Annotated in this window: 47 protein-coding genes and 1 pseudogene (1 of these 48 only partly in view); 21 read left to right on the top strand and 27 right to left on the bottom strand. The window is 71.4% G+C overall.

Annotated elements, in window-relative coordinates:
- The 4 genes from ACGF3I_RS00240 to uvrA all read left to right on the top strand — a co-directional run.
- A protein-coding gene (locus ACGF3I_RS00240; RefSeq protein ID WP_393128229.1) for a hypothetical protein crosses the window boundary here: on the top strand, window positions 1-77 show its 3' portion. Its footprint begins 136 nt before the window's first position; only the last 77 of its 213 coding nucleotides appear in the window; its start codon lies beyond the left edge, outside the window; the stop codon is at window positions 75-77.
- Window positions 78-229: 152 nt separating this feature from the next.
- Complete coding sequence (locus tag ACGF3I_RS00235; RefSeq protein WP_393128228.1) at window positions 230-1,225, top strand: hypothetical protein; 996 nt, start codon at window positions 230-232, stop codon at window positions 1,223-1,225.
- 280 nt (window positions 1,226-1,505) lie between these two features.
- Window positions 1,506-2,354: an oxygenase MpaB family protein gene (locus ACGF3I_RS00230; RefSeq protein WP_393128227.1), complete on the top strand. Its 849-nt coding sequence runs from the start codon at window positions 1,506-1,508 to the stop codon at window positions 2,352-2,354.
- Between the two features lie 80 nt (window positions 2,355-2,434).
- Window positions 2,435-4,903 (top strand): excinuclease ABC subunit UvrA, encoded by a 2,469-nt coding sequence (gene uvrA / locus ACGF3I_RS00225; protein ID WP_393128226.1) that lies wholly within the window; start codon window positions 2,435-2,437, stop codon window positions 4,901-4,903.
- Window positions 4,904-4,959: 56 nt separating this feature from the next.
- Here uvrA and ACGF3I_RS00220 read toward each other — a convergent pair whose 3' ends face one another.
- The 10 genes from ACGF3I_RS00220 to ACGF3I_RS00175 all read right to left on the bottom strand — a co-directional run bounded on the left by ACGF3I_RS00220 (window position 4,960) and on the right by ACGF3I_RS00175 (window position 13,091).
- Complete coding sequence (locus ACGF3I_RS00220; protein WP_393128225.1) at window positions 4,960-5,565, bottom strand: dihydrofolate reductase family protein; 606 nt, start codon at window positions 5,563-5,565, stop codon at window positions 4,960-4,962.
- Window positions 5,566-5,745: 180 nt separating this feature from the next.
- On the bottom strand, window positions 5,746-6,822 hold the full coding sequence (locus tag ACGF3I_RS00215) for a YncE family protein (RefSeq protein WP_393128224.1): 1,077 nt from the start codon (window positions 6,820-6,822) through the stop codon (window positions 5,746-5,748).
- A 393-nt stretch (window positions 6,823-7,215) separates the two neighbouring features.
- Entirely contained in the window at window positions 7,216-7,407 is a 192-nt protein-coding gene (locus tag ACGF3I_RS00210; RefSeq protein ID WP_393128223.1) for a hypothetical protein, read from the bottom strand.
- Between the two features lie 185 nt (window positions 7,408-7,592).
- Window positions 7,593-7,973, bottom strand: a complete 381-nt coding sequence (locus ACGF3I_RS00205; RefSeq protein ID WP_393128222.1) for a signal peptidase I — start codon at window positions 7,971-7,973, stop codon at window positions 7,593-7,595.
- Between the two features lie 163 nt (window positions 7,974-8,136).
- Window positions 8,137-9,366, bottom strand: a complete 1,230-nt coding sequence (locus ACGF3I_RS00200) for an anhydro-N-acetylmuramic acid kinase (RefSeq protein WP_393129069.1) — start codon at window positions 9,364-9,366, stop codon at window positions 8,137-8,139.
- Window positions 9,367-9,482: 116 nt separating this feature from the next.
- Window positions 9,483-10,805 (bottom strand): MFS transporter, encoded by a 1,323-nt coding sequence (locus ACGF3I_RS00195; protein ID WP_393128221.1) that lies wholly within the window; start codon window positions 10,803-10,805, stop codon window positions 9,483-9,485.
- A 157-nt stretch (window positions 10,806-10,962) separates the two neighbouring features.
- Complete coding sequence (locus ACGF3I_RS00190; RefSeq protein ID WP_393128220.1) at window positions 10,963-11,454, bottom strand: DUF2975 domain-containing protein; 492 nt, start codon at window positions 11,452-11,454, stop codon at window positions 10,963-10,965.
- A 124-nt stretch (window positions 11,455-11,578) separates the two neighbouring features.
- The gene (locus ACGF3I_RS00185; RefSeq protein ID WP_393128219.1) at window positions 11,579-12,007 is read right to left on the bottom strand and encodes a MarR family winged helix-turn-helix transcriptional regulator; all 429 of its coding nucleotides are present in this window, start codon (window positions 12,005-12,007) and stop codon (window positions 11,579-11,581) included.
- Window positions 12,007-12,423: a polyketide cyclase gene (locus tag ACGF3I_RS00180; RefSeq protein WP_393128218.1), complete on the bottom strand. Its 417-nt coding sequence runs from the start codon at window positions 12,421-12,423 to the stop codon at window positions 12,007-12,009. The genes ACGF3I_RS00185 and ACGF3I_RS00180 overlap by 1 nt, the downstream gene beginning before the upstream one ends.
- Window positions 12,424-12,716: 293 nt before the next feature.
- The gene (locus ACGF3I_RS00175; protein WP_393128217.1) at window positions 12,717-13,091 is read right to left on the bottom strand and encodes a hypothetical protein; all 375 of its coding nucleotides are present in this window, start codon (window positions 13,089-13,091) and stop codon (window positions 12,717-12,719) included.
- Between the two features lie 239 nt (window positions 13,092-13,330).
- Between ACGF3I_RS00175 and ACGF3I_RS00170 the strand changes: the two genes are divergently transcribed.
- A complete protein-coding gene (locus tag ACGF3I_RS00170; RefSeq protein ID WP_393128216.1) occupies window positions 13,331-13,567 on the top strand; it encodes a DUF6480 family protein in 237 nt (78 codons plus the stop codon).
- Between the two features lie 51 nt (window positions 13,568-13,618).
- Here ACGF3I_RS00170 and ACGF3I_RS00165 read toward each other — a convergent pair whose 3' ends face one another.
- Together ACGF3I_RS00165 and ACGF3I_RS00160 are read right to left on the bottom strand one after the other, a co-directional pair.
- Entirely contained in the window at window positions 13,619-13,942 is a 324-nt protein-coding gene (locus ACGF3I_RS00165) for a hypothetical protein (protein WP_393128215.1), read from the bottom strand.
- Window positions 13,943-13,982: 40 nt separating this feature from the next.
- Window positions 13,983-14,906, bottom strand: a complete 924-nt coding sequence (locus ACGF3I_RS00160; protein WP_393128214.1) for a hypothetical protein — start codon at window positions 14,904-14,906, stop codon at window positions 13,983-13,985.
- A gap of 254 nt (window positions 14,907-15,160) precedes the next feature.
- On the opposite strand from ACGF3I_RS00160, the gene ACGF3I_RS00155 reads away from it, so the two are divergent.
- Entirely contained in the window at window positions 15,161-16,735 is a 1,575-nt protein-coding gene (locus tag ACGF3I_RS00155) for an FAD-dependent oxidoreductase (protein ID WP_393128213.1), read from the top strand.
- A 139-nt stretch (window positions 16,736-16,874) separates the two neighbouring features.
- On the opposite strand, the gene ACGF3I_RS00150 is transcribed toward ACGF3I_RS00155, so the two are convergent.
- A complete protein-coding gene (locus tag ACGF3I_RS00150; RefSeq protein ID WP_393128212.1) occupies window positions 16,875-17,999 on the bottom strand; it encodes an FAD-dependent oxidoreductase in 1,125 nt (374 codons plus the stop codon).
- A gap of 131 nt (window positions 18,000-18,130) precedes the next feature.
- A complete protein-coding gene (locus ACGF3I_RS00145) occupies window positions 18,131-19,042 on the bottom strand; it encodes a LysR family transcriptional regulator (RefSeq protein ID WP_393128211.1) in 912 nt (303 codons plus the stop codon).
- 107 nt (window positions 19,043-19,149) lie between these two features.
- Between ACGF3I_RS00145 and ACGF3I_RS00140 the strand changes: the two genes are divergently transcribed.
- Window positions 19,150-20,193, top strand: a complete 1,044-nt coding sequence (locus ACGF3I_RS00140; RefSeq protein WP_393128210.1) for a zinc-dependent alcohol dehydrogenase family protein — start codon at window positions 19,150-19,152, stop codon at window positions 20,191-20,193.
- Between the two features lie 130 nt (window positions 20,194-20,323).
- Here the strand turns inward: ACGF3I_RS00140 and ACGF3I_RS00135 are convergent, their stop codons facing one another.
- Window positions 20,324-21,568, bottom strand: a complete 1,245-nt coding sequence (locus tag ACGF3I_RS00135; protein WP_393128209.1) for a YhgE/Pip domain-containing protein — start codon at window positions 21,566-21,568, stop codon at window positions 20,324-20,326.
- A gap of 636 nt (window positions 21,569-22,204) precedes the next feature.
- On the opposite strand from ACGF3I_RS00135, the gene ACGF3I_RS00130 reads away from it, so the two are divergent.
- Window positions 22,205-22,726 carry a DedA family protein gene (locus ACGF3I_RS00130; protein WP_393128208.1) on the top strand — a complete coding sequence of 174 codons (522 nt, stop codon included), beginning with the start codon at window positions 22,205-22,207 and terminating at the stop codon, window positions 22,724-22,726.
- Between the two features lie 222 nt (window positions 22,727-22,948).
- On the opposite strand, the gene ACGF3I_RS00125 is transcribed toward ACGF3I_RS00130, so the two are convergent.
- Entirely contained in the window at window positions 22,949-25,579 is a 2,631-nt protein-coding gene (locus ACGF3I_RS00125; RefSeq protein ID WP_393128207.1) for a discoidin domain-containing protein, read from the bottom strand.
- Between the two features lie 637 nt (window positions 25,580-26,216).
- Between ACGF3I_RS00125 and ACGF3I_RS00120 the strand changes: the two genes are divergently transcribed.
- The 4 genes and pseudogenes from ACGF3I_RS00120 to ACGF3I_RS00105 all read left to right on the top strand — a co-directional run.
- Entirely contained in the window at window positions 26,217-27,827 is a 1,611-nt protein-coding gene (locus ACGF3I_RS00120) for a diacylglycerol/lipid kinase family protein (protein WP_393128206.1), read from the top strand.
- 281 nt (window positions 27,828-28,108) lie between these two features.
- Window positions 28,109-28,828, top strand: a complete 720-nt coding sequence (locus ACGF3I_RS00115; protein WP_393128205.1) for a hypothetical protein — start codon at window positions 28,109-28,111, stop codon at window positions 28,826-28,828.
- 286 nt (window positions 28,829-29,114) lie between these two features.
- The gene (locus ACGF3I_RS00110; protein ID WP_393128204.1) at window positions 29,115-29,507 is read left to right on the top strand and encodes an IS5 family transposase; all 393 of its coding nucleotides are present in this window, start codon (window positions 29,115-29,117) and stop codon (window positions 29,505-29,507) included.
- Between the two features lie 241 nt (window positions 29,508-29,748).
- Window positions 29,749-30,254, top strand: a pseudogene (locus ACGF3I_RS00105) (transposase); the annotation flags it as partial.
- 71 nt (window positions 30,255-30,325) lie between these two features.
- Here the strand turns inward: ACGF3I_RS00105 and ACGF3I_RS00100 are convergent.
- The 3 genes from ACGF3I_RS00100 to ACGF3I_RS00090 all read right to left on the bottom strand — a co-directional run bounded on the left by ACGF3I_RS00100 (window position 30,326) and on the right by ACGF3I_RS00090 (window position 32,149).
- On the bottom strand, window positions 30,326-30,757 hold the full coding sequence (locus ACGF3I_RS00100) for a VOC family protein (protein WP_393128203.1): 432 nt from the start codon (window positions 30,755-30,757) through the stop codon (window positions 30,326-30,328).
- A gap of 182 nt (window positions 30,758-30,939) precedes the next feature.
- The gene (locus tag ACGF3I_RS00095) at window positions 30,940-31,371 is read right to left on the bottom strand and encodes a hypothetical protein (RefSeq protein WP_393128202.1); all 432 of its coding nucleotides are present in this window, start codon (window positions 31,369-31,371) and stop codon (window positions 30,940-30,942) included.
- A gap of 40 nt (window positions 31,372-31,411) precedes the next feature.
- A complete protein-coding gene (locus tag ACGF3I_RS00090) occupies window positions 31,412-32,149 on the bottom strand; it encodes a lysophospholipid acyltransferase family protein (protein WP_393128201.1) in 738 nt (245 codons plus the stop codon).
- A gap of 230 nt (window positions 32,150-32,379) precedes the next feature.
- Between ACGF3I_RS00090 and ACGF3I_RS00085 the strand changes: the two genes are divergently transcribed.
- The 5 genes from ACGF3I_RS00085 to xdhC all read left to right on the top strand — a co-directional run bounded on the left by ACGF3I_RS00085 (window position 32,380) and on the right by xdhC (window position 38,510).
- Window positions 32,380-32,649, top strand: a complete 270-nt coding sequence (locus ACGF3I_RS00085; protein WP_393128200.1) for a hypothetical protein — start codon at window positions 32,380-32,382, stop codon at window positions 32,647-32,649.
- A 156-nt stretch (window positions 32,650-32,805) separates the two neighbouring features.
- On the top strand, window positions 32,806-33,213 hold the full coding sequence (locus ACGF3I_RS00080; RefSeq protein WP_393129068.1) for a hypothetical protein: 408 nt from the start codon (window positions 32,806-32,808) through the stop codon (window positions 33,211-33,213).
- A 554-nt stretch (window positions 33,214-33,767) separates the two neighbouring features.
- Window positions 33,768-35,291, top strand: a complete 1,524-nt coding sequence (locus tag ACGF3I_RS00075; RefSeq protein ID WP_393128199.1) for a xanthine dehydrogenase small subunit — start codon at window positions 33,768-33,770, stop codon at window positions 35,289-35,291.
- The gene (gene xdhB / locus ACGF3I_RS00070) at window positions 35,288-37,693 is read left to right on the top strand and encodes a xanthine dehydrogenase molybdopterin binding subunit (protein ID WP_393128198.1); all 2,406 of its coding nucleotides are present in this window, start codon (window positions 35,288-35,290) and stop codon (window positions 37,691-37,693) included. Before ACGF3I_RS00075 ends, xdhB begins: the two co-directional genes overlap by 4 nt.
- Before the next feature lies 1 nt (window position 37,694).
- Window positions 37,695-38,510 carry a xanthine dehydrogenase accessory protein XdhC gene (gene xdhC, locus ACGF3I_RS00065; protein ID WP_393128197.1) on the top strand — a complete coding sequence of 272 codons (816 nt, stop codon included), beginning with the start codon at window positions 37,695-37,697 and terminating at the stop codon, window positions 38,508-38,510.
- Between the two features lie 230 nt (window positions 38,511-38,740).
- Here xdhC and ACGF3I_RS00060 read toward each other — a convergent pair whose 3' ends face one another.
- A complete protein-coding gene (locus tag ACGF3I_RS00060; RefSeq protein ID WP_393128196.1) occupies window positions 38,741-38,869 on the bottom strand; it encodes a hypothetical protein in 129 nt (42 codons plus the stop codon).
- Between the two features lie 467 nt (window positions 38,870-39,336).
- Here ACGF3I_RS00060 and ACGF3I_RS00055 point away from each other — a divergent pair, with 467 nt between their 5' ends.
- Together ACGF3I_RS00055 and ACGF3I_RS00050 are read left to right on the top strand one after the other, a co-directional pair.
- Window positions 39,337-39,699: a DUF805 domain-containing protein gene (locus ACGF3I_RS00055; protein WP_393128195.1), complete on the top strand. Its 363-nt coding sequence runs from the start codon at window positions 39,337-39,339 to the stop codon at window positions 39,697-39,699.
- A gap of 240 nt (window positions 39,700-39,939) precedes the next feature.
- On the top strand, window positions 39,940-40,416 hold the full coding sequence (locus tag ACGF3I_RS00050) for a hypothetical protein (protein WP_393128194.1): 477 nt from the start codon (window positions 39,940-39,942) through the stop codon (window positions 40,414-40,416).
- A 738-nt stretch (window positions 40,417-41,154) separates the two neighbouring features.
- Here ACGF3I_RS00050 and ACGF3I_RS00045 read toward each other — a convergent pair.
- The gene (locus ACGF3I_RS00045) at window positions 41,155-41,781 is read right to left on the bottom strand and encodes a hypothetical protein (protein WP_393128193.1); all 627 of its coding nucleotides are present in this window, start codon (window positions 41,779-41,781) and stop codon (window positions 41,155-41,157) included.
- Window positions 41,782-42,065: 284 nt separating this feature from the next.
- Between ACGF3I_RS00045 and ACGF3I_RS00040 the strand changes: the two genes are divergently transcribed.
- Window positions 42,066-44,261, top strand: coding sequence for a hypothetical protein (locus ACGF3I_RS00040; protein WP_393128192.1), 2,196 nt, complete (start codon window positions 42,066-42,068; stop codon window positions 44,259-44,261).
- Window positions 44,262-44,524: 263 nt separating this feature from the next.
- Here ACGF3I_RS00040 and ACGF3I_RS00035 read toward each other — a convergent pair whose 3' ends face one another.
- The 6 genes from ACGF3I_RS00035 to ACGF3I_RS00010 form a co-directional block, all read right to left on the bottom strand.
- Window positions 44,525-45,073, bottom strand: coding sequence for a GNAT family N-acetyltransferase (locus ACGF3I_RS00035; RefSeq protein ID WP_393128191.1), 549 nt, complete (start codon window positions 45,071-45,073; stop codon window positions 44,525-44,527).
- A gap of 277 nt (window positions 45,074-45,350) precedes the next feature.
- On the bottom strand, window positions 45,351-46,238 hold the full coding sequence (locus tag ACGF3I_RS00030) for an NAD-dependent protein deacetylase (protein WP_393128190.1): 888 nt from the start codon (window positions 46,236-46,238) through the stop codon (window positions 45,351-45,353).
- Window positions 46,239-46,300: 62 nt separating this feature from the next.
- The gene (locus tag ACGF3I_RS00025) at window positions 46,301-49,555 is read right to left on the bottom strand and encodes a lantibiotic dehydratase (RefSeq protein ID WP_393128189.1); all 3,255 of its coding nucleotides are present in this window, start codon (window positions 49,553-49,555) and stop codon (window positions 46,301-46,303) included.
- A 172-nt stretch (window positions 49,556-49,727) separates the two neighbouring features.
- A complete protein-coding gene (locus ACGF3I_RS00020) occupies window positions 49,728-50,990 on the bottom strand; it encodes an MFS transporter (RefSeq protein ID WP_393128188.1) in 1,263 nt (420 codons plus the stop codon).
- Window positions 50,987-52,153 carry a radical SAM protein gene (locus tag ACGF3I_RS00015; protein ID WP_393128187.1) on the bottom strand — a complete coding sequence of 389 codons (1,167 nt, stop codon included), beginning with the start codon at window positions 52,151-52,153 and terminating at the stop codon, window positions 50,987-50,989. The genes ACGF3I_RS00020 and ACGF3I_RS00015 overlap by 4 nt, the downstream gene beginning before the upstream one ends.
- Before the next feature lie 261 nt (window positions 52,154-52,414).
- A complete protein-coding gene (locus tag ACGF3I_RS00010) occupies window positions 52,415-53,230 on the bottom strand; it encodes a class I SAM-dependent DNA methyltransferase (protein ID WP_393128186.1) in 816 nt (271 codons plus the stop codon).
- Window positions 53,231-53,713: 483 nt separating this feature from the next.
- Between ACGF3I_RS00010 and ACGF3I_RS00005 the strand changes: the two genes are divergently transcribed.
- Complete coding sequence (locus ACGF3I_RS00005; protein WP_393128185.1) at window positions 53,714-56,431, top strand: AAA family ATPase; 2,718 nt, start codon at window positions 53,714-53,716, stop codon at window positions 56,429-56,431.
- Window positions 56,432-56,817 lie beyond the last annotated feature (386 nt).

The following is a 56,817-nucleotide window of genomic DNA, read 5'->3' as shown; positions in this document are numbered from 1 at the left end:
CCGGGCTGCCGAATCCGCTGGACACGCTGACCTGGCAGCAGCCCCCCGCCCGGCAGGACGAGGACGAGTCATGGTGACTTCCGGGCGGTGACTTCCGTACGGTGACGTCTCGGGGCGGCCGTCGCGGAGGGGCGCAACACTGCCGGACTCGCCTCGCCGCCGTCGTCCGTCCGTCTTCGCGCTCGGCGACCGTCCAACTGGCCTTGCGCCGAGCAGAGTTGGAGACGACATGACCCGTGATCCGGCTCCCGCGTTCGATCTCGCGCACCTGCGCGGCCTCCCGCAGCGGAAGGCCAATCCCGAGGCCGCCCGCGCAGAGGCCGTCGTCCTCGAGGAGTTGCTGGCAGTCGGGCTGACCAAGCCGGACCACGCCGCCTACACCAGCATGACGAGGTATCTGTTCCCGGTGACTCCGGCCGAACGGCTCGTCCCCATGGGCCTGCTCAACGACATCCTCTTCTACGTCGACGACCGCTACAGCCCGCACAGGTCCAGCCTCGACGACACGATGTCCCCGGAAGTGGCCGACATGACGGGCAAAGCCATCGACGCGCTGCGCAACGGAGTCGTCGCACGGACGGCTCTGCCGGACGGCGAGGCGATCGGCAGAGGGTTCGCCCGGGTCCACGACCTGTTCGCGCGCAGCGCCCCGCCGCTGCTGCGGGAGCGCCTCGCCACAGCCGTCGAGCAGTGCTTGCTGGCCATGCGACGGCCCGTCAGGGACATCCTCGTCAACGGAACCCCGGACCCCGAGCGCTACACCCGCATTCGCTACGACGACTCCGGGATGAAGGTGGAGGTCGAACTGGCCGACTACGCCCGGGGGTTCCTGCTGTCCGACGAGGTGATCCGGCACCCGGTGCTCGACCGGGCCCGCGACATCACGGTCCACATCGGCGGGCTGATGAACGACCTCTTCTCCTACCAGAAGGAGGTGGTCCGCAACGGGCAGCTGTTCAACCTCGTCCCCGTGCTGCAGGGCGCGTTGGGCTGCTCGCCGCAGGAGGCGTTCGGCGCGGCCGTGCGGCAGGTCAACGAACTGACGGCCGAGTTCGAGGAACTCGCCCTCGCGCCACCGGTGTTCGATGACCGGAGCCTCTGCGACCAGGCCGCCGCCTACCTGGAGTCGCTGGCGGATCAGATAGCGGCGACGTACAACTGGCAGTTCGCCACGAGTCGTTACAAGGACGCGGACTCCGTGGTTCCGCTGCTGCGGGCCGACTGACCCCATCGGCGGCGGTGTTCGTCGTCCGGACCGTCGCCGTGGGTCCCGGACGCGCATGACCGCCCGGCTGTGCGGAGCCGAGGCCCGCGCGCCGCGGGCCACGGTAGGGACGGACGCCGGCCACGACAGGGGCGGACGCGGTGGCGGCCTTGACGGTCTGTGGCGAGGGGCCCACGCAAGGTGGCTTTCGCGGGGCGCGAGTCCTTTTCGCGATGGCCTCGACAGCCCCGGCTCCCCAGAGCGCCCCCGCCGCCCCCTTTCCGCGCGCGATACTGATCCCATGCTTGTCGATACGGTGCGTACGCGAGTCGGGTCGGCCCTCTTCTCCCGCGTGGCGGGGCCGGACGGGCGCGCCAACCGGGCCCGCATCCACGAGACACCCGGGCCGCGCTGGTTCGCGCCCGATTCACCCGTGCGGACCGTCCACGGCGACGCGTCCATGTTCATAGGCGGCATCGCCGCCCTGCTGCTCCAGTCCCTGCACCCGCTCGCCATGGCCGCCGTGGCCGGGCACTCCGGCTACAAGGGCGACCCCTGGGGCCGCCTCCAGCGCACCAGCACCTTCCTGGCCACCACCACCTTCGGCACCGGTGAGCACGCCCAGCAGGCGGTGGACGAGGTGCGCGCCGTGCACGCCCGGATCCGGGGCACCGCCCCCGACGGACGTGCCTACCGTGCCGACGACCCGCACCTGCTCACCTGGGTGCACACCGCCGAGGCGTACTGCTTCCTCGGTGCCCACCAGAGGTTCGGCGCCCATCCGCTGGACGCCGCGGGGTGCGACCGCTACGTCGCCGACGTGGCGCGGGTCGCCCGCGCGCTGGGGACCGACGACGTACCGGCCGATGTGTCCTCGCTGCGCGACCGCCTGAACACCTACCGCCCCGAGTTGCGGACCACCCCGGCCGCGCGCGAGGCGGCACGCTTCCTGCTGCTCACCCCGCCCCTGCCCTGGGCGGTCCGGCCCGCCTACGGAGTGCTCGCGGCGAACGCGGTCGGGCTGCTGCCGCCCTGGGCGCGCCGCGCGCTCATGCTGCCGCACGTCCCGGTGGTGGAGGACACCCTCGTACGGCTGGGGGGCCACGGGATGACCCGAGCCATCCGGTGGGCGATGCGCCCGCCTGCCTGACGCCGGTCGCCCCCTGCCCGGCGCGCACCGCGGACGGCGCCCGCCGCGCGGTTCGCCGCGCGATGCGGTAGGCAGGAACGGTGAGCAAGGACGCCGGCGCTGCCTTCGTGCGGGTCAGAGGCGCGCGTGAGAACAATCTGCGGAACATCGATGTCGACGTTCCGCGGGACGCGATGGTCGCCTTCACCGGCGTCTCCGGTTCCGGCAAGTCCTCGCTCGCGTTCGGCACGCTGTACGCGGAGGCCCAGCGGCGCTACTTCGAGTCCGTGGCGCCCTATGCCCGAAGACTGCTGCAACAGGTCGGCGCACCCCATGTCCAGGACATCACCGGGCTGCCGCCGGCCGTGGCCCTCCAGCAGCGGCGCGGGTCGCCCAGCTCGCGCTCGACCGTCGGCACCCTCACCACGCTGTCCAACCTGCTGCGCATGCTGTACTCCCGCGCCGGCACCTACCCGCGCGGCGCCGAGCGGCTCGAAGCGGAATCGTTCTCGCCCAACACCGCGGCGGGGGCGTGCCCGGAGTGCCACGGCCTCGGCGTCATCCATGACGTCACCGAGGACCTGCTCGTCCCGGACCCTTCGCTGAGCATCCGCGAAGGGGCGATCGCCGCCTGGCCGGGCGCCTGGCAGGGCGCGAACCTGCGCAGCGTCGTGAGCGGCCTCGGCATCGACATCGACCGGCCGTGGCGCAGGCTCAGGAAGAAGGACCGCGACTGGCTCCTGTACACGGACGAGCAGCCCTCCGTGTACGTCGAGCCCGAGGAAGGCCGCATCGACTACGGCTACCAGGGGACGTTCTGGAGCGCCCGCAAACACGTCATGCACGTCCTCGCCGACTCCAAGAGCGAGAAGATGCGCGAACGGGCCCTGCGCTTCGTGCGCAGTGTGCCCTGTCCGGACTGCGACGGCAGCGGACTGCGGCCCGAGGCGCTGGCCGTGACCTTCGCCGGACGTTCCATCGCCGAGCTCAACGCACTGCCGCTGGGCCAGGCCGTGCGGCTGCTGCGCCCCGTCGCGCGGCGCTCGCGTGCCGACGCCGCCACGGCGACCGCCCGGTCGGGGGAGACGACCGAGGTCGCGGTCCGGATCTGCGCAGACCTGGTCGCGCGGATCGACGTCCTGCTCGACCTGGGCCTGGGATACCTCAGCCTCGCCCGCCGCTCCACGACCCTGTCGCCCGGCGAGGCGCAGCGCCTGCGGATCGCCACCCAGCTGCGCTCGGGCCTGTTCGGCGTCGTCTACGTCCTCGACGAGCCCTCCGCGGGCCTGCACCCGGCGGACGCGGAACCCCTGCTCGACGTGCTGGCCCGCCTCAAGGAGGCGGGCAACTCGCTGTTCGTCGTGGAGCACGACATGGACGTCGTGCGGCGCGCGGACTGGGTCGTCGACATCGGTCCCGGCGCGGGCGAGGGCGGCGGACGTGTGCTGTACAGCGGCCCCGTCGCCGGTCTTGAGCAGGTCACGGAATCGGTGACGGCCCCGTACCTGTTCCGGCACACCCGGCCCCTCGACCACCCCGCGCGCACACCGCACGGCTGGCTGCGCCTGCGGGGCGTCACCCGCCACAATCTGCGCGACGTGTCCGTCGACGTGCCGCTCCGTGTCCTGACGGCGGTGACCGGTGTGTCCGGCTCCGGGAAGTCGACGCTGGTCACGCAGGTGCTCGCCGAGGTCGTCCGCGGTCACCTCGGCATCGGGCCCGAGGAGCCGGCGGAGGCGGAGCTCGACGTCGAGGTCCAGGACGCGTCCGGAGTGGAGGCGTTCGACCGCCTGGTGCGGGTCGACCAGCGGCCCATCGGCCGGACCCCCCGGTCCAACCTGGCCACGTACACGGGCATGTTCGACGCGGTGCGCAAGCTGTACGCGGCGACGGACGAGGCCAGGGCGCGCGGCTACTCGGCCGGGCGGTTCTCGTTCAACGTGCCCGACGGGCGGTGCGAGACCTGCCAGGGCGAAGGGTTCGTCGCGGTGGAGCTGCTGTTCCTGCCCGGCACCTATGCGCCGTGCCCGGCCTGCCGGGGCGCCCGGTACAACGCCGAAACCCTGGACGTCACCTACCGCGGCAAGAGCGTCGCGGACGTGCTGGCGCTGTCCGTCGACGCCGCGGCGGCCTTCCTGTCCGACGTCCCGGCCGCCTCGCGCAGTCTGGAGACGCTGCGTGACGTGGGCCTCGGCTATCTGCGTCTCGGTCAGCCCGCGACGGAACTCAGCGGCGGCGAGGCCCAGCGCATCAAACTCGCCACCGAACTGCAGCGGGCCCGCCGCGGACACGCGCTCTACCTGCTCGACGAGCCGACGGCGGGGCTGCACCCCTCGGACATCGCGCTGCTGCTGCGCCAACTGCACCGGCTCGTCGATGCGGGCAACACGGTCGTCCTCGTCGAGCACGACCTGGACACGATCGCCACCGCAGACTGGGTCGTCGACCTCGGCCCGGGAGGCGGCGACGCGGGTGGACGCGTAGTGGTGGCGGGGCCGCCGGCCAAGGTGGCGAAGTCGCGCCGCAGCGCCACCGCGCCCTACCTCGCCGCCCGTCTCGCGCGCCCCTGACGGCGCGGCCGGGGCACAGGGACCACCGGACCGCAGGGCGCGCTGAGCCGCCTCCTCTAGTAACTGCCGTACGTGGGCCTTCCGTTCGGGCGATAGACGGCGAGGACCGTGCCACCCTTCGTCGTGGAGACACTGACCGGCTCCAGTGCGGTGGGGATCGCCCCGTCCGCGAAGAGCCGCTTGCCGGAGCCGATGATCACCGGGTGGATGGTCAGCCGGTACTCGTCCACGAGGTCGTGCCGCATGAGGGTCTGGGCGAGGTCGCCGCTGCCGACGACGTTGATGTTGCCGCCCTCCGACGATTTGAGCGCGCGTACGGCGTCGGCGACGTCGCCCTCCAAAAGGGCCGAGTTCTGCCAGGCCAGGGACGTCAGCGTGCGGGACGCCACGTACTTGGGCGTGCTGTTCATCAGCTCGGTGAACGGGTTGCCGGGATCGGCACTCGGCCAGTACGACGCGAAGATGTCGTACGTCTTGCGGCCGAGCAGCATCGCGTCGGAGTGCTGGTACCAGCCCGCGATGGCGGCGCCGACCTCGTCGTCGGAGGCGTTCTTCTGCCAGCCTCCGTGCTCGAAGCCGCTCCCCGTGTCCTCGTCGGGGCCGCCCGGCGCCTGCATGACGCCGTCGAGCGTCAGGAACGTACAAACCACGACCTTGCGCATGATGTCCTCCCTTTCGTTGGGAGGTAGACCGTGGGGCCGCCCAGAACTCATCGCTGGAGCTGCGACGAAGGGCGACGCCCGTCGGCCCGGACGCCCGGCACACGACGCCCATGCCCTTCCACGGCGGTGCGGCCCTGCCGCGCATCACGTGGATGACGCCGACAGGACCACCGCCGCGCCTCAGCCGGTCGGCTGCTGCGCCGCGCGCACGACCACCAGGCGCAGGGTGCTCTCGTTGTTGTGGCCGCTGATCGCGAACAGGCGGGTGCCGTCGGGTGCCCAGGCGAGGCCGCGGGGCCGCAGGTTGCCCGAGTCGTACCCGGTGGCCGGCGCCAGGGAGACCGTGCGGTAGGGGGCGTCCGCCCCCGAACGGTAGAGGTACACGTCCGGGTCGGGATCGGTGCTGTTCACTCCGGCCGCCACGTCACCGCGCGAGGAGACGGCGACCGCGTTCGGATAGCTGGTGCTCGGGTAGGTGTGCCCCTCGGCGAGGTCCGGCAGCCGGAACGAGGGATGGTGGTACGGCGCCCCCGAGGCGGTGAGCAGGGTCTTGCCGTCCGGGGTGATCGCCAGATCGCTGAAGTTGGAACTGCCGCCGGGCTGCCACACCGTGGTGCGGAGCACGGGGCCGCTCCCGGAGGTGTCGTACACCGACAGCGTGCCGGGAGACGTGTTCTGGTCGGCGACGACGAGCGTGCCGGGTGCCGCGGGAGAGGTCGCGAGCAGGGGCGCGCCGCCGAACGCGCCCTGCGGGACGAGGCCCAGACGCACGGTCGGAGTGGGCGAGTTGAGCGTGAGGGAGCCGACGCTCGCCTCCCACTGCTCTCCGTAACTGAAATAGAGGGTCGGCCCGTTCAGCGCGGCGTGCAGGGGGGCGGTGCCGGCCCCCGTGGGTATGCGGGTGCGTTCGCGGGCCGAGCCGGTGTCGATGGCGCTGATCGCGTCGCCCAGGGCGAGCGGCGCGTAGAGCGTGCGGGAGTCGGCGGACAGCTCCAGGTCGCACACGCCCGGCAAGTTCTTGATGGTACGGATCAAACGGCCCTGATAGTCGGCCACCAGCACGCTGCCCGATGTGTAGTCCGAAATGAACACGTGCTGGTGGAACGGGTCGACAGCGAGATCGCAGTGGTAGGAAATCGGCAGGGCGGTGCCGGCGTCCGTCGTCTCGGCCTGCGACGCCGGGGCGGTCGCGCAGCACAGGCCGACGGCGGCCGCGAGTGTCAGCAAGAGACGGGCGCGGCGCATTCCTCTTCGCATCGGGGTCCTTTCCCAGCAAGGAGGACCACGACCGGTGCGTGTCGCCGCCGTGTCGCGGTCCATGGCCGCCTGGGAGTACCCGCGCGTTGTCCGCCTACGCTCCGCGCGGCTCAACCCTCACAAGTGAGATCGTTTGTTCCGGCAGGAGTGCACCGCCGTCGGGACCTCGGCTGTATGCGATGAACTGCTGGCGCGAGAGCGGCAGTTGGGGGTGTACGCCCGGCCGGGGCGCAGTCGCTTCGCGCGTCCGGTGTCCGGTTCGGTACGGCGCGGACCCCGCAGTGCCGCGGCTGCGGGGTCCGGCGCGTTCGCGGTGGACGTCCTGCCGCGCCGTCGGGTCCAAGGAGATCAGCCTCGGACCGTCAGGCGTGTGCAGTACTCGTCAGGCCGCGGTCAGTTGGAGCAGGATCCCGGGGCCAGCAGGCCGAGCCCGCACAGGAGGTTGATGCCGATGCCGGTGTTGCCGTGGCTGCTGGTGCTCGGCGGCGGGTCCTGGGGGTCGCTCTGGGCGGCGGCGCTGCCGACGCCCGCGAGGAGCGTGGTCGCAGCAAGCACGGTGGCGGCCAGGAAGGTGCGTAGACGCATTGTTTCGTTTCTTTCACTTCGAGCCGGAACGGGTTTTCCAGCCCGTGGTTTCCATGGTTTGGTGCGCATGCGTCCCGCGCATTTCCTGGGGCGGCATTGGAGTGCCTGCCCCGCGATACCGGGCTAAGACCTGGTCCGGGGCCAAAGGTTGACTGCACGCGACGTGCCCCGGGGTGTCAGAGCTGTCACGCCACTCCATCGGGCCGTGGCACCGCATAGCCGGGTACGGACGGCCACCGAACGGTGAGCACCACCGACTCCTCCTCCGCGCACCACGAGTGGTCGACCCCGCGCCCCCACACCACGTAGTCGCCCTGTCGCTCCAACAGGACGCTGCGCTCGGGGAGTTCAACGCGGAAGCGTCCGCCGATGAGAACCAGGAGGGCGGTGCGGGCCTCGCCCTCCACCCATTGCGATCGCCTGTCACCACGGGGGTGGACGCCCCACTTGATCTCCACGTCCTGGCTGTGCCGAGGATCATCGGCGTCCTTGAAGTGCCCGAGGAGCCAGCCCCGGTCCAGTGCCGCGTCGTTGCCCGCATTGCCCACATACACGCTGTCGTTCACGTGACGGGACGCTAACACCCCGAAGAGCGGGGACAAGGCCCATGGTCAACAGCGTTGGACGTAGGCCTACTTGAGTCACGAGGCCGCCTTCGCGTCGGCTCGATCACGACCCGCGACCACCGGCGCCGATCGTGCCGCTGGAGGGGCGGGCGCCCGTGGAACGTCAGGGCGCGCCCGTGGGGGAGATGCGGACGACCAGCTCGGAGGGGGCTGAGGCGGGCGGTGGGTGCGGAAGTGCGCGGCCCGGAGCGCCGGGGGTGATCGAGCCGAGGACGCTCGCGCGGCGCGCGCCGGTGCAGGCGGGGATGGTGCCCGGCAGGCCGTGGGCGGTGAGCCAGCCGAGGACCGCGAACGCGTACGCCTCCTTCGCGTCGGACGGCAGCCCGAGTTCATCCGAGGTGCGCAGCGCGACGGCGCCGGTGCCCCGGACGCCGGCCAGCTCCTGCGCCAGCCATCGCATCAGCGTCGGATTGCGCGTCCCGCCGCCCGAAGCGATCACTTCCGTGGGGCCGTAGGGGCGCAGGGCGTCGGCCACGGTGCGTGCGGTGAGACGGGTCACCGTGGCGAGGACGTCCTCGGCGGACAGGGGCCCGCACGCCGCGAGGCGGGTGCGCAGATAGGGCCAGTGGAACAGTTCCCTGCCCGTCGTCTTCGGGGCGGGCAGCGCGTAGTACGGCTCGTCCAACAGCCTTTCGAGCAGCGCCTGTTGGACGGTGCCCCGCGCGGCGAGCGCGCCGTCCGGATCCATGGACGGGGCGGGGCCCGAGCCGTCGGCACACGCCAGCTCGCCCGCTGCCGCGTCGATGAGCGCGTTGGCGGGGCCGGTGTCGAAGGCGAGGGGCGCACCGGCCGGTCCCTGCGGCAGCACGGTCACGTTCGCGATGCCGCCGAGGTTCAGCGCCACCGGCACGCCCGGCCGGCCCCCGAGCCACAGGACGTCCACGACGCTCACCAAGGGCGCGCCCTGGCCCCCGGCGGCCACGTCGCGGGTCCGGAAGCCGGACACCACCGGGCGGCCCGTCGCCTCGGCGATCCAGGCCGGCTCGCCGATCTGGAGGGTCCCGCGCACCCGCCCGCCCTCGGCCCAGTGGAAGACGGTCTGCCCGTGCGAGGCGATCACATCGGCCTGCCCGTCGCACAGTTCGGCGTCGGCACGGACGGCCAGCGCGGCGAACTCCTGCCCGATGCGGGTGTCAAGCCGGCACACGGTGGCCAGGTCGGTGCGGGCGGGCGGCAGCGACCTGGCCAGTTCCGTACGCAGCCCGGGTCCGTAGGGAGCGCTGATGGCACCGAGCGGGGTGAGGACCAGGGTGCTGCCTTCCAGGGCCAGATCGGCCGCGGCGGCGTCGATGGCGTCGCACGACGTTCCGGACATCAGGCCGATCACCCGCAGGGCGTGGGTCCGTGGCCGGCTCGGACACGGCTCGGCCGGGCGCACGGCCGGAGGCGCGAGCCCCTCGTCCTGGCTCGCGGTCCGGGCCGGGGGCCCCTCGTCGTGCCCGGCGGCGTTCATCGCAGGCTCCCCTGGTGGGTGTCCTTGCGCAGGGTGAGCAGGGCGGCGAGGCTGACCGTGCAGGCGGCCGAGGCGTAGTAGGCGGGGATGTCCGCGTCGCCGGTCCGCTCGATCGCCTCGGTGATGATCAGTCCGGCGCATCCGGAGAACACCGCGTTGGACAGCGCGTACGCGAGCCCAAGTCCCGTGTAGCGCACGGTGGTTGGGAACATCTCCGCGAGCATGGCCGGCCCGGGCCCCGCCATCAGGCCCACCGCGCCGCCCGCGGCGACGAGCAGCATCCCTTTCCCGTACGCCGGTGTACCGGGGTCCTGCACCAGGTTGAGCATGGGCAGCGCGAACACGGCGACCAGCAGCGCCCCGGTCAGCATCACCGGGCGTCGCCCGATCCGGTCGCTCAGTGCGCCGGCGGGCAGGATCGCCGCCGCGAAGCCGAGGTTCGCCAACGCGGTGGCCAGCAGCGCCTGTTGGAGGGAGGCGTCGGTGGTGCGCTGGAGGTAGGAGGGCAGGACCACCAGGAAGGTGTATCCGGCCGCCGACCACCCGGTCAGCCGCCCGATGCCCAGAGCGATGGCGCCGGCCGTCGCCCTGGCGGAAGGACGCTCCGGGGGCGCGCTCTCCCGTGTCGGCGCGGCGGCGCTGAAGGCGGGTGTCTCGTCCAGGTGGAGCCGCAGCCACAGGGCGCCGAGTCCCAGCGGCAGGGTGAGCAGGAACGGCAGCCGCCAGCCCCAGCCGTTGAGCTGTGCTGTGGTCAGCACCGTTGCCAGGACCGCTGTGGCGCCGGAGCCCGCGAGCAGGCCGGCGGCCACGGTGAAGGACTGCCACGCCCCGTAGCGTCCTCGCCGCCCGGGCGGCGCGAACTCCGTCATGAGCGCCACGGCGCCCCCGAACTCCCCGCCCGCGGACAGCCCTTGGACGATGCGCAGCACGGTGAGCAGCCAAGGCGCGGCGGCGCCGAGTGAGGCGTAAGTCGGCAGCGCGCCGATGAGGGTGGTCGCGCCGGTCATCAGGCAGATGACCAGGATGAGCACGGGGCGGCGGCCGAGCCGGTCGCCCAGCCTTCCGAACAGGGCGGCACCGACGGGCCGGAAGAAGAACGCGAGCGCGAAGGAGGCGTACGTCTTCACCAGGCCTTCGGCTTCGCTGCCACCCTCGGGCGTGAAGAATTGCGCCGCGATGACGGTGGCGAGATAGCCGTAGACGCCGAACTCGTACCACTCGATGAAGTTGCCGACGGATCCCGCCAGCAGCGCCCGGCGGGGCCCGGACGGCCCGGCCGCATTATGAGACCGGACCGGAGCGGGGTCGGGTGAGGTCATGCAGCCAAGGGTGCTGACCCGGGCCGGGCCCGCACAAGTCCCCTCCGCCATCTGCCACGGACAGCCCGGTTGTCCGGGGTGACCCTCGCCCGGTCGGCGGGTGCACCACGGGACACCTGGCGGCGGGCCGGCGCCCTCGATGCCGACGGCGACCGGCTCAGATCACCTCGTCCAACTCGGCCTGCATGCGCGTCGCTTCGCCGTCGCGGGCAACGGCCTGGGCGAGCAGCATCCGCAGTACGAGAACGATGAGCGCGACCCCGAGGACGGCCACACCGATGCCGGCCATGATGACGGTGACGCCGGGGTCGTCGCGCTGGCCCGGCGCATTGATGGCGGTGACCGTGAACCACAGCAGGGCGATCGCCGTGATCGCGCCGGCGATCCCGTCCACGTACCGGAAAGCGGCGTCCGAGAACACGGTGCCGCGACGCACCATCGCCACCAGGCGCCACACGCACACCAATGCCACCTGGGCCGCCGCCATGCCGAGCACCGTGACCACGCGGAAGGCGGCCAGCGGCAGCGACCCGTCCTCCGGGTCGCGACCGGTGATCAGAGTCCACAGCATGAAGACCTGCACCAGCGCGGTGCCGGTGAGCACCACGGCGAGCACGGCGCGCAGTGCACGCACGGTCAGTTTTCCCACGAGGCATCCTTCCAACGAGCAACGATGGAAATCTATCGTTTCTCGATAGAGCGGGCAAGGGGTGGGAGTGGGGTCGGGTGGTAGTGGGTGCGCGGATCGAGTCGTCCGGACCCGGCCCGGGGTCTTACGCCTCGGGCTCGGCCAGGCGGCTCAGGAGGGTCATGACGTCGTCGTGCTCCACCGGCCCGAAGAAGCGCGCGTCGACCTCCTCGACGGCGGCGATCGCGCGCGGGGCCAGCTCGGCGCCGGCGCCGGTGACGCGCAATCGCTTGGCCCGGGTGTCGGCGGGATCGACCTCGCGCTCGATCAGGCCCTTGGTCTCGAGAGAGCGCAGGACTTGGGAGGCCATCTTGACGTCGGTGCCGGACTGGCGGGCCAGCGTCTGTTGGTTGGGGTGCTCGCCGTGCGTGTTCAGCCACCAGGTGCAGGCGAGCAGAACGAACTGGACGTGGGTGAGGTTCAGGGGCCCGAGCGCGGCGGCGATCTCGCGCTGCCAGCGCAGGGTGGCGTGCCAGAGCAGGAAACCGGGACTGTCCCGGGGTGCGAGGGCCATCAGGCTTCCGCGAGCTTGACGAGGGCGGCCACGGTCTCGGGCCAGTCTCCGGTGACGGCCGGGCCGATCTGTGGGCCGAGTTGGTCGGCGCCGCCGCCGGTGATCTCCATGCGGTACGTCACCCGTACGCGGCCCTGCTCGGCCGGGTTGAGCCGGTGGAGGGTGCGCAGGAGGAGCCCGTCGAACCGGGCCTCGTCCACGAACTGCTGGTGGGTGACCGCCTCGGCGACCACCAGGTGCACGGGGTCCTCGCCGGCCGGTGTCATCACGATCTCGGCCCCCGTCGCGAACGGGCCGTTGATGCGGATGTCTGCGATGTCGGCGTTCCAGGCGCCCCAGTTCTCGACGTCGGCCCACAGCCGCCAGATCGCCTCGGGGGTGGCACTGGTCTCAAGGCTGTACTCGTATGTCCACATCGGTGAGCTCCTGGGTGGTGAAACTGCGAGATTGTCTACGGGGAGATTATCTCTGCGCAGACTATTTGTCCAGGGGGTGCTCGGCTGTGCCCGGCCGTTCCGGGCTGAGGTGCGGCTCGCCACGTCAACAGTGCTGATGCGATGGGCAGTTGGGCGGCACAGGGCTCACCGAACTCGGCAGGACGGACACGGACCTGGACGTGGGCGGGCCCCCACGGGGTGGGGACGGGACGCGTGCGGGGCCGCGCGAGGTGGGGACGGGTCGCATGCGGGGTCCGCGCGAGGCGGGGTGGCTACGGGCCAATGCGCCGCAGACTCAGCGCGCAGAGGGTCGCCCAGGACAGGGCGGCTCCCGCAGCCTTCAGGCGGGCTCGCCGGCTGTCCAGCCGGGTTCCGAAGAGCACGGCGTCCGACGTGTCCGCGGCGACCCGGCACCAGGTGACCAGGCGCCGCGCATCCTCTCCGTTGGCGGCAACCATCGCGAGGCCGATCACTGTGTCGCGGGCGCCGAAGGCCCGGATCAGCAGGGCCGTATCGCGGGGCACGCCGCCGCCCGGTGCCGACGGCAGATCGCACGGATTCGCCAACCAGGCGGGCCTGGCCATGATGGCCGCGCCGTAGAGCGCGGTCGCGGCTCCGAGCAGCCGGTTGACGTCCACTGTCTCCATGGCGTCCACGTCCCTCCCGTCGTGCGTGAGTGCCGCCGCCGCTGCGCGCCCCGGACGCGGGGCGGCAAGTCAGCAGGTGCCCCGGTGGCCCGGTGGCCCGGCGACTCGGTGGCAGGCGGCCCGGCGACTCGGCTGCTCTTACGCGTCCACCATCGCGCGCCCACGGGCTCTGCGCGACCGGCGAACGGCTGCCGGTCGTGGCCCCGGTTGCTGCGCGGCCGCCTGCGGGGGCCCGCGCGGTGGAGGGCGCCGACCCAGCGGGTGCGCGATCGGTCGGGCTGCGCGAGCCTGAGGGCATGACTGATCCGCTCGTACCTCCCGAGGAGACGCCGCCCGCGGAAGGCTCGACCGCCGAGGCCCACGAGGAGCGACCGGACGGCGGCCTCTGGGAACACCCCCGGTTCTGGTTGTGGCTGATCGCGGCCGGGGCCGTGCTCGTCGCAGCCTTTTTCATTGCGCGCGTCATCGCTCTGTGACGTACGTGTGCCGGGCCCTGGCCGGCCCCGGTGCGCGCGGGGCCCAGCGCCCTACGCGGGCTCGGCGGCGTCGAGCGTGGTGAGCCCGTCCTCCCATCGTCGGCGTCGCTCTTCGTGGCTCTGTTCCCACCACGGAGTGCCTCGCTCCCCGAGCGCGACCTTCGCGAGCTGCACGCGCTCGCGCGCGCTCCGCTCCGCCGCTTCGTCCCCGTCGGAGAGCGCCGCGCGCACCGCACGCCGCGCTGCCATGAGGTGCTTGCGGAGACGGGAGGCGGTGTCCTCGGGGAGCATGGGATCGGTCGCCCGCCATCGGCGTCCCTTGATGATGACGAAGTGCCCGTCAGGAGTGTGCGGGGGGTGTTGGTCCGAGGACATGCGGCGATTCTGCCCGGTCCGTCACGGTTTCACCAGATCTTCAGATGCCGCCCAGATCAGGGCCCCCAGGGTCATGGCCGCCTCGGTCGCGGATGTCGACGGTGGGCAGGTCGCCGAGTTCGCCGCCGCCCGAGCGCGTTGGTGCCAGCTCGTCCGGATCCGAGAGCTCGTCGAGCATCAGCCTCTCGCTTTCCGGCGGGCGGCGGCCGGACGACGGGACGGCCGGATCGGCCGGAGGTTCTGGCGCCACGCCAGTCCGCCCCTTCCGGCGCCGCTCGATCCGCGCCGGGCGCCCTGGATGACGAAGGCGGGACGTCGGCTCGGATCCTGACGGGGGCGACATGTGGCCGGGGTCGGCGGTGAAGCGTCGTACCGAGTCGGCCAGCACGCTCAGGCGGAGGACGTTGCGCTGGTGCACGGCTTCACCCGCCATGCGCGTGAGATCGTCGGCGAGACCGAGGAACGTGGGATGCAGAACGTACTTCCCCACTTTGACCACCGCCTCCCACGTCTCGTCACCGCAAGCCAGGTCCGCGAGGACGGTGGCGGTCCAGCTTTCGGGAGAGCTGTGCGGAAGCATCAGCCGCCCCAGCACGTCGAAGGCGTCGGCGGCCTGGCGCTCTCCCAGGTGCGGCAACTCCGCCTTACCCGCCAGGCCGAGATCGGCCTCCGTCCACCTGTGGGCCAGTGCGTGCACGGCGAGTTGTACCGAGGTGCGGACGAATTCCCCCTCGGCGGCGCGTCCGACCGGTGGGGTCACGCGGTGCTCAGGGCCGAGCATCGCCTGAATCCGCCCCGCCAGTACGCCGAGGGCCCAAGCCCGGTGCTGATCGTCCGACGCGTTACGGAGGACCCGAGCCGCGTCACGTGCTGCCCGTAGCGTCCCGCGCGCCAGCTGATCGAAATGGTCAAGTGACGTGGCGGCCCACTGACTTGGGTCGACCGGGTCGACGATCGCGCTCACGTTGCTCCCCTTCGTCAGCCGGGTCGCCTTGTCCGCAGTGTGCGCGCGAAGGATGGGTACGTCCAGGGGTACCCTTGATGTCCTGAACAACCGCCGGCGGGGGCGCGGAGGCCGACTCGTCCCTCGCCCAGCGCCCCTGCTGCACCCCCGCACGCCCCATTGCCGCCCTTGATCGTCTGCCTGGCCCCGCGATGGGGTGGTGCCGGACGGCGGTCCGACCGGGACTCCGTCAGCCCGACGATCGGGGATGCGGCATGACGGACGCGGGCAAAGGCGCCTCGGTACCAAGCCCCAGCGTGAACGTGGGGGCGGCGACGGCTCCGGACGCCTCGGGCTGGGGGCGGGCCGTGGTGATCGGCGGAGGGTACGCCGGGCTGTTGGCGGCGCGGGTGCTGGCCGACCACTTCGCCGAGGTCCTGGTGCTGGAGCGGGACGCGGTCGACCGCACGACGGGCGCCCATCCCAGCGCGCCGCAGGCCTACCACGCGCACGCGATGCTGGCCAAGGGCGCCGAGCTCCTGGAGCGGCTCTTCCCGGGCCTGCGTGCGGAGTTGGAGCAGCTCGGGGCTCCGGTCTATGACTATGGTGAACGCATCAGCTTCCTTCTGCCCACCGGGTACGCCGTGCGCGCCACCACCGGCGTACGGATCCAGTCCTTCACCCGGGACGAACTGGAACGTCGCATCCGGGGCCGGGTGTTCGGCCTGCCACAGGTCCATGTGCTGGGCGGGGTACGGGTGTTGGGGCTTGGTCGAGGGCCGGACGGGCGAATCGATCGGGTCCGGTATCGGTCCGAGGCGAGCGAGGACCGTACGCGGCCGCCCGGAGGCGGGGCCGAGCCGGCGGGAGGTGGGGCCGAGCCGGCCGGAGGCGGGACCGAACTGGCCGGCAGCGGAGTCGAGTCGGACGAAGACGGCATCCGGCAGGCTGGCGAACGCGCCGGGGGAGAGGCCGGGGGAACCGTGGGCCAGGAGGTCACCGCCGACCTGGTGGTCGACGCCTCCGGCCGGAGCACCTCGATCGACGACTGGCTGGCCGAGGCCCGGCTGCCGGTCTCGGCGAGGAACACGGTGAGGGCGAAGATCACCTACACCACGATGGTCTTCGACCGCAGCCCCGAGGACAAGGGCTACGACATCGCCTACCAGATGACGTTCGCCCCCTCGGTGCGCCGGGGCGGTGCCATGCTCGCGGTGGAACACGGCCGCTGGGTCTGCTCGCTGTTCGGCTTCGAGCAGCACCCGCCCACCGACCCGGACGGCTTCCTCGACTACGCGCGCAGCCTGGACAATCCCCAGCTGGCGGAGCAGATCGCCCGCCGCAGCCGCCACGACGTGCTGCACCGTTACACCAACCCCGGCAGCACCTGGCGCCTGCACCACCGCAATCCCGGCTGGCCGGAGGGACTGATCGCCATCGGCGACGCGCTCTGCGTCTTCAACCCGGTCTACGGACAGGGGCTGACCGTGCCCGCCATCGAGGCCGACGCGCTCGGCTCGCTCCTCCGGCATCGCCGCTCCACCGGCGCGGGCCTGACCGGTCTGAGCCGGCAGTACCTGCGTGCGGCGGCCGGGATCATCAAGGTGCCGTGGTCCCTGTCCACCACCTCGGACCTGATGTGGAACCCGGACGGCCAACCCCTGGCCGCCCGTTTCGCGCACTGGTACAACCGACAGGTCTTCGCACTGGCCCGGCACGACGCCGACGTCTGGACCCGCTTCGTCAAGATCGCGAACATGACGGCGTCGTCGTCGCTGCTGATGCACCCCTCGGTCCTCGCCAAGATCGCGCGACAGGTCGTCACCCACCGCTCGAAGCCCACCCACTGACCGCTCTCCTCGGTCCGTCCCCGGGACAGTGGAGGCCGTCCACCGTCCCCCGACAAGCCGGATCGTCGACACCGAGGTGACGCCGGCGAGTGCGTCGGGGGAGGGGCGGATCCGATGGTCGCGCACGGCGGGTGCGGCGTCAGGAGAGCTGCGCTTCGGGGGCGAAGGCGGGCAGCTGCTCCAGGCTGCTGCGCACCGCCTCGGTGCCGTACGCGAACATCTGCCGCTCGTAGTCGCCGACCGCGCTGAGCAGGTTCCGGCGGCCTTGATCAGCCTCGATCAGATGGCGGCGCAGGAGGTCGGCGTCGCGCAGCGCGGTGTTCGCGCCGTTGCCACCGGTCGGGGAGGTGGCGTGGATCGCGTCGCCGAGCAGCGTCACCGGGCCGGGCGCCCAGCGCTCACCGGGCTTCACCACCCGGATGGACAGCAGCGTGGTGTTGTCCGGGTCGGCCTGCTCGATCAGCGCGTGAAGCTGCGGGTGCCACCCTCGCATCCTGGACAGCACGGCGTCCTGCGCGGTCGCGTCCTCCAGCGAGCCGTTCGGAGGCAGGATCATGGCCCAGCGCACGTAGTCGCCGATGTCGGGCAGGCTAACGTCCGGCGCGAGTCGCTCGGCGGCCTGCTTCGGCGGAGTACGGAAGCGCATCGCGCCGAGCAGCAGGCTGACACCGTCGCCCGTGATCTTCGAACCGTAGGCCTTGGACAGATCGGCGAATTCGCCGGTCAGCGGGGTGCGGCCGATCACGAAGCGGACTCCGGTGTCGACCGGGGTGGTTCGGGGCGCGAGCACGCCCCGGACGGCGGACGCGACGCCGTCCGCGCCGACCAGCAGATCGGCGGTGACCGGGTCGCGGCGAGCGAACCGGGCCCGAACCATGCCGTCGGCCTTCACGTCGTAGCCGGTGAGCGCGGCATCGGTGTGCACGTCGAGTCCCGTCAGCAGGAGGTGTCGCAGCACCTGCCGGTCGACCACGATGCCGGTCCGGCCCCCGCCGAGCCGGCCGATCTGGTTCAGCTGCGGGTCGAGGACGAGCTGCTCGGCGGAGGCGTCCATGACGATCTCGTCGAGCAGCGGGTGCCAGCGCGGCGGTAGGCAGTCCCGCACCGACTGGAAACCGGCCGGATTCAGCACGAGCCGGTAGCCCTGGAAGCGCGCGGCGATCGACGGGTCGCGCTCGAACACGGCGGCCTCGATCCCGGCGCCGCGCAGCCCCTGTGCGAGGGCCAACCCACCCAGGCCGGCTCCGACGATGGAAACGCGCATCAACAACCTCCGGGGAGTGGAACGAACTGAACTTAGTTCGTTTCGGGGAACTAAGTTCTCTCAGGTGAACTTAGTTCGTGTCAAGGTGGGCGGGGGCGCGGGCTGTCCCTCGTGGGCCTGGCGCTCGGGGCTTATGTCCAGCCGGTGCTGAGGGCGGCGAGCGCGGCGAGGCCTGCGGCCGTCGCGGGTTCTTCTGCCGTGCCGGGCCGGACGGCGGTCTCGATCGTGCGGGCGAGCGTGGAGTCCGTGACGGGTCGTGCCGTCAGGCCGGGCGGGAGGTGGGTGGTGGCCATTTCGGGGATGAGGGCGCTGTGGCCACTGCTCGCCGCGAGGGCCAGCATCGCCGAGAAGTCCGTACAGGTGTGGCGGACCTCGGGGGTGAAGCCCGCCGACCTGCACGCGTGGAGCACGGCGTCTCCGCAGGCAGTGTGCTGCGGGGCGACGATCCATGGAGTGTCCGCGAGCTCTCGCAGGTCGATCCGGGCCGCGCCGGGGCGTGCGGCGGGGTGGTCGTCGCGCAGGACCGCGAGCAGCGGGTCGGTCCGCAGCGTGCGGGTTTCGACGCCCGGGTGGGGCGGCGTGGCCAGGTTGGTGTACCGGTAGAGCAGGGCGATGTCGACGCGTCGCTGGAGCAGCAGCCGTACGGCGCCTTCGGGTTCGGCCTCGGTGATGTGCAGCCGCAGCTCCTCGTGGGTCTTCTCCAGGATTGTGCTGAGCGGGGCCGCCACCGGTGCCAGCGCGCTGGGGAAGCAGGCGAGGTGGAGGGGGCCGGTCGGCGCTCCGGGGTCGGCGTGCAGTTTCGTGCGGGCTCGTTCGAGAGCGGTGAGCACGTCCTCGGTGTCCTCGGCCAGTTGGCGTCCGGCGGCGGTGAGGTGGACGGAACGCCCGGTGCGCTCCACCAGGCTGCGCCCCGTCTCTTCCTCCAGGAGCCGCAGCTGCTGGGAGACGGCCGAGGGTGTGACCCTGTGGAGGTCGGCCACGGCGGTGACCGTGCCATGAGCAGCCAGGTCCCGGAGGAGGACGAGTCGTCTGACGTCGAGCATAAGTTCATCTTAAAGACGAGCTGAAGGGAATGTAGCTGGACGCCGGGCACGCTGGGCGGCGACCCTGGGTGCTTCCCGCAGACGACCAGCAGTCCCAGGAGACTTCCGTGCGCGCCACCGTGATCCACGGCCCCCATGACATCCGGATAGAAGAAGTCCCCGACCCGGAGATCCGCGAGGCGACCGATGCCGTGGTGCGGGTGGTCAACGCCTGCATCTGCGGCAGCGACCTGTGGGCGTACCGCGGAGTGGCGGCGAGGGTCGCGGGTCAGCGCATCGGCCACGAGTTCCTCGGCATCGTCGAGGAGGTCGGCTCCGAGGTCGCGGGATTCGCGCGCGGCGACTTCGTCGTGGCTCCGTTCGTGTGGTCCGACGGCACCTGCGCCTACTGCCTCGATGGCCTGCACACCTCCTGCCCGCAGGGCGGCTTCTGGGGCGAGGTCGGCTCGGACGGCGGCCAGAGTGAGGCCGTCCGCGTCCCGTTCGCCGACGGCACCCTGGTCAAGCTGCCCAAGGAGACGGCGGGGGAGGAGAAGCTGCTGCCCAGCCTCCTCGCCCTGAGCGACGTGATGAGCACCGGCCATCACGCCGCGGTGACCGCCGGCGTCCGCCCGGGAGCCACTGTCGCCGTGGTCGGTGACGGCGCGGTCGGCCTGTGCGGCGTCCTCGCCGCTCACCGGCTGGGCGCCGGCCGGATCATCGCGCTCGGCCGGCACGGGCAGCGCACCGCGATCGCCCGCACCTTCGGTGCCACCGACGTGGTTGCCGAGCGTGGCGAGGCAGCGGTCGAAGCGGTCAGGGAGCTGACGGGCGGCCAAGGCGCCCACGCGGTCCTGGAGGCCGTCGGCACCGAGGAGTCGATGCGTACCGCGATCTCCATCGCCCGGGACGGCGGCGCCGTCGGCTATGTCGGCGTACCGCACGGTGGCAGCGCCGGCGTCGACATCTCGCAGATGTTCAACCGGAACGTGACACTGGCCGGCGGTGTCGCTCCCGCCCGCGCGTACATTCCCGAGCTGCTGCCGGACGTCCTGTCCGGTGCGATCGAGCCGGGCCTCGTCTTCGACAGCACCGTCGGACTGGACGGTGTGCCGGACGGTTACCGCGCCATGCACGAACGCGAGGCGCTGAAGGTCCGCATCGCCTTCTAGCCGGGGTGGGCCGTGGCCGGTTGCTCGGGCCGAGCAGCCGAGCAGCCGAGCAGCCGAGCAGGGTAAGAGCCGAGGGGCCGGGGCGCCCCGAGCCCCCGGCGTCCGGCCGGACGCCGGGCGCGGCCGGCGCTCAGGCGGGCTGAGGTGTGAGCCTCTTGTGGCCCTTGCGGTCGTAGTAGCCGGTCATCGCGAAGCCGAAGACGAGGGCGAGGACGGTACCGATCGCGATCATCAGCCAGGCGCGGTCGAGCCCCGCGTCCCCGCGTGCGCCGAAGTACAGGATCGCGCGCGTCCCGTCGCTGAGCTGGCGCATCGGCTCGAAGTGGGCCAGGAAGCGGTAGAACCCGGGGACCGCCTGGAGCGGGATGGTGGCACCCGATGACGGGAGGCCGAGCACGATGAAGACGAACATGGACACCAGCTGACCGAGCCCCCCGAACGCGGCATTGATCGCCTGTACGCCCAGGCCGACGGCGAGGCAGGCGCAGTACGAGTAGACCCACAGCAGCGGAATGTGGGAGGCGTCCATGCCGAGGATGGCGACACAGGCCACCAGTACGAGAGAACTGCTGAGGAGCGCGATGCCCGCCGTCATGACCATCTTCACGAGGAGTGTCTGGGTGCGGTTGACCGGAACGGTCGGGCGGCGGGTGTGCCAAGGACCGATCTCGTTGTCCGCGTAACCGAGCGCGGTGTCGACGCCATTGCTGATCACGTTGCCGCCCATGAACCCGGCCAGGACGAGCAGCAGGGTGTAGTAGAAGGCGCTGAGGCCGAGTCCGCTGTGGGTTCCGATCGGGTGCCCCACGACGGTGGCGATCTTGACGGGGTCCGCGAGCAGCAGCTTCGTGGTGGGGTTCACCGAGGTGCCGAGGGAGGCGGTGAGCTGCTTGCCGATGGCCTGAGAGGCCTGTCGGGCGGCCTGGGTGGTGATCTGGGAGGCGAGGGACGAACCGAGGCTGCCCTTGCCGGGGTTGGTGAGCACATTGATGGTCGGCGTCCGCCTGGCGCCCGCCGTAGTGAGGGCGGTGACGGAGTCGGTGAACCCGGCCGGGACGACGAGGGCCCCGTAGACCTTGCCCGAATCCAGTTGGTCCTGGGCCTGCGCACGGGTCAGCCGGCGCCACTGGGCCTTGCCGCCCGCGTCGTCCGCACCGATGGCCGCGGTGATCTGTGCCCCCAGATTCTCCTTCCGGCCGGGCGGCGGCGCGCCCGTGTCGTCGTTGACGAGGGCGATGGGCAGGTGACGCAGATCCTGGCCGGGATGGACGACGCCGCCCATGTAGAGGAGGGACAGCAGCAGGGCGAGCAGCCCGGTGAGGATCGTGGGCACCAGCCACAATCGCGGGCGGCGCACCAGCGTGGCGGCACGCACGCCGGGGGCGCCGGGGCCAGTCCCTGAACCGGCACTGCCGGGATCGTGGGGGGCGGGTTCAGGAGCGCTGGGCACGGACATTCCGTCTCCATGGTTCCCGCGCATGCGGGGAGTTGATGGTCGGCTGCGGCCGACGGGACGCGAGACGCCCGCCGATCACACGGGGCACCAGCATGCGGCCCGGCGTGGCTCGAACCGTGACACGGCTCGCCCCGAGTCGGCCCGATGCCCCGCACGCCGGACGGCCGGCGGCAGCAGGCGTCCCCGGCACTCATCCCTGAGGGCGCGGAGGCCGCCCCGCCCGGGGCGTCGTCAGCGGCGCTGCCTACCCGGTCAGGGCCATGCGCCACCGGCTCCGGTGAGCGGCACCCTGTCGTGCCGCATGCGAGTTCGGTTAGGCTTGCCTTTGCTGTCTGGTGAGCGTGGGTGAGCGACAGACGGCGTCGTTGGTTCCCCGGCCCCGAGCGGCAGTGGCCACTGGACAGGACGGGCAGATGCGGGATGCGGGTGAGAGACGGTGACCGAGCGGGTGGCGAGCGCACACCGGGGCACCGCCGCGCGCGAGCGGGAGGCTCTTGCTGCCGCACCGGAGCTGATGACGGGGTGCTGGGGTGCGGTGAAGTGCGGTGAGGTGCGGTGAATAAGGTCGCGCTCACGGCCGGCGCCCTCTACGTCATCGTGCTGCTCCGCGCCGGGGGCACGTTCGCCGTCGGATGGCTCGCCGGAGCCGGTGCCCGGCGCAGCCGGTTCGGCGCACGTATCTCCTCCGGGAAGTTCATGCGGGCCGAGCGGGCGGTCCAGCGGTGGGGCGCGCCGATGGTGGCCCTCTCGTTCCTGACCGTCGGTTTCCAGACCGCCGTCAACTTTCTCGCCGGCAGCCTGCGCATGCCGCTGCGCCGCTACCTCCCCGCGCTCCTCATCGGAGGCGCGGCCTGGGCGCTCATCTACGCGACCGCGGGCCTCGGCGCGCTCGCCCTGCTGGGACGGCTCTTCGCCGGGCACGCTGTCCTCGGGGGCGCGGCTGGGGCGGGCCTGCTCCTCGCCGTGTGCGGGGCGGTCCTGTACCGCAGGAGGAAGGCGGCGCGGCCGACGGGCGGTTCCGTGACCACCGATGACCGCGTAGCCACCGATGACCGCGTGGTCACCGAAGGAGCGTGAGGGGCTCCGCCCCAAGTCGTAGGCGCAGCAAGGCACTTCGGGTCACTCGGACCACCTTCGCGGGCTGCCCGGGGCGGCGCGTGCCACGCCGACGGCACGGCGAACGCCGAACGCACCTCCGACGCCGAAGTCCCCGCGGGTGCGGGCGCCGCCGCGGTTGAGACGCCCGGCGGTGTCCCGGCCGCCTAGAGACGACCGGGACACCGCCAGGTCCGTCATAGGTTACGGATAGTCCGTGACCGTGGACGGGACCGTGGAGGTGCCGACGGTCGGCGCACCCACGTCGTTGATCACGTGGTTGAACTCGCCGTCCCCGGCCAGCGACACCACGCTCAGGTCATGCATGCGGACACCTGAGGTGTTCGGGACCTCGAAGCCGTGGTCCTGCCGGATGGAGGTGTCGGCCGTGTAGTTGCAATAGCTGCCCAGACCCCACGCCTCGTGCGAGGTCACGGAGTTCTCCACCTTGTAGGCGGCGTATCCCAGGGTGTTGCCGTTCTGGATCGCCGCCTGGTCGGGCGCGTCGTACGCCTTCTCGTTCTGGAAGAAGATCGTGCGGCCGCCGTTGCCGAACCAGTCGACGTCGTACTTCTTGAAGTGCTCGCTGAACAGACCCGTGGCCTCGACGTCGTTGCCGTTGACGACCAGGCCGTAGGTGGCGGGGTTGGTGGTCCAGCCGGCTCCGGCGCCGTGGTCGGCGCGCCACAGCCAGGTGTGGTCGATGATCACGTCGTCGCTGTTGACCTCCATCGCGGTGCCGGCCGCCGCCGGGCCCGCGCCGCCGACGCGGACGTAGACGTCCTGGACGGTGGTCGGATCGGCGGAGTGGTCGGTGTGGGAGCCGGGCGTGCCCACCTGGATCATCTGCGGGGACAGGGTCGGGCCGGCGTCGAGCAGCAGTCCGGCCACCCGCACACCGCCGACGTCCGCCACCTTGATCGGGACCACGCCGTTGTCCGGGGTGAGGGTGGCCTCGCCGAGGCCGAGTACGACGGTGCCGGGACGGGTCACGTCGATGGTCTGGTCGACGTGGTAGATACCCGGAGTGAACAGCAGGTTCAAGCCCTGAGCGAGCGCGGCGTTGATGGTCGCCGCCGACGCTCCCGGCTTCACCACGTAGAACCTGCTGAGCGGGATCGAGGTGCCGGGCGTGTGGCCGCCCGCCCAGGACACGCCCCGGGCGTTGGTGCGCTTGGAGGGCACGAACACCTCGTACTCGCCACGGCCGTTGAGGTAGAGGTACGGCTTCTCGACCGAGACCGGTGTGGTGTCCAAGGTGGTGTACGTCGGTGCCGGGAAGCTCTGCGCCGGAGCGCCCTGCACGCCCGAGAACACCTGGTTCCACACGCCGTTGGACCAGCCGCCGATCGAGCTGTCCCGCGTATAGAACTGCTGCTGCGCGTAGTTGCCGACCGTCCCGGAGATCCGGCTGTCGGCGATGTAGCCACCGCTGGCCCAGCCGTAGCTGGCCGAGTCCAGGTTGAGACCGCCGTTCACGTCCATGCGCCGGAACGGAGCCGCCTGCGCGACGGCCCAACGGTCCGTGCCGTTCACCGGGTTGAGCTTCATGTTCTCGGCGGAGCGCCAGAAATTGAGGGTGGCGTTCCCGTTGGCCCAGCCGGCGTCGACCGTCACGTCACCGTTGATCGTGACGTCGTCCGGGTCCTGGCCCAGACCCGAGATCGAGGTGTAGAAGCCGATCTGCGCGTTGAGGTTGTTGTACGTGCCGGGCTTGAGCAGGATCTGGTAGCGCCCGGTGCCGAACTGCGCGGACTCCTGCTGCTTGAAGAGCGCGTCCACCTTCGCCTGGAGATCGGTCGAGGACGGGTCGAAGACGAGCACGTTCGGGCCGAGGCCCCCGCCGCCGGTGATCGGCCCGGAGCCGTCGCCTCCGCCGCCGGTGCCCGTGTGGACCTGGAGCTCCCACAGCGAGTAGCCGTAGCCGGTGGCGCGTTGCGTGCCGTAGAGCCGTATGTAGCGTGCGGTGCCGGAGACGGCGAGGGTCTCGGTGCCGCCCTTGCCGCTGGTGGTGGTGTAGGCGTCGGTCCAGGTCGTGCCGTCGGCGGAGAGCTGGATCTTGTACGCCTTCGCGTAGGCCGCCTCCCAGTTCAGGACGACCTGGCAGACGTTCTGCGCCGAACCCAGGTCGACCTGCAACCACTGCGGGTCGGCCGCCGCACTGGACCAGCGGGTGCCGTTGTCGCCGTCCACCGCGGCGGATGCCGGGGTGCCGTTGTTCTCCGTGCTGGAGGCCGTGGCGGCCTTCGCCTTCGCGACGTTGTCGGTGCCGCAGGCCGATCCGCCGGTGCCGCCACCCCCGCCCGCCCCCGGGGTTCCGAACACTTGGAACTCGAAGAGCGAGTAGCCGTAGCCGGTGGCGCGTTGCGTGCCGTAGAAGCGTACGTAGCGCGCGGTGCCGGAGAGGGTGAGGGTTTCGGTGCCGCCCTTGCCGCTGGTGGTGGTGTAGGCGTCGGTCCAGGTCGTGCCGTCGGTGGAGAGCTGGATCTTGTACGCCTTCGCGTACGCCGCCTCCCAGTTCAGGACGACCTGGCTGACGCTGTCCGCGGTGCCCAGGTCGACCTGGAGCCACTGGGGATCGGTGGCCGCGCTGGACCAGCGGGTTCCGGTGTCCCCGTCGACCGCGTCGGCCGCCGGGGTGCCGTAGTTCTCGGTGCTGGAAGCAGTGGCCGTCTTGCCCTGGGACAGCAGGGTGTCCGCCGCGCGGGCGGAGCCGGGTGGTGCCGCCAGGAGGAAGCCGGCGGCCAGCGAAACGGTGAGCGCGGCGGACGCGAGCCGCCACCGCGTACCCCTTCGTGCGGCGGCCGGCGCAGCGGCGGCTGATGGTCTGAGCATCGGGAAGCTCCTGAGTGAGGGGGCCGAAGACGCGGACGCGTGCCCATGGGGAGCGCCCCCTTAACTACTTGTAGGAGAGCGCTCTCCGAGCAGATGCTGGCCCCTCGGTTTCGGCCACGTCAATAGGCGTGCAGGAAACGTGAGTTGGCTCGGCGCGACCTTGCATCGGGCGGAGGTGACGCGCTGCGGCGCAGCCCGGCGCGGTTTCTGGTGCTGCGCCCTATTGCAGGATGCGAAGGCGGGTGAGGGTGGCGCGATGGGGCTTCTTGCAGTTCAAGTGGTGAATTCTGATGGGTGCTCTGGGGGTGGTGGGGCGCTTGGTGGGTTCGGCTTTCGAATGATGGGGGGCGGACAGGTGCGGACATCTGCAGTGCCGCTGCGCCTCCGTCCCCTTTGCCCTCGGTGCCCTCGGTGCCCCCTGTGCCCTCAGTACGCGGGGCGGCGTCCTGAAATCGAGCGGCCTCCCATACCACTCGGGACGCATACCCGCCCTCTGGCCACCGGGCCCGCCGCACGGCACAGTGCCGAGGTGGCCCCGGGTAGGGTGGAGCGCCGGTGCGGACGCAATCGTCCGTACGTGGCGGATTGACTAGTTCAGGGATGTGGCGAGCGGATGAAGAGACCTGGACGACCGCACATGACGCGAGGGCTGCCCGGAGCCTCGGAACTGCTCGGCGGACTGACCTCTCTCGTCAAGTCGCCCTCAGAGCGCGGGAGTTCGGTGATGCCGTTGCTGCGCAAGGCGGCCGAGCACGACGCGGTATGGCTGGGCGCGGCAGCGGCCCTCGGCCTGTCCGGTGGCAGGAGCGCGCGGCGAGCCGCACTGCGCGGCGTCGGCTCGGTGGCGATCGTCGCGGCCGTCAACCACATGCTGGCCAAGCCGGCCGCCCGGAGCTCCCGGCCCGTCCTGGACACGCTCCCCGGCTTCGCCCCGCGTCCGAACACCGCGTCCCTGCCGTCCAGCCCGATGGCCTCGGCCGCGGCCTTCGCCGCGGGCGTCGTCCTGGAGTCGCCCCGGTACGGTTTCGCCGCGCTGCCGTTCGCCGCGGCACTCGCCTACGTACGTGCGGGCGGTTCGTTGAACCACCGGCGCCGTGCCGCGGCCGGAGCGGTCGTCGGCGTGGGCGCCGCGCTGCTCACATGCCGTTGGTGGCCGGTGAAGCCGGAGGCCGCCGCGGCCGCAGCGCCGCCGCGCAGGCCGGCCCCCGCGCTCAAGGAGGGCAAGGGGCTCCAGCTGGTGGTCAACCCGTCCTCCGGCGTCGCCTGGTCCAAGGACACCGCCGAGACCTTGCGCACCCTGCTCCCCGAGGCCGCGATCACCGTGTTCGAGCCCGGCGACGACCTGCTGGCGTTGCTCGACCGGGCTGCGGCGCGGGCCGCGGCGGACGGCGGGGCGCTGGGCGTGTGCGGCGGCGACGGAACCGTGAACGCCGGCAGCGCCACGGCCGCCCGTCACGGGGTGCCGCTCGCGGTGTTCCCGGGCGGCACGTTCAACCACTTCGCGGCGGACCTCGGCAACCAGACCATGGAGGACGTCGTCCGCGCGCTGCGGGCCGGCGACGCCGTGACCGCCGATGTGGGCCGCGCCTCGTCACGCGTGAGCTCGGGTCTGCAAGGTTCGACCACGCCACAGAGCTCGATCACCCAGAGTTCGGGCTCGCGGAGCGCTGGCACGCGGGGGTCGGCGGACGCACCGGGGGAGCCGCGCGAGAACTCCTCGGACGACGACCAGCAGCTCTTCCTCAACACGTTCAGCATCGGCGTGTACTCCGAACTCGTCCACGCCCGTGAGCGGTTGGAGAAGCGCATCGGGAAGTGGCCCGCGCTGGCGGTGGGCCTGGTCAAGGTCCTGACCACCGGCAGCCCGCTCTCGGTCGTCATCAACGGCCGGCCGCGCCGCATCTGGCTGTTGTTCGCCGGCAACGGCATCTACCACCCGGCAGGTTTCGCCCCGACCTACCGCACCCAACTGGACGACGGCCTGCTCGACGTCCGCGCGGTGGAGGCCGGCACTCCGCTGGCCAGGACACGTCTGCTGCTCGCCGTGCTGACCGGCACACTGCACAGCTCCCGCGTACTGACCACCGCCCAGGTCCGCCGCCTCGAACTCGAAGTCCTGGAGGGCGACCCGCACTTCGCGTACGACGGCGAGGTGACCGAGGCGACCTACCGCCACTTGGTACTCGACAAGCTCCCCGGAGCGGTCACGCTCTACCGCCCGGCCGACCAGGACCAGTGGCTGCGCTGAGAACGGTGCTGCCGCCGGGTGCGAGTTTCGGCTGGGACGGCTTGACGGGGCGGTAGGGCCTCGGGCCTGCGTGCGAACCTGTTTCGATTTTCGCGTGTGCTCTCCATCTGTATATGAATAGCTGTTCCTGGGGCGGAAGTGTCGATATCAGGAATGGCTGGATATGGCGGTTGTCCAGGGTGTCCTGTGCCACCAAGCTCTCTTGTGCATGACGGAGTGATTGCCTCACGGAAAACGAGGGGCACTCATGCCCCGTGCGCCCGGAGAGCCAAGGAGGAAACATGCCCTGGGAATTCCAGTTCACCTTGCCCACCCGCCCCGCCCCACCCGCCACGTTCGCCGCGGTCGGCGCCAACATGTCGCGCCACCACATCCTCGGCCGCAAGTACATACAGCTCCTGCTGGCCCTGGGTCAGGAGGTGCCCGTCAGTGACGGGACGCTGAAGCGGTTCGCCGGATGGCCGGTGAGCACTGGAAGCACCGCACCGGTGAACGCCCAGCTCAACGGCATGTTCTTCTGGTCCCCCTTCAACCTGTTCGTCGGCCCCGCGGGCACTCGGCGAGTCTTCGATCCGAGCAGTGGCGTGGAACAGCAGCGCCCGAACTCGTTCCCGGAGGATCGGTGGAACCACCTCAAGCGTATTCCGGGATACCTTGAGGGAATCGGAGTGAAGCTCTCCGAGCTCGCGTCCCTCGAAGACACCGGAACAAAGACGTGGAACATCACGACGAGCGCAGAGAAGATCAAGGACGAACTGACCGCGCTCATCAAGGACATCACCGCAACGGTCACGTCCGACAAGGTTCCCGTCCATAAACTGGACGAGGACGACTGGGCGATCGTGACCTACCTGAACGTCAAGAATTACAAATTCCGCTCGGCCGAGGACGTGCAGTCCCTCTACGGCACGTTCGAGAGCGTCCTGGAAAAGGACGTGACCTTCCAGGAAGCGCTCCCCAACGACGCCTACCGCTTCCTGCTGAAGCCGCCGGGCGCGTAGCCGGAGCTGTATACCGGGTATCCGGTGCCGGCTGCTGGCTGCTGGGTGCTGGGTGCTGGGTGCTGGGTGCTGGGTGCCGTGGGCCGGGCGCCGCGTCGCGTGCGCGGCACCCGGCCTCCTCCGCGCCCCGGTTCGGGGCACGCGTCCATATCGCCCCGGCCGCGCCCTCCCCGGCAATCCGGACCGGACAACCCTGCCCACGTGGGCAACAGCCACGCCGCCGGTACGGGAGCCGCGCTAGACCGTGTTCCGAAAGTGGATCTTGAGCGTTGGATGATCACGGTTCATGGGACGGGGAGATCTCACGGACGAAGAGTGGGCGGTGCTGGAGCCGTTGTTGCCGAAGGAGAGGAAGCCGGGGCGGCCGCCCGTCCGACCTCGGCGAGGACTGATCGACGGCATACGGTTCCGGGTTCGGACCGGTGTTCCATGGGGGGACGTGCCCATCGAGTACGGACCGTGGGGTCGGATCTATGACCTGTTCCGTCGGTGGCAGCGGGACGGCATCTGGCGCAGGATCTTCACGCGGCTCCAGTCTCTGGCGGACGCGAAGGGTGCGATCACGTGGGACCTGAGCGTCGACTCCACAGTGTGCTGCGCTCATCAGCATGCGGCCGGGGCCCGCAAGCAGGGGGATCTGCAGGAAGAACCGCCGGGCGGTGTGTTCACCGAGCCCTGAGATCACGGCCTGGGACGCTCACGCGGCGGGTTCACCACCAAGCTGCACCTGGCCGTCGAGCGAGGTCAGCGGCCCATGTCGGTCGTGATGTCGGCCGGGCAGCGCGGGGACTCGCCGCAGTTCGAACCGGTGCCGGAGAAGGTCCGCGTGCCCCGCATTGGGCCGGGTCGGCCACGCGTCCGCCCCAACCGAGTCCGCGCGGACAGGGTGCACGCCTCCCGCGGAAACCGCGCCTACCTTCGGCCCCAGGCTCGCGCTTGCCCCGCGGAGGCGATTCGCCAAGGACGCGGTGCTGATCGTGGACAAGACACTGGTACCCACTCGCGACCACCAGGCCGCCGAGCAGTCGAAGAACTATCGCTACTCGACGAACCACCAAGTGGTCATAGACGCCGACACCCGCCTGGTCGTGGTGGTGGGCCGCCCTCTGCCCGGCAACCGCAACGACTGCAGGGCTTGGGAGGAATCCGGGGCCAAGGCTGCCGTCGGCCGAACACCACGATCGCCGACGGTGGCTGCCCCGGAACCGGCCTCGTCATCCCGCACCGCCGTCCCAGAGGCGGCGAACTGACTGACTGGCAGGTCGAGCACAACCACGACCACAAACGGGTCCGTGCCCGCGTCGAGCACACCTTCGCCCGGATGAAGACCTGGAAGATCCTGCGCGACTGCCGGCTGAGAGGCGACGGTGGACGCCATGCGATGCACGGCGTTGCCCGCTTACACAACCTCGCTCTCACGGGATGACTCCCACCGCATGCGGGACCTGAAGGGTTCCCGGGAGAGGGCCTCCCCACCGAGCAGCCTCGGAGTAGAAGTCAGGCGAGGCAGAACTCGTTGCCCTCGATGTCCTGCATCGTGATGCACGACTCGTTGACGCCATCGGCACGCTGCGTCAGCACGTGTTTCGCGCCGAGCGCCATCAGCCGTGCGCATTCGGCCTCGAGTGTGGCCAGGCGCTCGTCACCCACGAGCCCTGTGCCGACCCGCACATCAAGATGCACCCGGTTCTTGACGGCCTTCCCTTCGGGAACTCGCTGGAACAGCAGGCGCGGAGCCACACCCGAGGGATCAGTGCACGCGAAATAGACCGCATCCTCGGGAGGCAGCGACCGGAAGCACTCCTCCCATGTGGCGAAGCCCTCCGGGACCGCCGGCAAGACGTACCCCAGCACCTCGCACCAGAAGGCAGCGAGGCGTACAGGCTCCGCGCAGTCGAAGGCCACTTGGAACTGCTTGATCGTTGACATTGGCGCACGATAACAGGGGCCCTGCTCATCTCCGCAGGTCAGGGGGTGCACAGGTAGTCAGGAGGGGGTTGCTCCCCGCTGTCGCGCCGTGCAGTCGCAGCGGCCAATCGAGGTCAGCGTCTCCTCAAAGGGCACCCGGCAGACTACTCCCGTGCTGTCGAAGACCAGTTACGGGACAACCTTTAGCGCTCATAGTCCTGGGCCAGCTCGTCCCAGCGAATGCCGCGAAGAGCGGGATCAGCATCCTGGCCCGACGGAATCTCCGGGGTGGCCTGGAACCAGGCCACGATGAGAACGGAGCGGTGCAGCACTGCGTCGAGTTCGGGGTTGACCGCTGTCGAGACGAAGACACCGATGCAAGTCACGGAAGGCAGCACCTCAACTGGGCCGAAGGCGCCGCCGGTCTGGTCCGGGTACTCGCGGGTGGGCGGAACGAGATGAACCGGCGCGAAGGAGAATTCACGCTCGGCCTGTCGAAGGAGGCCGCTGGCTTTCATGTCGTTGATGCGCCGGCACGGATAGCCCTCCAGCATCCCTCCGTAGGTCGTGGACATCCGCAGCTCGGTGAGTTCGATCGAGCGACCGGACGAGAGGGCTATGTGGCTCAGTGACATGCTGACACCCTATGCGCATGATCCGCTTCCGATACACGCCCTACCGGCCGCACGACACAACCCGCCCTGCAGCGAGGTGGGTTGGGCAGAGGCAGTGACTGCTGTCGCAGGGTTGAGTACCCCGCATGGTGTGCGGGCGGTCCAAATGGGCCACCGCCGTTTGCCAGGCCGCGGTCACCGCGGCCCTGGCCTGGGCGCTCTGTGCGCTGTGGTCCCCGGTCAACCGCACCGGCGCCCCCACGTGGACGTGCAGCCCGGGTCGGCGCAAGGGGGCGGTGGCCAGGCCGAGGAGCTGCTTGGTGACGCTGCCGGAGGACAACCGCCGGGCCCCGGCCTGGCCCACGGGCACGACCGGCGCCCCCGTGCGAGCGGCGAGCCGCGCCAACCCGCTGCGGAACGCCTCGGGGGCAGCTTCCGCGGCATCGCGGCGCCGGGGCAGCCCGCCCTCCGCGTAGATGAGCACCATCCGTCCCTGCGCCAGGGCTTCGGCGGCGCCGTCCAGGGCGGCTGCGGCGCGGGGGCCCCTGCGATGGACGGCGATGTGTCCTTCGCGGACGAGCGCGCTTCCCAGGACCGGCACGCGCCACAGCCCCGCGGTAGCCATGACGACCGGGTCGGCGCCCAGCCGGCGCAGTGCCGCGATGACGACGGCGGGGTCGGCGAGCGAGGTGTGGTTCGCGGCGATGATGCTGCCCGGCGCGGGAGCCCCATCGGGGTCGGTGGTCACCGACAGGCGGCCAACCATGGGTACCAGTGTGTCGGCGATGCGGCTCAGCATGGGAACTCCCCGATGGCAACGATGGTGGCTCCCATGATCGGACGTGGCCCGGCGCCGGAGCCTGAGTCGTCGTACTCATCTTCGGCAGAGCTTTGCTGTTGATATGAGTTTTTGGTCTGGACGAGGTGTCCCGGGACGGGGCGCGTGTGACGTCTCCTCGGGCCAGGAAGGAGGGCTGGGACAGATCAGCTCGTGTTGCTGGTCGAGGTATCCCCGCAGAGAGGCATCTGATGAAGAGCACGCTCAACAAGGCCCTGGCCGTCTCCGTTCTGGTCCTGGCGCTGGGTGGCGCCGCCGCACCCGCGTACGCGGACGTCGCGACCGGTGGACACTCCGCCGGTGTCGTCTCCGGCAGCGAGCCCTTCGTCGGCGGGCGCTGGATGCAGTTCGCCCACACCACGCACGTCCACACCGCGAGCAGCGGGCACGGCTGGGCGACCGCCACTGCCGACGCCACCGCGGTCGGCGGCGAGCGCAGCGACCTCGTCGTCATTCGCTGACCCTGCACCACATCCCAGGGCCCACCCGCACACACGGCGATTGCCACTGAGTGAGAACACGTGGCAGCCCCGTCGTTCATCGCGTGTGGGCCCTGGGCGTGCCCGGAACCGAGCGGACAGGCTCCCCGGGTGTGAGACCGTCTGGTCGTGCCCGAGATGACGAGTGGGTTGGCGGCGGCCCTGCGCGAGGCGACGTCCCGTTCCTGGGCGCGACGTGCTCGTGCCGGCCACGACCTCGCCCCCTTCGCGGACGTTCCCGAAGCGGCGGAAGCCCTGGTGAGGCTGCTGTTGGACGTCGAGGACACGATGGTGACCCGGCGAACGGCCAAGGCGCTGAGCCGAGTTGGGACGCCGACCGCTGTGCGACTCATCGCTCTCGCGGTCGCGGAGTCTGACAGCAACCAGGCCGACTGGCTGCGGACCGGGGTGCAGGACGCGCTAGTGGGACCGGACGGTGTGCCGGACATGGCAACGGCCTGCGGGCAGCTCGCCCAGGACCAGGACGAAGCTGTCCGACGGGGCGCCGCGGAAATCTTGGTGTGGACACGCGGCACGAGCGGGTGACCGGATCCATGAACTCCCGCTCCGAGTAGTCCTGTTGAGCGGTACGTCCCGCCGCTCCGGCGCCAAACCGAAACCGGTCGCGGCCCAGCCGGGGCGCCCCGCAGGCGGCCGTCGAGTACCGCGGTGCTCGGGCTGCGATCCGGCCGAACCCCCCGGCACCCGAGGCCCGACCCCCTTGACCTGCGGGGGCACAGCAACTAGCTTGCGGTGACCATCGGCCTGAAGCGTGGAAGGAGGCGACCCCCGGATGCACACGAACTCCGCCCCCGGTCGCCTCGCCCGGCACGCGGCCTGGGCTCCGGGCCGGATCGCCCACGGCTGCTGAGCACGCCGCTCCAGCGTGTCCCGCCGGGCGCATGTCCGGTTCCTCCTTCTCGTCACCTTTCACCTTCCGGTACGCCCGTCCAGGGTGCCGTTCCGCGCGCCTGCCATGACCCGGGCGTGCGGCAACCCCTGGCGTGACGGACCACGAAAACGTGACCGACCACAGAAAGCTGCCCCACATTGGCTCACATGACGAACCGCCCGCTTCCGCACCGAAGTGCGAACCGGCCGTGGTAGCCCCGGAGTTGACCGTCAACGGCAAGGTCCTGCCGATCGCGCCCGCCACGCCCCACACCACGGCGCTGGACTTCCTGCGCGAGCGCGGACTCACCGGCACCAAGGAAGGCTGCGCCGAAGGTGAGTGCGGCGCCTGCTCGGTGCTGGTGGCGCGGCCCGGGGTGAACAGGCCCACCGACTGGGTGGCGGTCAACGCCTGCCTGGTCCCGGTCGCGGCGCTCGACGGCCAGGAGGTCGTCACCTCGGAGGGTCTTGCGACCGACGCCGGCCCGGGCAGGGCTCCCGTCCTGCATCCGGTGCAGGAGGAGATGGCGGTCCGCGGCGGTTCGCAATGCGGGTACTGCACACCGGGGTTCATCTGCAGCATGGCTGCCGAGTACTACCGGCCAGACCGGTGTGCGCACGCAGCCACCGACCCCGCAGAAAGCCCGGTCGACCCCGTCGGCTCGGCCGGCTCCGTGGCCTCGGCCGGTCCGGCCCGCGCGGACGCCGAACAGGGTCCCAACGGCTTCGACCTGCACGCCCTGAGCGGAAACCTGTGCCGGTGCACGGGCTACCGCCCGATCCGGGACGCGGCGTTCGCCGTCGGCGCACCGGCTGATGCGGACCCGTTCGCGCGGCGCCGCGAGCAGGCTCCGCCGGCGCCGGTCGCCACCGCATACGTCCAGGGCGACAGCGTCTTCCTGCGCAAGGACACGCTGACCGAGACGCTCCGGGTGCTGCGGGAGCGGCCCGATGCGGTAGTGGTCGCCGGCTCCACGGACTGGGGCGTCGAGGTCAACATCCGGGCACGCAGGGCGAGTTGTGTGGTGGCCGTCGACCGCCTGCCCGAGCTGCGGGAGCTGCGCGTCGCGCCCGATGCCATCGAGATCGGCGCGGCCCTCACCCTCACCGAGATCGAGCGGCGCCTCGACGGTGACGTCCCGCTCCTCGCCGAGCTGTTCCCGCAGTTCGCCTCCCGGCTCATCCGCAACGGTGCGACCCTCGGAGGCAATCTCGGCACCGGCTCGCCCATCGGTGACAGCCCGCCCGTGCTCCTCGCGCTGGAGGCGTCGGTGGTGCTCGCCGGTGAGGACGGCGAGCGTTCGGTCCCGCTGGCCGAGTACTTCACCGGGTACCGGCAGAGCGTGCGCCTGCCCGGGGAGCTGATCCGCGCGGTACGCGTTCCGCGTCCGCTGTCACCGGTCGTGGCCTTCCACAAGATCGCCAAGCGGCGGTTCGACGACATCTCCAGCGTCGCGGTCGCCTTCGCCCTCGACATCGAGGACGGTGTGGTGCGCAAGGCCCGTATCGGCCTGGGCGGGGTGGCCGCCACACCCATCCGCGCCCTGGAGACCGAGGCGGCCCTGGTGGGCCGACCGTGGTCGGCGCGGACCGTCGAGGCCGCGGCCCAGGTGCTGCGGTCCGCGGGCACGCCGATGGGGGACCACCGTGCCAGCGCCGAGTACCGCTCCGCGATGCTCGGTCAGAGCCTGCTCAAGCTGTACGCGCAGAACACCGAGGCGGTGTCGTCATGAGCCAGTTGTCCGAGCGTCCCGAGAAGCCCGTCGTCGGTGCTTCGCTGCCGCACGAGAGCGCGGTCCTGCACGTCACGGGAGCCGCCCTCTACACCGATGACCTGGTGTTCCGCACCAAGGACGTCCTGCATGCCCACCCGGTTCAGGTGATGAAGGCCCATGGCCGCATCACCGCGATCCGCACCGCAGCCGCGCTGGAGGTGCCGGGCGTGGTCCACGTCCTGACCGGCGCCGACGTGCCCGGCGTCAACGACGCGGGGATGAAGCACGACGAGCCGCTGTTCCCCGACGAGGTCATGTTCCACGGGCACGCGGTCGCCTGGGTGCTCGGCGAGACCCTGGAAGCGGCACGGCTCGGGGCGGCGGCGGTCGAGGTGGACCTCGAAGAGCTGCCCTCCGTGATCACACTTCAGGACGCGATCGCGGCCGAAAGCTTCCACGGCGCCCGGCCCGTCATGCTGTCCGGCGACGTCGAGGCCGGCTTCGCCGACTCCGCGCACGTGTTCACCGGCACGCTCCAGTTCTCCGACCAGGAGCACTTCTATCTGGAGACGCACTGCGCGCTCGCCCACATCGACGAGTTCGGGCAGGTCTTCGTCCAGAGCAGCAGCCAGCACCCGTCGGAGACACAGGAGATCGTCGCGCACGTACTCGGGCTGCACAGCCACGAGGTGACCGTGCAGTGTCTGCGCATGGGCGGCGGGTTCGGCGGCAAGGAGATGCAGCCCCACGGCTTCGCCGCCGTCGCCGCACTCGGCGCCCGGCTGACCGGCAGGCCCGTCCGGCTGCGGCTCAACCGCACGCAGGACCTGACGATGTCCGGCAAGCGGCACGGCTTCCACGCCGCGTGGAAGATCGGCTTCGACGCGCAGGGCCGCATCCAGGCGCTGGACGCGACGCTGACCTCCGACGGGGGCTGGAGCCTGGACCTGTCCGAGCCGGTCCTCGCCCGCGCGCTCTGCCACATCGACAACACGTACTGGATCCCCAACGCCCGCATCGCCGGCCGCATCGCCAGGACCAACAAGGTCTCCAACACCGCCTTCCGCGGCTTCGGCGGCCCCCAGGGCATGCTGGTCATCGAGGACATCCTGGGCCGGTGCGCACCCCAACTCGGCCTAGAACCGATGGAGTTGCGGGAGCGGAACTTCTACCAGAAGGACCAGTGCACGCCGTACGGGCAGCCGGTCACCCAGCCCGAGCGGATCTCCACCGTGTGGCAGCAGGTCAAGGAGAACGCCGCGGTCGCCGATCGCGGGCGGGAGATCGCCGCCTTCAACGCGGCGCATCCGCACACCAAGCGGGCGCTCGCGATCACCGGCATCAAGTTCGGCATCTCGTTCAACCTCACCGCCTTCAACCAGGGCGGCGCCCTGGTGCTGATCTACAAGGACGGCTCCGTCCTGATCAACCACGGCGGCACCGAGATGGGCCAGGGCCTGCACACCAAGATGATGCAGGTGGCCGCGACCGCCCTCGGCATCCCCCTGCACAAGGTGCGCCTCGCCCCCACCCGCACCGACAAGGTGCCCAACACCTCGGCGACCGCGGCGAGTTCGGGAGCGGACCTGAACGGAGGCGCGGTCAAGAACGCCTGCGAGCAGCTGCGCGAGCGCCTGGTCCAGGTGGCCGCGACGCAACTGGGGGTGAACGCGCGCGACGTACGCATCTGCGAGGGCGTCGCCCGCGCCCTGGGGACCGAGCGCGAACTCACCTGGGACGACCTGGTGCGCACCGCGTACTTCCAGCGCGTCCAGCTGTCGGCGGCCGGTTACTACCGGACGGAGGGGCTGCACTGGGACGCCACGGCGTTCCGCGGCACGCCGTTCAAGTACTTCGCCCATGGCGCCGCCGCCACCGAGGTGGAGGTCGACGGCTTCACCGGCGCGTACCGCATCCGGCGCGTGGACATCGTGCACGACGTCGGCGACAGCCTGTCCCCGATGATCGACATCGGCCAGGTCGAGGGCGGCTTCGTCCAGGGCGCCGGCTGGCTGACGCTGGAGGACCTGCGGTGGAACACCGACGACGGTCCTCAGCGCGGCCGGCTCCTCACCCAGGCGGCCAGTACGTACAAGCTGCCGAGCTTCTCGGAGATGCCCGAGGAGTTCAACGTCACGCTGCTGGAGAACGCCTCCGAGGAAGGGGCGGTCTACGGTTCCAAGGCCGTGGGCGAGCCTCCGCTCATGCTCGCGTTCTCGGTGCGCGAGGCGCTGCGGCAGGCCGCCGCCGCGTTCGGGCCGGGCGGGACCAGCGTCGAACTGGCCTCGCCCGCGACCCCGGAGGCGGTGTACTGGGCGATCCAGTCGGCCCGCCGGGGCGCGGCCGACGCGGACCGCGGCACCTCCGCCGAGGCGGACAGCGGGATCCGCACCGGCACGGCAGCGCTCAGCGGTGCCTGACATGACATGGATCGCCGCGGTCGCGCGGTTGCGGACACGCCGGGAGCCCGGCGTGCTCGTGACCGTCGCGACCGTACGCGGCCACGCCCCGCGCGACGCCGGCGCGAAACTCGTCGTAGGACGGGACGGGACCTGGGGCTCGATCGGCGGGGGCAACGTCGAGGCCGTCGCCACCGACCGCGCCCGGGAGATGATCGAGGCCGGCAAGCCCGAACCCGAGCTGCTCGACTTCGCCCTGAACGACAAGGTGACCAACCAGCACGGCGTGCAGTGCTGCGGCGGTACGGTCTCGGTCCTGCTGGAACCGCTCCCGGTGGTGAACGCGGTGGCGATCTTCGGCGTCGGCCACGTCGGTCTCGAACTGGCCCGGATCCTGGCCCGCCAGGACCTCGACCTGCACCTCGTCGACAGCCGCGCCGAGACCCTCACCGACCAGCGTCTCGGCGTGCTGGCGGACGCGGTGGCGCAGGTACATGTGCACCACACGCCGTTGCTGCCCGAGGAGGTGCTGGAGGAGTTGCCGCGGGGCACCCACGTCCTGATCATGACCCACGACCACGCCGAGGACGCCGCCTTGTGCGACGCGGCGCTGCGCACCTCCCACCTCGGCTCCATCGGGCTGATCGGCTCGGCGGCCAAGTGGGCGCGGTTCCGCAGCCGTCTGGCCACCGAGGGCGGCCACGACGAGGCCACCATCGCCAGGATCAAGACCCCGATCGGGCTGAGCGGCATCACGGGCAAGGAGCCGGCGGTGATCGCGCTGAGCGCGGCGGCCGAGTTGCTTCGCGTGTTCGATGGGGAGGGGGTCGCTGATTAGGCCGCGGGGCGGGCCGACGCTGCCCCGCCTGCGCCTGCACCTGACTGCGCCGGGGGCACTGGATGAGCTGGTCGGCATCAGTTCTGTCGTGCGGAGCCGCGGGGGCGGGCGGGTGAGGGGAGCGGGGCTGCCTCGCGCAGGCTGGGTGAGGTGGGCCATGGTGGGTGGCGCGGGTCTGCCTTGTGCAGGCTGGGCCAGGCGCAGTCACCAGGAGGCCTCAGATGGGGCCGTCAGGCCTGGCGCAGCCAGGGCAGGCCGTTGAAGTGCCCGACCGTCCGGCCGTCGATCTCGGCAGCACACGCGGCCCGCAGCTCGACGGCCAGACTCGCCAACCGCCCTCCCGGAGGGGCTTCAGTCATCGTCGGGCTCCGGCTCGGGAGCCGGCATCGGGTTCCCGGGGTCGCCCGGACTCGACCAGTCCCCGCCCACTTGCCCGTCCTGATCACCACGGCTTCCACTCATGACGCCTCCCGAAGGCCTCTCGGACCGCGCACCTCCGGCGCGATCACCTGACCGCCAGATGACTAGCAACCCCGCCTGCACGCAAGCGACTTGCGAGAGTCGCGCGGCCGTGTACGGGCGCCGGGGTCGGCTGTCGCGACGGGCGGGCGCACCTAGTACGGCGGGCGGGCTGCGGCCGATCACGTCCGAGAGCGACAAGGACGAGCGGCGTGATCCCGGGGCGGCGCGGGACAGCTCCGGCGCATGTGCTGCTGGAAGTCCGTCAATAGCCGTTTGACCCCGTCTTTATCTGTGGCTTACGTTCCTCCTCTTGGCTTGCCCGCTCGGGACAAGTACATCCAACTGTCCCGTGGGGGGATCAACCATGCATTACTACACCGATGTCCTGAAGAAGTACGCCACGTTCAGTGGCCGCGCCACTCGCGGCGAATACTGGTGGTTCTGGCTGATCGACGCCGTCATCATGGTGGCGATCATGATCGCGCAGGCGGCACTCGACCTGGGTTCGATCCCCGTCTACCTCTACGTCCTGGCGACGTGGCTGCCCACGCTCGCGGTCACTGTGCGCCGCCTCCACGACAGCGGTCGCTCCGGATGGATGGTCCTGGTCGGGATGATCCCCGGCATCGGTTACATCTGGCTGCTCATCCTGTGCGCGTCGGAGAGCTCGACGGACGAGTCGTACGGCCCGTACCCGGGCACGGCGGACCCGCTTCCCGCGATCTGAACCGCCCTACATACAGGCCCCGTTGATGCCACGCCCGGCGATCGGCGGGGCCTGTGCCATGCCGCGCGGTGCGGTGTGCCCGGGTGAGCCGCTCGCGGGGCTGGAGCGCGAGCCGTCCGGCCCGAGGGGTCGACAAGCGGGCGTACATGGGCCCCCAGGACGGCAGGCCCCGAGGACGGCCCGGACGCTGCGTGCCACCAGCCACAGCGGGATCGTTTCGAAGATCGACGGCATGGCACGATGACCGCCATGTCAGGTCAAGTCTGGGTGTCCCTCATATCGCTGGGCGGCGTTGTCCTCGGCGGGTCGTTGTCCTACCTCGTCCAGCACAGGACGCAACTCTCGGCGGAACGCGCTGAACAACAACGGCAGCGGATCGCCTTGTCGGAGGCCCGGCGCGGGGAACGGCTGGCGCTGCTCGAGCGGTTCATCGAGGTGGGGGCCGAGGCCGAACGCTCCGCCTTCAGTCGACCTGCCGAGTGGGAGGACACCGACGCCTGGTTCCTCGCGACCCGGGACGTCATGAACAGGCTGTGGGTCGCGGAGCGGCTCATCCGCATCCAGTTCCCCCTGCCGGTGCACGACGCGGCACGCGCGTATTTCCTCGACCTCAACCGGACGGTGTGGGAAGGCTTGCCCGACGGCGAGAGCGTGCGCGACTACTTGGAGGACAACCGGCTGGTGTTTCTGGATGCGGCTCGCGCGGTCATGGGGTAGCGGCATTCGCAGCCTCGCAGATCATTCACGGGACAACGCTCAGCCGGCCTTAGTTGATGCTTTTGCGGATGCCCAGGTGTCATCGGGTGCCATCCCGTCGCCATGAGTCAGTTGACGTATACCCGGTGGGCCCGCCACAAGAGTGCCGTCACCCCCACGTCGACTTGTCGGTCAGGCGGCGATACCACCAGAACTCTGTCCGCCACTGGCGCCGATGCGCGAAGGGGTCCGGCAACGTACGGCGCAAGAACACCGTGTCCCAGGACTTCACGAGTTGGCCGAGCTCGGCATGGGCTGGTTGGGGCAGCCTCTCCAGGACCTCCTCCAGCACGTCGCGTGCGTGCCGAACGTCGTGGAAGGAGCACCAGGTGCATGAGCAGAAAGACTCCTGCGGGTACAGAGGTCGTCTGCCTGGGCGGTGCAGAAACTCGCGGTACCACCGCAACGCGCGGTCAGTCGCGCCTGGATGGATGTAGAAACTGCCGCTCAGGTACTCAACCCGGTGCACGGCCAGGCTCGCTCTGGTGGAAAGGCCGTGAATGCGGAACGGCGGGGTCGATCCCCAGCCGCGAGATACACGCTGTTCAGCGCGCAGTGCGCGGGGTCGTCTACGCGACATCGCTTTCTGGACAAAAGATCATGGAAACCATGATGCCAGACGCCCAAGTGATGCTGCATCCGTTTTCCGAGGCTGTCGCGGCGGGCAGAGGCCACGAAAGGCAGTTGAGGAATAATCCCTCAGGATCTCGCCTGTTCTGCCAGGTTCCTGGCCAGGCGCCCCAGTTGGGCATCGGCGCTTCCGGTGGGGCCGAGGCTGGCGACCAGAACCGCGTCCCCGGCGCCGTCCACGGGCAGTCGGACCGTCGCCACGGTTTGGCCGGGTGTCGTCACCGGCACACTGCGTTCGCTCTTCATCGCTTTGTCGATCCACGGCATCAGCTCCGCCGTGGACATCTTGGCGTCGCGCTGGATGAGGGGCGCCATCAGGCTGAGCGCCGATCCCTTGCCAGTCCCGACCGTATAGACGTGCAGCGGTTGAGCGCCGACGCGGTAGACGCAGTCGATCAGGGCTCCGTCGGACTGGCGGATCGGGGAATCGGGCGAACCGTCGAACTCTGCCGTCGCCGCAGGCCGCTCCGGGCTCGCGCCGGCCCGGTCGCCGTAGCCCGCGGCCTTGCCTGCCGCGGCGATGTCGTACGCCACCGGGCACTTCGCAGCGCCGCCGCTGCCCATGGCCTTCGCCCGCTCCTTGATCCGCGCCACACTCAGCGTCCCGCCGCCGTCCGCGCCGCTCGAACAACCCGTGAGGAGCAGCACGGCAGCCCCGAGCACGGAGCCCGCGCGTACCCGTATCAACCTGGACATTCGATATCCCCCAAAGCAATCGGAAAGCATGCAGACTCTGAACCGGCGGGCACGCGAACGCCGTTGCTGAATACGCCGATATGCGGCCGTCGGAGTTTATGGCGTACCCGTCATGGCCTGACATCCGGGGCACGCAGCCAGTCCTCGGCGACCCGTGGTCGCCGCCCCGGCCGTGGAGGGGCGACTCTTCAGGGCGGAGCAAGACCGGTCACCGGCGGGCCGGGCCACCCGTAATCCGAAAAACCCGAATGCGCTGATTCATGCGGCCCTGGGAGCATGGCCGGATGGTCCACCGCCTCCAGTCCCTGGTCACCCGGCACACCCACCGCGTCCCCGCCGTCCCCAGTCCCGCCGCCCCCGGCTCTGCCAGGCGCGGAGATGTCGTGGCTCGGCAGTTCGACGTGGTGCTGATGTCCGTCGGGTTCAAGCTTTCGGCAGACCTCTTGAAGCACCTCTCGGCGGTGTCCGAGGACTCGGTCATCGACACGGCCGTACGAACGCTGGACACCGTTCGTGAGATGGTCGGCGACCACGTCCGGCACAACGCGTACTTCATCGACTTCCCTTCCAACGTGCCGGACACGGACACGTTCTGGCAGCAGTGCATCGTCCAGGCGCTGGCCGACGACGTGTCCCGCCCGGGCACGCTTGCCCAGCTCAGCACCGGCGTCGTGGATCTCCTGACCCTGCCTTCGTACGGCAGCTATCAGCACACGTATGCGGAACTGCTCGCCGCGCAGGACGAGTTGCTCGCCGCAGCGGGCGACCGCGTGACCGTTTTGCACCTCGGCGGCGTTCTGGAGGACGAGATCAGCGCGCTCTACCAGGACCTGGCGGGCAGCGCGACGCCGCTGGGCGACGAGGGTCTGCGCGACCTTGCGGCTCTCGCCGGGCACTGTGTGGAAGGCCCGCAGCCTGCGGTGATCCCGATGCGGGAAAGCCGTGCCGTCATCAACCGCGCCCGGATCGAGGCCGGAGCCGACCTTCTGGTGGGCACCGTCACCGATGTGCTCCGGCTGGCGTGCGCGCTGTCGGACGGCGACGTGACACTCCAGGAGCCGACCCGGTTCCGCTCACCGTCGCGCCGGGTGCGCCGCGTCCTGCTCGCGGTGCTCGACTCCGTCGTCGCCGCCTCTCCGGCCAAACTGGCCGACGTGGCCGCGCACCGCGAGGCGTTCAAGCGGCTCGGCGAGCGTCTGCACGCACACGAGTACCGGGCGCGCTGGCCGCACGCCGCCGATGTGTTCGCCGTCGCGCGGGGCGAGAAGGAGGCCCGGTCCTTCGACAGTCGGGTCGAGGAGTTGCTGGACGTGGGCGACGTCACCGCAGCCGCACGGCTGCTCACCGCCGCGCCGGGCCGACTCTTCCGCTCCCTGGACCGGCTGCTGCGCACCAGCGCCACCGCCGCGGAACGGGAGGCGGTGATCGCGGCGGCTGAGCAGGTGGTCGGTCAGGTGGCCGGGCGGGTCCTGCTCTCCGTGCGCGAGCACCTGCACAATCGCCCGCAGACGCGCGACGGTGGTGAGCAGCGCGTGTTCGTCAACCGCCTGGGCCGCGCCTGGGTCACCGACGACACCCGCGCCCCGATGGCCGCCGCAGACCGCGCCCGCCTGCTCACCGCGATCGACGCCGAGGTCGGCCGGCGGCTGCCGGCACCCGGGCACCTGCTCATCGACCCCGACATCCTCGACGTCGCGCTCCCGCTGAGCGGCAAAGCGACGACGGCCGGCCTCGGTGTGCTGCCCCGCGGCTCCCTCTCCCTGATCGACGGCGAACTGCTGCGGTTCTTCGTGTACTGGAAGCAGACCGGCACCCCCACCGACTACGACCTGTCGGCCCTCATGCTGGACGCCCGGTTCCGGACCATCGCCTGGCTGTCGTACACCGCCCTCACCGAACTCGAAGGCGAGCACTCCGGCGACATCACCAACGCCCCCGACGGCGCAACGGAGTTCATCAACATGCGCCTCGGTGCCGCGCGCGGCACCTTCATCGTCCCGCAGGTCAACATCTACTCGGGCGAGGGCTTCGAGGAGACCGAGGAGTCGTTCTTCGGCTTCATGCTGCGCGACGCCGAACAGCGGGGCCGCCCCTTCGAGCCGCGCACCGTGCGCCTGAAGTCGGAGTTGCGTGGCCCGGGCCGTGTGGCGCTGCCTCTGGCATTCGTACGCGCGGAGGACGGGCGCTGGCACGCCAAGTGGCTCCACCTGTACCTCAGGGGCGCTCCGAACGCGAACCGGGTCGAAGGCAACCGCGTGACGGTCGCCGCGCTGCTGCGCGGCATCGTCGGACGCGAGCACCTCACGGTCCGCCACCTCACCGACCTGATGGGCGGCGGGACCACGGTCACCACGCTGTGGGACGGTTCCGAGGTGCCGGAGGGCCCCGTCACGTACATCGGCTTGGAACGTCCTGAGGGGCTGCATCCCGAGTCCCGGATCATCACCCCGCAAAACCTGCGGGACTTGATCCCGGAGTGACTGTTAACGTTGGCCTTGGCGAGGCCATGAAGGGGCTTCCTTCTCACTCTTCGACGACTTAGTCCCTTCGCTTTCCTCGCCTCCGACAACGCCGGGTGCCCCAGGGCACCCGGCGTTGTCGTCCGCCCGACCTGAGCCGGGCCGCACCGGGCCGGGCCCTGGAACAGGCCGATCCGCCATCGGGCGCCCTCATCCTGCCCCCCCGGGCAGCGGACGAAGCGGGCTGTCACCCTCACCCGCTGGATCGCGACGCACAGGAGCCCTCAGGGCTTGTGGCGGACGTGCAGATGACCTTCGGTCGGAAACGCGGGCGGCTGGGCGGGCAGGATCGTCTGGAGCGCGAAGCCGCACCTCTCAGCCACCCGGCATGAGGCACGGTTGCCCACGGAGTGGAGCAGATCCAGGCGTGCCACCGACAACGGCGCACGGTCGCTGAAGGCCCACTGCACGACGGACTCCAGGGCCCGCGAGGCCAGGCCCCGCCCCCGGGCTTCCGCCGCTGTCCAGTAGCCCACTTCCGCGGAGCCGTCCTTCCCGGTCTTCACGGTCACATGGCCGAGCGCCGTAGCGACGCCTGTTCCTCCGTCCTCCACGACGGCGAAACTGAATCGATCGCCGGCGGCCCAGCCCTGGCGCTGCCGGTCGATCCAGTGCTGCGCATCAACGTCGCTGCTGATCACGCCCATCAACCATTGGCGTAGCTCAGGGTCCCGATGGGCGGACACGAGGGCATCGACGTCGTCGGCCTGCCACGGGCGCAGCCTCAGGGCAGGCAGTGACGGCGTCGACTCCACAGCCAGGTGGACGCTCACAAGACCTCCGGTCAGTACGGCTGATGATCAGCAATCTAGCCGCCGGGCAGGCCGGCCGACCACATCGGCCGGAGGCTGCCCTCGCTACACGTCAGAGGCGACGATCTGGAGGAACGCCCCTGGATCCTCGGTGTAGTTGACACCGGTGACGTACATCGTTTCGCCGTCGGGTCCCAGGGCCAGCCCCGTCCCGTGCTCCATGGCCAGACCTGTGACCGTATCGCAACCGCAGGATTCAGCCGACCACAGCGACGCCCGGCCGGTCCGAGATCGGGACTCAGTCGCCGACCGTGACGCCCAGCTGGTCCGCGACCGCGGTGAGGGCCGCGCCCAGGGGGAGGGTGACGCGCGTGACGGCGTGCTGGTCGCCCCGGGTCGGGTCCCGGTTGACGATCAGCACCGGCCGGCCGGCCGCGGCCGCCTGGCGGACGAAGCGGAGGCCGGACATCACCGTGAGGGAGGAGCCGAGGACCAGCAGGGCGGACGCCTCGCGGACCATCGCGCGGCACTGTTCGACCCGCCGCGGCGGCACGCTCTCGCCGAAGAACACCACGTCCGGCTTGAGCACGCCGTCGCACACCGTGCAGGGCAGCACACGGAAGTCACGGACCTGCTCGTCGGTGAGGTCGGCGTCACCGTCCGGGTTGATGGCCGCTGCCGTCGGCTCGAACCCCGCGTTGGCCTCCTCCAGCCTCTTCGCCAACTCGCGGCGCGGGCTGATCGTGCCGCAGGAGAGGCAGACGACCCGGGCGAGGCTGCCGTGGAGCGCCACGACCTCCTCGCTGCCCGCGGCCTCGTGCAGACCGTCGACGTTCTGGGTGATCACGCCGGCTAGCAGACCGGCCCGTTCGAAGGCGGCCACGGCCCGGTGCCCGCTGTTCGGGCGGGCCCGGCCGAAGGTGCGCCAGCCGAGGTGGCTGCGCGCCCAGTACCGGCGCCTGGCCTGGGCGCTCGCGGTGAAGTCCTGGTAGGTCATCGGGGTGTGCCGGCTCAGGCTCCCGCCCTCGCCCCGGTAGTCCGGGATGCCCGACTCCGTCGAAATGCCCGCTCCGCTGAGCACCAGCACGCCCCCGCTGCTCAGCGCGTCGGTGATCGGCCCCAGATCCGTGGTGCCGGGCGAGACCTCCCCGGTGGGGGTCCAGCTGAGAGTGGGACGCATGCGCATGCCTCCCAGGGTACGGAACGGGCTGCCGCACCGCCGTCGGGCGTCAAGACCCGGTCCTCCCCTCACGGCTGCCGGGCCCGCCTGTCGAGACGCGTCTGTACGGCGTTGCGGACCAGGGCCAGCACCGTGTCCTCCGCCGCGGGCGGGATGCACACCGCGCGGTTGTAGTGGAGGTGCAGGATCGACGGCAGGGGAGTGGCCCGCCCCTCCTCGGCCGTGAGGCCCCGGCCGAGACCCCGCAGTGCGCGTCCGTACTCGGCGAGCACTTCGGCGCGGGCCGTCGAGGCCGAGGCGAGAGGGCCGGGGCCGGTGAGACGTGCCAGCGTCGGGGCAGGGGCAGGGGCGCTGGGTGCGGGCAAGTCGGTTGCTTCGTCCAGGAGTTGGTCCAGGAGCCGCTGCCGATTCCGGGAGGACGCCGTGTGCGGAACGCGCGGGTACCGCGCCAGGAGCCAGGGTGCCCAGGGTTCGGGGCCGGCCACCGCGCGCAGGGCGTCGAGCTGGTTGACCGCGCACAGCACGATCGGATCGCCGTGGAGTGTGCCGGCGCGCAGCGCCGCGAGCTGGGCCGACACCAGTTCGCTGTCGGCCTGGAACACCCTCTCGGCGAGTTCGAGCGCCTGCGGGCCGCCGTAGCGTGCCGTCTCCGGCCGGTACTCGTCCACGACCATGCGCCGCAGGAGCCCCGCCGCCCGCAGCCGGCCGGCCCAGGCGTGCAGGCGTGGCAGCGCCTCGCGTGCGAGCCGCTCGGGGCTGCCGTGGAACCGAAACCGCAGATGGGGATCCGGGTCGCCGTACCTGAGGAAGAACCAGCGGTCCGCGTGGTCGCCGAGGTCGGTGAGCAGACCGGGCAGATGGGTCGCGATCACCTCGTCGTGCCGTTCGTACGCGAGGTACAGCTTGGCGTAGAGCCAGGGGCCGCCCACGAGGTGCGGGGGTTGGACGGGCTGTGCCCGTGGGGGGCGGGACGTGGCGACGGGTGGACGGGTGAGCAGCGGGAAGACCACCTCGTTGCTGTGGGCGCCGGACGGACCGGTCAGCCAGCCGTCCCCCGGATCGGGGCCCCGCGGGCCGGGCAGGAAGGGCGCCTCCTCCAGCGTGAGCGGCAGCCCCCGGGCCGCCTCCCGGCGGATCAGCTCCACATGGGCCGCGCGGCTCGCGTCGATCTCCACGCGCTGGTCGCCGCTCCCGAGGAGCACGCGGCGCGGCAGCTCGGACCGCTCCGCCCAAGCTGTGAACTCCCGTGCCCAGGAACGCGGTTCGGGCGGAGTGGATGAGCAGAGGTGGGCATCGAGGCGCCAGCGGGCGGCGGCGAGTACGGTTCTGCCGCGCCGGACGCGCGGCAGGAAGGGGGCCGCCGACAGGGCGCCCCAGTCCCAGCTGCGCCAGGGGCGTACCCCGGTCAGCGGAAGCTCGGTGAGGAACCGGGCGAGGTTGGGGGCGTGCCGTTCGAACTCCAGCATGTGGAAGGAGAGCGGCACGATCTCGCAGCCCCGGCTGAGCGAGATCAGCCGCAGACGACGGTCGTCGGCCACCACCGCCAGGTCCGACGGGTCGATGGTGAGCGGATCGGCGGGGTCGGCGTACAGGCCGACGGGCAGGCGGTGGTCCGCCCAGCGCGGCAGCCGTGCGATGTTCTCGCTGCGGAACGGGGTGGGGCGGCACTCCAGTTGGGCGGTCAGTGCGGGGGAGTACCGCAGGGCCGAGCGCCGTGCCACGTCGGCGAGCAACTCGGTCCCGGCCGGCCCCAGGGCGTGGGCGAAGCGGGTCGACGCGGCGCCCGCCAGATCCGAACCCGGTCCCGTGGTCAGCCACAGCCGGAAGTCCCCCGCGTCCAGCTCGCCGGTGCTTCGGGCCAGGAGGCGGGCGGGGAAGTCCGTGGAGGGCGGTGGTCCCGTGGCGTCGTCGTCCGTGGCGGTGCGGTCGAGCCGGCGGAAGGACTCCGCGTCGAGCGTCACCTCCTGGCTGCCCGTGCGGACCGCCTGGAAGACCAGGTCGGCGAGGAGTCGCGCCCGCTCCGGCGTCTCCGGGGGAGGAGGGGTCGCCGTGCGCCGGCGCAGCGTCGGTGGGTGCCGGTAGTCCTGCGGCGGGCCGAGGCCCGTGTCCGGGTCGAGGAGCTCGCGGAGCGGAACTGCCACATCGGTCCCGTAGGCCTCCGTGAACTCCTCGTAGTAGGCCTGTAGATGAGGAGGCGGGCCGGGCGGCGAAAGTCGCCACAGGGCCTCCGCGGCCCGCTCCGCCTCGCGCGCCACCTCGGCGGGCAGCGCGATGTCCGCGTCTGCGGCCAGGTCCACCTGGAGGGGCGTCGGTTCGCCGGGCAGCAGCTCGCGCATGGCCTCGCGGGCCCGTTCCAGGGCGCGGAGCGCGCCACCCGGTGGGACGGTCGAGTACCGGGCGAGCGAGGCGCGTACCTCCCGCAGAGCCGGGAGTTCGGGCATGCCGGGGATGCCATGGAGCCGGTCGAGTACGGCGCCGATCGGGTCCTGCTCGTGTGCGGCCGGGCGCGCCTCGGTCAGCAGGAACTCCCGCCGTACCAGGAGGGCCAGGGCCGCGTCGACCGCGTCCTGTGCGAAGTGTGTGCCCAACGCCTCCCTCAACTCCCGCAATATAACGGGGTGTTGGGCTGACTCAAGAACGGCCGCGGTCAACTCGTTGAGTGGAAGTGCCACTTCGAAGAAGGTGTCCTGCGCCGTGCCTCGCACCAGGCGCTCGGTTTTGAGGGACGCCACATGGCTCAGTACGAGCCGGTCGCCGCGCACCGCGGCGAGCGAGTTGACCACCACCCGCAGCCGGTCGGCGACTTCGCGGCGCTGCTCCCACTGGGAGACCAGGGTGAGCAGCCACTGCGCGTCCGGGCGTACCGCTCGTCGGTGGGCCTCGCCCAGCGTGACCCGCGCGCTCTCGCCCGGCGCGCCGATGCGGGCGAGCGCAACGGCCGCGAAGGTGCCGAACGGGGTGGGGCGCGACGCCATCCGCAGCTGGTATCCGGCGACGGCGCGCGCGGCTTTGCGCAGGGCGGCCGGGCAGGGGCGAAGGTCGCCGGGTGGGTCGGTGCGCAGACGGTCGAGTCGCTGCCGCAGCGAGGGGCTGGACAGGGTGATGGCCTCCAGGAGGAGTTCGTCCTGGGCGGCCGTGGTGAGGTAGTCGGCCAACTGGTCGTGCTCGTCCGAGGTGCCGGGTGCCACGGACAGCCCGCTCTCGTCCAGAAGGCAGGGTGCCGCGGGCACCCCGTACTGCCGGATCAGTGCGCGCGGGCGTACGGGCAGCCGGACCGTCACCGTCTGCGCGCAGGAGAACATCGGCGGTTGGGCGGCGGGCATGGCATCTCCTCGGGCAAGCGGAAGCGTGGGGAGGGGGCGCGTCGCATCGCCGGGTGCAGGGGGTGGTGACGCGTCGACGAACGGGTCGCGGCGCGTCGGCGAACGGGTCGCGGCGCGTCGGCGAACGGGTGCGCGACGCGTCGGCGAACGGGTGCCGTCCATGGCGCGGGTGTCACACGGCTCGCAGGGCGCTCCGCGCGCGGGGCCACAGCAGCGGTGCCACGGCGACACCGCAACCCGCCACCCCCACGGTCAGCAGGGTGTGGTCGAGGCCGAGAGCGGCCGTCACGGGTCCGGCCAGAGCCATGCCCAGCGGCAGCGAGGCGAAGGACCCCAGGAAGTCCCAGGCGCTCACCCGGCCCAGGACCTCGGGCGGCACATCGCGCTGCAACGCGGTGGACCACAGAACGGCGAAGACCGCCTCCGCCACGCCGAGCAGAGCGTAGGCCGCCATCACCAGCCACGACGGGCCGTGTCCCGCGAGGCCGAGGAGCGGGAGGCAGAAGGCCGCCGTCGCGGCCGAGCACAGCAGGACCGGGTGTCCGGGCGCCCAGCGCAGCATGAGCATTCCGCCCAGGACCGCGCCGATGCCCGCGCTGGTGAGGAACGCGGCGTACCCTCGCGCCCCCGCGTAGTGCTCCTGGGCCGCGAGGGGAGCCAGTACTTGCAGGGGTCCGAGAGCCACCAGATTCAGCGCGGCGGCCTGGCCGATGACCAGGAGGAGCCAACGCCGGCCCACGACTTCGGCGAGGCCTTCGCGCAGCTCGCGCCTGAACCCCCGGGCCGGCGTGCCGACTTGGGCCGCGACGGGCACCGGGAGGCGGTACAGCAGAGCCGCCGCGAGAAGGCATGACAGGGCGTCCGCGGCGATCGCCTGTGCGGTGCCGAGGGCGGCGGCGCACCAGCCCGCCAGTGCCGGGCCGACGATCAGGCTCAACGACATCCCGGTGCGCAGCACGGCGTTGGCGCGGCGCAGAGCGTGCGCGGGCACCACGCGCGGCAGCGCCGCCCGGGCGGCGGGTCCCAGGACCCCGCTCGCCAGACCTCGGGCGTACGACAGCGCGCCGAGCGCCCAGAGCATGCCGGTACCCGGCTCCGTCATCAGCAGCACGAAGGTGGCGGTCTGCACCGCACAGCACGTCAGTTCCGCGCCGGCCATCAACGACCGGGGGCTCCAGCGGTCGCAGAGCCCGCCCCCGGCCAGCACACTCGTGAGCGTGCCCGCCACGACGGGCGCCGTGACGGCGGCGACCGCGCCGGCCCCGGAACCGGGCAGAGCGGCCACCGCCAGAGCGAGCGCCACCGTGGTGAAGCTGTCGCCCACCGTCGAGATCCAGGTTGCGAGCGCGAGACGTGCCAGCGGACCGCGTGCCGCAGGGGGAATGTCGTCGCGGTTCGCGGTCCGCACCGGTGCGGCGAGGGGCACGTCGCTCACGTGGAGCTCAGCCTGCCACTGAGGTACATCAGATCAAGCAGCGCGGCGTCCACCTCGTCGCCGATCCGTTCCTCGGCCCGGGCCGCTTCGGGGGTGAGCCGCACGTCGTAGTCGCAGGCGACCCAGCGGGGGGCGATGACCTCGTCGGGCAGGTAGCCGGAGCGGGTGTCGCCGACCTCCCAGCCCTCCTTGCCCGCGGACTCCCAGCAGCTGTAAAGGGTGCCGTCGGCGTTGACGACCGCGCCGGTCGCGCCACCGCGCAGCGCGCAGTAGGGGCAGCGACTGATGGACTGGGGGAGCGGGACGGAGAAACCGTGCGCCAGCGCCCGGGCGTTCCAGCCCTTGCGCCGCTGCGCCAGTGCGGCGGTGGCCGCGGGGGCGTACGCGTAGCCGACACCCACGTCGTCGACGGTGGCGAAGCTGATCGCGCACCGCTCGGTGGGCGTGTGGGCCGCGAGGTCGTCGATGAGCGCGTCGATGCCGTCGATCGACGGGGTGGCGACGTTGATGCGGAAGTGCCACGCGATGCCGGTCGCCTCGGCGCTGCGCGAGACGTTCCGCACGATCTTGTCGTACGTGCCGCGGCCCATCCGGTTCACCCGGCTCCGGTCGTGGTGCTCCCGGGCGCCGTCGAAGGTGATCTGCACCCGGCCGAGCCCAAGACCTTCGAGGGTGCGCGCGGTGTCGGCCGTCAGCAGGGTGCCATTGGTGATCATCTCGGCCGAGGCGAGGCCGTGGCGGGCGGCCCGTTCGAGCAGGGTGTAGCAGCCCTGCCGGTTGAGCAGCGGTTCACCGCCGAAGAGCAGCAGATGCAGCTTGTCGAGGTCGGCCGCCGCCATACGGTCCCGGGCGAAGTCCAGGATTTCCTCGATGACCGGGGCGCCGATGTTGATCTGCGGGATGCGCGGCGGACGGTACGTTCCCTCCGGAGCCGCCCCGGTGTTCTGGAAACAGTAGGCGCAGCCCAGGTTGCAGGCGCTGCTGGTGAGTACGGTCAAATGGAAGCGGTCCACCGGCGGTGCGGTGAAGAAGCCCGTGCCGTCGAGCTCGGCCCGTGCTCCGGGGGTGAGTGCGCCGTCCTGCGTCACGGCCGACGATGGCAGCTTGGCCACCTTCCGCCCGGACAGGCACCACCAGTTCGCCTCTCCTCTGATCAGTCGCATGGATCCTCGTCTCGGCACGGCAGGGTGTGGAAGGCCCGGGATGCGGCTGAGCCCGGGCAGGGCCCACCGGAGCGGCGGACCCTGCCCGGGCCGGGATCAGCGCGCCTTCGTGCCGGTCCGGACGCCACAGCTGTCAGCGGCTTCCTCGGTGTCGAAAACGACGATGGTCTCCTCGGTGTGCTCCATGATCAGTACTTCCTTTCGATGAAGGGAAATGGTGATTGGTGCACCGGCCACCCGGGGGCGGCCGGAACTCGTGGGTCAGCCGGTGAGGGGCCGACGGGCGATGACGATCGCCTTGTGGTGCCGCTCCTCGTCGAGCGTTTCGTCCACGGTGGCCGTCCCGGGGCGCATGCCGAGGACGCCGAGGGCGTCGAGCCCGGCCGAGCGCAGCGCCCGGCGCAGGACGGTCTCGGGATGGTGGCGCTGCACGTGCGGAGCGTCGAAGCGCTGCCACAGCGGGCCGGCGCCTTCCCGGGCGAAGACCGTGAGGTCGGCCCGGGCGAGGCCACCCGCCGGATGGTCGGGCGGGCAGTGGCCCTGCCAGACGAAGACGGCGTCCGGTTCCTGTGTCACCTCGTCGGACGCGTACCAACTCCGGTACGTGTACAGGGTGTTCACGTCGAACAGCAGGATCCCGCCGGGGCGCAGGGCGCGGGCCGTGCCCTCCAGCGCGGAGCCGAGTTCCGTCTCGTCCAGGAGGTTGTTCACGGCGTCGTCCATGCACAGCACGACATCGTGGTCCGAGCCGGGACCCGGCAGGCTGCGCATGTCGCCCTGCTGGAAGGCGATGCCGCGGTTCGCCTCCTTGGCGCGGGCCTTGGCGATCATCGCCGCGCTCAGGTCGATGCCGGACACCTGGTATCCCAGATCGCGGAACGCGGCCGTGCTCTTGCCCGTGCCGCACGCCACGTCCAGGAGACGTCGGCCCGTCACCCCGTGCCGGCGCAGCAGGTCGTCGAGGAGCGCACACCACCGCGGGTAGTCGTCGTGCCGGGTGAACAAGTCGTAGAAGCGGGCGAGTGGTTCATAGGTCGCCAGGGCATACGCGGCGCCTCCCGTCTCCGCAACCGTCATACCCTCTCCCTCGATCGGCGCCACTGATGGGACGTTCCCCGGCTTCCGGATCGGTTTCCGGGGCCGGTGCGCTGTCCGTGGTCATCACTCTGCTGGGCGGCGACAGGTCATCGGTATCTGTCATTCGACTGGTCCTCGCGTGGCCGGGTGACGGTCAAGAAATCGTCAAGTCGGCGCGGTATGGGCACTGTTGGGCGCGTTTGGCCCTCCCTTCAGGTGGACGTGCCCGCGCGTGACGGCGTGGGTTCCGGTCTACGGAGGGGGGATACGCAAGCCGACGCTGTCAACGGGCTCTCATCGGCCGCTAGGGCTTCGTTAGCGGACGCTGGAAGCCTTTTCCGTGCAGGAGTCCGATGCGCGTCCTGCCGCTTCTGGCAGCGCGACCGGGGCCGGTGGCCGTCGACTCCGCACGAACCGCACGACGGTGTGTCGGGGGCGCGCCGATGTCCAGCACGAAGCGACCCGTAGAAGGTGAGCATCGCCATGTTGGCAGGGCGAGACCGAGAGTTACGAGAACTTCTGCGCCTCATCGACGCCGGCCCCGGACGGACTCCTCGGAGCCGCACCGTACTCCTGCGCGGCGGAGCCGGCATCGGCAAGACCGCGGTGCTGACCAGTCTGGCGAAGCAGGTGCCACCCCCCGCCCGGGTCCTGTGGGCGGACGGAACGACGAGCGAGGCCGAGCTGCCGTTCGCCGGGCTGCACCAACTGCTGCATCCCCTGCTCCCGTTGCTGGGCTCGGTGCCCGCCCGCCAGGCCGACGCGCTGCTCGGCGCCTTCGGCATGAACTCCTCGCCTGCCGAGCCGCTCCTGGTCGGCCTCGCCGTCCTTGCCCTGCTCACCGAAGCGGCCCGGCACGCGCCCGTCCTGCTCCTCGTGGACGACGGGCAGTGGCTGGACGCGGCATCGGCGGCAGCGCTGGCCTTCACCGCGCGCAGGCTGGAGCCGGTGCGGGTGACCATGGTCCTCGCCGTCCCCGACGGGGAGGACGTGCCCGCCTGTGTCGCGGGGGCGCGGGAGCTGCGGCTGGGACCGTTGCCCACGGCTGCCGCGGGGCGCCTCCTGGAGCAGTACGCGCCCAGGGCGGCCCCCTCGGTGCGCAGGCGTCTCCTGGCCGAAGCCCAGGGCAACCCGCTGGCCCTGGCGGAACTGCCGTCCGCGCTCAGCGACGACCAACTCACCGGAGTCCAGGCGCTGCCCGACCAGCTGCCGCTCAACGAGTGCGTACGGCAGATCTTCTGCGGCCGTGTCGCGGCATACGGTTTCCCCCTGCTGCTCGCGGCGGCGGAACGCGACGGGGACCTTCCCACCCTCCTCAGCGCGGCCGGCGACGAGGACGCGGCCATGGACCAACTGACCGGCGCCGCCCGCGCGGGCCTCATCACCCTGAATGGCCAACAGGTGCGCTTTCGCCACCCGTTGACGCGATCCGCGACCTATCAGGGCGCGGCGCCGAGTCGACGCCGCGCCGCCCATCGGGCCCTGGCTGACGCGCTCGACCCGGGCGACGACCGGCGCGTCTGGCATCTGGCGGCCTACGCCACCGGGCCCGACGACTCCGTCGCCCACCTCTTGGCGAACCTCGCCGACCGCACCCGGCACACCGGCGGCGTGACGACCGCGGTCCGTGCGCTGCGCCGGGCCGCGACGCTCTCCTCCACTCCGGCCGGTACGGCCCGGTGGCTGGTGGAGGCAGCGGAATGCGCCTGGGCCGCGGCCGAACCCGCCCAGGCCAGTGCGCTGCTGAAGGATGCCGAATCCCTGGTCCGCGCACCGGAGTTACGAGCCCGGGTGGCCCGTGTGCGCGGAGCCATGCTGCACGCGGGCAGTGCGCTCACCCCCGCCTGCGACACTCTCATGCGCAGTGCCCGGCTCGCGGGGTCCCGAGCCCCCGAACTGGCCGCCGAATCACTGCTGTTGGCGGCGAGGGCCGCCTGGGGGGCCAATGAGCCCGCGAAGCTGGCGGAGATAGCGGAGCTGCTGGCCGGACTCACCTTGGACGTGACACCGGAAAGGGCCCAACTCCTCCATCAGTTACGCCGGATGGGAGGCGCGCCCGCGAGCCCGGACGCGCCCGCCCAGCCGGGGGCGGCGATCTGCCCTCCCGGCGAGGAGTGGCCGACGAGCACCTGTCTCGGGCCGCTCGTGTGGCCTCCCCTGTTCGTGCCGTACCTCATGGGCGACGGCGAAGCCGGCCTCGACGGGCAGTGGCGCACCTTCGAGGCGCTGCGCGCGGCCGGCGCCGTGGGGGCCATGCCGGTGGCGCTGACCTCGCTCGTGGCGGCGCAGCTGGTCACCGGGCAATGGGCCGACGCGGTGGCACTCGGCCAGCAAGGACTCACCCTCGCGACCGATACGGGCCAGACCACCGCCCGGTGCCACCTCCAGGCGCTGCTGGCGTGCCTCGCCGCCGCCCAGGGCGATTCCGTCCGCTGCCACGAGCTGGCTGAAGCGGCCCTGGCGGAGTCGGTCCCGCGCCGGGCCGCCTCCGCGGCTGCCCTGGCGCGCTGGGCGCAGGGTCTGGACGCCCTCGCCGGCCGCCGGCCGCGGCAGGCCGTCGGCCCGCTCAGCGAAGTCACCACCCGGGGCGGCACCGCCGAACACTTCATGCTCAGCGCGCTGGTGCTGCCCGACCTGGTCGAAGCGCTGGTCCGCGTGGGGCAGGCCGAACGGGCGGCGCAGGCGCTTCGCCAGTTCGAGGAGCAGGCCGATCCGCGGAACTCCCCTTCGCTGCGCGCCGGATGGCATCGTTGTCGGGCCCTGCTCGCCCCGGCGCAGGACACCGACCGCCACTTCTCCGAGGCGCTGGCCGCGCCCTGCGCGTCCGGCTTCGAAACCGGCCGCACGCATCTGCTGTACGGACAGTGGCTGCGCCGCCAACGCCACATCACTGCCGCCCGTCACCACCTCCACCAAGCCGTGGAGCACTTCCACACGGTGGGGGCAGCGCCGTGGACGGAGCAGGCGAACGCGGAACTGCGCGCGGCCGGTGTACCCGATTCCGAGCCGTCCTCCAGCGGTCGGGGACTGACCCCGCGAGAACTCCAGATCGCCCGTTACGCGGCACAGGGCCTGACCAACAAGGACATAGGCTCCCGCCTGTTCCTCAGCCCCCGCACGGTCGGCTACCACCTGTACAAGATCTACCCGAAGCTCAACATCACCTCGCGCCGCCAGCTTCCGCATCTCCAACTGGATTGATGTGACGGCCTGTTGGATGACGGCCGGTCGAATCACGGCCTGCTGAATTCGGGGCGGGCCGTGACGCGGTTCCTGGAGGCGCGGTTCCCGTGCGCGGACACCGCGCCACGGCCACCCGGTCCACCTACCCGCATCTCGGACCGTAATGAGCCCGATCCGAAATGCGGGTGAACACGTACGCGTGGGTGGACACGCAAAGGGGCGTGGACACGTAAAAGGAGGTGGGGGGGGGGGGGGGGGGGGGGGGGGGGGGGCCCCCCCCCCCCCCCGCCCCCCCGCCCCCCGCGCCCCCCCCCCCCCCCCCCCCCCCCCCCCCCCCGCCCCCAACACCCCCCCCCCCCCCCCCCCCCCCCCCCCCCCCCCCCCCGCGCCGCGGGCCGGGGCGC

It is taken from the genome of Streptomyces sp. NPDC048111, assembly GCF_043202815.1.
Taxonomy (GTDB): domain Bacteria; phylum Actinomycetota; class Actinomycetes; order Streptomycetales; family Streptomycetaceae; genus Streptomyces.
Note: the sequence above shows the minus strand (reverse complement) of the source record. Positions and strands in the feature narration are given on the sequence as shown.

What these genes read in the sequence shown, in the direction of transcription:
- ACGF3I_RS00235 (WP_393128228.1), top strand. Translation starts at nt 230, where the DNA reads ATGACCCGTGATCCGGCTCCCGCGTTCGATCTCGCGCACCTGCGCGGC.
- ACGF3I_RS00230 (WP_393128227.1), top strand. Translation starts at nt 1,506, where the DNA reads ATGCTTGTCGATACGGTGCGTACGCGAGTCGGGTCGGCCCTCTTCTCC.
- ACGF3I_RS00220 (WP_393128225.1), bottom strand. Translation starts at nt 5,565, where the DNA reads ATGCGCAAGGTCGTGGTTTGTACGTTCCTGACGCTCGACGGCGTCATG.
- ACGF3I_RS00215 (WP_393128224.1), bottom strand. Translation starts at nt 6,822, where the DNA reads ATGCGAAGAGGAATGCGCCGCGCCCGTCTCTTGCTGACACTCGCGGCC.
- ACGF3I_RS00210 (WP_393128223.1), bottom strand. Translation starts at nt 7,407, where the DNA reads ATGCGTCTACGCACCTTCCTGGCCGCCACCGTGCTTGCTGCGACCACG.
- ACGF3I_RS00195 (WP_393128221.1), bottom strand. Translation starts at nt 10,805, where the DNA reads ATGACCTCACCCGACCCCGCTCCGGTCCGGTCTCATAATGCGGCCGGG.
- ACGF3I_RS00185 (WP_393128219.1), bottom strand. Translation starts at nt 12,007, where the DNA reads ATGGCCCTCGCACCCCGGGACAGTCCCGGTTTCCTGCTCTGGCACGCC.
- ACGF3I_RS00180 (WP_393128218.1), bottom strand. Translation starts at nt 12,423, where the DNA reads ATGTGGACATACGAGTACAGCCTTGAGACCAGTGCCACCCCCGAGGCG.
- ACGF3I_RS00175 (WP_393128217.1), bottom strand. Translation starts at nt 13,091, where the DNA reads ATGGAGACAGTGGACGTCAACCGGCTGCTCGGAGCCGCGACCGCGCTC.
- ACGF3I_RS00165 (WP_393128215.1), bottom strand. Translation starts at nt 13,942, where the DNA reads ATGTCCTCGGACCAACACCCCCCGCACACTCCTGACGGGCACTTCGTC.
- ACGF3I_RS00155 (WP_393128213.1), top strand. Translation starts at nt 15,161, where the DNA reads ATGACGGACGCGGGCAAAGGCGCCTCGGTACCAAGCCCCAGCGTGAAC.
- ACGF3I_RS00150 (WP_393128212.1), bottom strand. Translation starts at nt 17,999, where the DNA reads ATGCGCGTTTCCATCGTCGGAGCCGGCCTGGGTGGGTTGGCCCTCGCA.
- ACGF3I_RS00145 (WP_393128211.1), bottom strand. Translation starts at nt 19,042, where the DNA reads ATGCTCGACGTCAGACGACTCGTCCTCCTCCGGGACCTGGCTGCTCAT.
- ACGF3I_RS00125 (WP_393128207.1), bottom strand. Translation starts at nt 25,579, where the DNA reads ATGCTCAGACCATCAGCCGCCGCTGCGCCGGCCGCCGCACGAAGGGGT.
- ACGF3I_RS00120 (WP_393128206.1), top strand. Translation starts at nt 26,217, where the DNA reads ATGACGCGAGGGCTGCCCGGAGCCTCGGAACTGCTCGGCGGACTGACC.
- ACGF3I_RS00115 (WP_393128205.1), top strand. Translation starts at nt 28,109, where the DNA reads ATGCCCTGGGAATTCCAGTTCACCTTGCCCACCCGCCCCGCCCCACCC.
- ACGF3I_RS00110 (WP_393128204.1), top strand. Translation starts at nt 29,115, where the DNA reads ATGGGACGGGGAGATCTCACGGACGAAGAGTGGGCGGTGCTGGAGCCG.
- ACGF3I_RS00100 (WP_393128203.1), bottom strand. Translation starts at nt 30,757, where the DNA reads ATGTCAACGATCAAGCAGTTCCAAGTGGCCTTCGACTGCGCGGAGCCT.
- ACGF3I_RS00095 (WP_393128202.1), bottom strand. Translation starts at nt 31,371, where the DNA reads ATGTCACTGAGCCACATAGCCCTCTCGTCCGGTCGCTCGATCGAACTC.
- ACGF3I_RS00090 (WP_393128201.1), bottom strand. Translation starts at nt 32,149, where the DNA reads ATGCTGAGCCGCATCGCCGACACACTGGTACCCATGGTTGGCCGCCTG.
- ACGF3I_RS00085 (WP_393128200.1), top strand. Translation starts at nt 32,380, where the DNA reads ATGAAGAGCACGCTCAACAAGGCCCTGGCCGTCTCCGTTCTGGTCCTG.
- ACGF3I_RS00080 (WP_393129068.1), top strand. Translation starts at nt 32,806, where the DNA reads ATGACGAGTGGGTTGGCGGCGGCCCTGCGCGAGGCGACGTCCCGTTCC.
- xdhB (WP_393128198.1), top strand. Translation starts at nt 35,288, where the DNA reads ATGAGCCAGTTGTCCGAGCGTCCCGAGAAGCCCGTCGTCGGTGCTTCG.
- xdhC (WP_393128197.1), top strand. Translation starts at nt 37,695, where the DNA reads ATGACATGGATCGCCGCGGTCGCGCGGTTGCGGACACGCCGGGAGCCC.
- ACGF3I_RS00060 (WP_393128196.1), bottom strand. Translation starts at nt 38,869, where the DNA reads ATGACTGAAGCCCCTCCGGGAGGGCGGTTGGCGAGTCTGGCCGTCGAG.
- ACGF3I_RS00055 (WP_393128195.1), top strand. Translation starts at nt 39,337, where the DNA reads ATGCATTACTACACCGATGTCCTGAAGAAGTACGCCACGTTCAGTGGC.
- ACGF3I_RS00050 (WP_393128194.1), top strand. Translation starts at nt 39,940, where the DNA reads ATGACCGCCATGTCAGGTCAAGTCTGGGTGTCCCTCATATCGCTGGGC.
- ACGF3I_RS00045 (WP_393128193.1), bottom strand. Translation starts at nt 41,781, where the DNA reads ATGTCCAGGTTGATACGGGTACGCGCGGGCTCCGTGCTCGGGGCTGCC.
- ACGF3I_RS00040 (WP_393128192.1), top strand. Translation starts at nt 42,066, where the DNA reads ATGGTCCACCGCCTCCAGTCCCTGGTCACCCGGCACACCCACCGCGTC.
- ACGF3I_RS00030 (WP_393128190.1), bottom strand. Translation starts at nt 46,238, where the DNA reads ATGCGCATGCGTCCCACTCTCAGCTGGACCCCCACCGGGGAGGTCTCG.
- ACGF3I_RS00025 (WP_393128189.1), bottom strand. Translation starts at nt 49,555, where the DNA reads ATGCCCGCCGCCCAACCGCCGATGTTCTCCTGCGCGCAGACGGTGACG.
- ACGF3I_RS00015 (WP_393128187.1), bottom strand. Translation starts at nt 52,153, where the DNA reads ATGCGACTGATCAGAGGAGAGGCGAACTGGTGGTGCCTGTCCGGGCGG.
- ACGF3I_RS00010 (WP_393128186.1), bottom strand. Translation starts at nt 53,230, where the DNA reads ATGACGGTTGCGGAGACGGGAGGCGCCGCGTATGCCCTGGCGACCTAT.
- ACGF3I_RS00005 (WP_393128185.1), top strand. Translation starts at nt 53,714, where the DNA reads ATGTTGGCAGGGCGAGACCGAGAGTTACGAGAACTTCTGCGCCTCATC.